This window comes from Nocardia sp. NPDC058114 (genome assembly GCF_042884695.1).
Taxonomy (GTDB): domain Bacteria; phylum Actinomycetota; class Actinomycetes; order Mycobacteriales; family Mycobacteriaceae; genus Nocardia.
In genome coordinates this window covers 111489-168322 of sequence record NZ_JBHVTK010000005.1, presented here as the reverse complement: position 1 = coordinate 168322, position 56834 = coordinate 111489, and the positions used below count along the sequence as shown (strand labels likewise).

The window sequence follows — 56834 nt, the reverse complement described above, 5'->3', positions numbered from 1 at the left end:
CCACCGCCCTTGACGTCGGTGCCCTTGGTACGGTCGCCCTTGACCTGATAGTTCAGTGCGATGCCGTTCACCGTGGCAAGTGGCATGAAAGAAACCTCTCTGCGGGGTCGATCGTGTACTGCCCCACGGTAACGGGACCGCCACGACACGGCACCGGGGCGGGGTGTTACGCGTCGCTACTTCATCGGCCGTGCGCCGGCGCCCGATAGTATTGATCACTCGCAGGTAGAGCGCAGGGAAACCGGGAGGACGAACCCATTATGGCCGCGAAGAGCACCGCCAACGACATCGCCGACGACGAACTCGAGCCGCTTGCCGACGAGACCGCCCGCCAGGCACAGAAGGTCGTCGCGGCACACGCCGAAGACGCCGACGAATGCCGCATGCTGCTGTCGATGCTCGGCATCGCCCCCGCCTGACACAGCGCACCCCTGCGACGCATAAGGATGCGTGAGTGGACCAAATGATCGATCAACCGTCCAACGACCGTCCGTCCGAAAACAGTGAAACCCTCGTGCCGAACGGCGCTGGTTCGGGATTCGTTGTCGTCGCCAACCGGCTCCCGGTCGACCTCGAGCGCCTGCCCGACGGCACCACCAGGTGGAAGCGCAGCCCCGGCGGGCTGGTGACCGCGCTGGAACCGGTGCTGCGCAGCAACAAAGGCGCCTGGGTCGGCTGGGCAGGTGTGCCCGATGTCGAGGTCGAGCCGATCATCGAAGACGGGCTCGAGCTGTATCCGGTGCCGCTCACGGCGCAGGAGGTGGAGGACTACTACGAGGGGTTCTCCAACGGCACGCTCTGGCCGCTGTACCACGACGTGATCGTGCGCCCGGTGTACGACAGGGCGTGGTGGGCGGCCTATGTCGAGGTCAACCGGCGCTTCGCCGAGGAGACCGCGAAGGTGGCCGCCGAGGGCGCCACCGTGTGGGTGCAGGACTACCAGCTGCAGCTGGTTCCCAAGATGCTGCGCATGCTGCGCCCCGATCTGACCATCGGCTTCTTCCTGCACATCCCGTTCCCGCCGGTCGAACTGTTCATGCAGATGCCGTGGCGCACCGAGATCGTCGAGGGCCTCCTCGGCGCAGACCTGATCGGCTTCCACCTGCCCGGCGGCGCGCAGAACTTCCTCTACCTGGCCCGCAGACTGGCCGGCCAGCCCACCTCCCGCGGCACGATCGGGGTTCGCTCGAAACTGGGTGTCGTGCAGGTCGGTTTCCGCACGGTGCGCGTCGGCGCGTTCCCCATCTCGATCGATTCGGCCGAACTCGACGAGTCGTCGCGGCGTCGTTCGGTGCGCGAGCGAGCCGCGAAAATCCGTGCGGAGCTGGGCAATCCCAAGAACATCATGCTCGGCGTCGACCGCCTCGACTACACCAAGGGCATCGACATCCGGCTCAACGCGCTCCAGGAACTCCTCGAGGAGGGCCGCGTCGACCCGACCGAGACGGTGATGGTGCAGCTGGCCACCCCCAGCCGCGAACGCGTGCAGAGCTACATCAAGATGCGCGGCGACATCGAACGTCAGGTGGGCCGGATCAACGGTGAATTCGCCCGTGTCGGCTACCCGGTCGTGCACTACCTGCACCGCCCGATCCCCCGCGACGAGTTGATCGCTTTCTTCATCGCCGCCGACGCCATGCTGGTGACGCCCCTGCGCGACGGCATGAACCTGGTGGCGAAGGAGTACGTGGCCTGCCACAGCGACCTCAACGGCGCCCTGGTGCTGAGCGAGTTCACCGGCGCCGCGGCCGAGCTGCGTCAGTCCTACCTGTGCAACCCGCACGACCTGGACAGCGTGAAGGACGCGATCATCGGCGCCCTCGACGACGATCGCGACACCAAGCGCCGCCGGATGCGGTCCCTGCGTCGCCAGGTGCTCACCCACGATGTCGAACGCTGGGCGCGCGCGTTCCTCGACGCGCTGTCGCAGGGCAATGTGGCGGGTTCGGCGCTGATGAGCGACGAGCAGACCTACCCCGCCGACCAACGCTAGCGGCACACAGCGACCTCACAGCGTCGGTCCAGCCACTTCCCAGCGGGGTGGTGGAGCATAGGGGCATGAGTGGTGTGCCTGATGTGCCCGAGGCGCGGGTACTCGTCGTCGACGACGAGCCGATGATCGTCGAGCTGCTGGCGGTGAGCCTGCGCTACCAGGGGTTCGAGGTGGCGACGGCGGCCGACGGCGCCGAGGCACTGGATCGGGCGCGCACGTTCCGCCCGCAGGCGCTGATCGTCGACGTGATGATGCCCGGCATGGACGGCTTCGGCCTGCTGCGCCGGTTGCGCGCCGACGGGATCGACGCGCCGGTGCTGTTCCTGACCGCGCGCGACGAGGTGGACGACAAGATCACCGGGCTCACCCTCGGCGCCGACGACTACGTCACCAAGCCGTTCAGCCTGGAGGAGGTGGTGGCGCGGCTGCGGGTGATCCTGCGCCGCGCCGGCCACGCCGAACCCGAGAAGGCGAGCACCCGGTTGCGCTTCGCCGATATCGAACTCGACGACGACACGCACGAGGTGTGGAAGGCGGGCGAGCCGGTGGCCTTGTCCCCCACCGAGTTCACGCTGTTGCGCTATTTCATGGTGAACGCGGGCAGCGTGCTGAGCAAGCCCCGGATCCTGGATCACGTGTGGCGCTACGACTTCGGCGGTGAGGTGGGCGTGGTGGAGACCTACGTGTCCTACCTGCGCAAGAAGGTCGATACCGGCGAGCAGCGGCTGATCCACACGCTGCGCGGTGTCGGCTATGTGATGCGTGAGCCGACGCGGTGAGCAGACTTCCCCTGCGGGTGACGCTGGTGTTGATGCTGGTCGCGCTGGCCGGATTCGGTTTGGTCGCTTCGAGTTTCGTAGTGACCAAGGCGATGGAGAACTCGCTGCAGAACCGCACCGATCAGCAGTTGCAGGACGCGGCGATGGAGTGGGAGCGGCGGGTGGGGCTGCCCGCACCGAATCTGCCGCCGCCCTCCTCGGAATCCGGACAGCCGCCCGGGCGATATTTCGTGACGGCCGAGAGCACGGACGGCACCCGAAAAGTGCGCCTCGACAACGTCTTCGGTACCGATTCCCAGCCCGACCTACCCGATCCGCCCGCGCTACAGCCGATTACGGTCGGCTCGACGGACGATTCGGGCGATCAGTGGCGGGTGCTCACTGTCAACGGTCATCGCGCCACGGCGACGGTCGCGTGGCCGCTGGCCGAGAACATCGAGACGGTGCGCAATCTCGTTGTGCTGCAGTTGATCGTCGGCGCGATCGTGCTGATCGCGCTGGCCATCGCGGCCTATTTCGTGGTGCGCGGCAGTCTGCGACCGCTGCACCGGGTCGAGGCGACAGCGGCGGCGATCGCGGGGGGCGAACTGCATCATCGAATCCCGGTGCACGGCAACGTCACCGAGGTCGATCGTCTGTCACAGTCTTTGAACAGCATGCTGACCCAGATCCAGCAGGCCTTCGCCGCCACCGAGGCCTCCGAGACCGCCGCGCGCGTTTCCGAGGCGAAGATGCGCCGTTTCGTCGCCGACGCCAGTCACGAACTGCGCACCCCGCTCACCACGATCCGCGGCTTCGCCGAGCTGTACCGTCAGGGCGCGACCACCGACCCCGCGATGTTCATGAACCGCATCGAACACGAGGCACAGCGCATGGGCCTGCTGGTCGAAGACCTGCTCATGCTCGCCCGCCTCGATGCCCAGCGGCCCGTGGAACTGGGCCCGGTGGACCTGCTGGCCGTGGCAGGCGACGCGGTGCACAGCGCCCGCGCGGTCGAAGCCGCCGCGGGCCGACACCACCCGATCACCCTCGACATCGCCGAAGGCACCGGCACCCTGGAAGTCCGCGGCGACGAACACCGCCTGCGCCAGGTCCTCACCAACCTCCTCGACAACGCCCGCACCCACACCCCCGACGGCACCTCGATCACCGTCCGCCTGACCCCGGCCACCGACGAGGTCGGCCTCGAGGTCGTCGACACCGGCCCCGGCCTCACCACCGAAGACGCGAACCACGTCTTCGAACGCTTCTACCGTGCGGATATCTCCCGTACGCGCCGCGGCACGAGCGACAGCAACGCCACCATGACGAGCGGCAGCGGACTCGGCCTGTCGATCGTGGCGGCACTCGTCGCGGCCCACGGCGGCACCGTTCAGGTCGAGGCGACTCCGGGTGGCGGCGCGACCTTCGCCGTACGGCTGCCACGCGGCGACCAGGCCGGCTCAGCGTGAGCACCGAGCCGGCTGGTCGCGGCGTGCATCGATCAGACCGGCGTGACCTGAGCGACCAGCCAGCGGTTGTCCGCCTTGTCCAGGGTGACCCGCACCCGGCTGCCCGAGGTGGCGCCCTCAGGTGAGTCCTTGCTGGTGGTCAGCTGGTTCAGGTACAGCAGGACGACGGCGTGTTCCGGATCCGCCGAGACCACGCCCTCGGCCTGGGTGGTGGCCTTGACGGTGAGCTGCTTCTCCTTGGCGCCCGGCGCGATGGCCTGCTCGATCAGCTTCAGGTAGTCGGCCCGGAACGACTCGGTGAGATTGTCGGCCGCCCTCGGCAACTCGGTGTCGACGGTGGCGGGCTCATAGGTGAACATCGCGCTCACCGTCCGGCTCGCGGTGCTCATCGCGTCGGTGCGCGCCTGCTCGGTCTTGTCCTGCTGCCACAGCTGATACCCGCTGACGCCCAGGATGACGGCCGCGATCACACCAGCCGCCGCGAGGGCGCCGAAGACGATCTTGATTCGCTTGCTCATCCCACGAACTCCACTTTCGACACGGTCATCCCGGAATCGCCCTTCGACACGGTGATCCGGAATCGATACTGGCGCGACTGCGGTTCGGCCGACCCGGTGTTGCTCACCATCTGCTTCGCGGCCACCAGCACCTTCGCCGAGTTCTCGTCGACGGACTCGATCCCCGACTCGACGACCTCGCCGGTGGAGACCACCTTCGCCTGCTTCACCACATCCATGAACGGGTCGACGCGACCGTCGAACTCGTTCTTGAACTCGCCCGAGGCCACCGCCAGAATCCGGTCGATGTCCTCCTTGGCGGAGTCGGCGCGGATGGTGGTCAGGTTGATGACCGCCTGCCGGGCGGTCTGGGTGTATTGCGCGCGCAGATCCTCGTCCTGATTGCCCGACCGTGCCGCGAGCGCAGTGAACGTGGCACCGACGACCAGCGCCAACACCAGCACCGCGGCGGCGGCGAGCCCGATGATCTGCCCGAGCCGCGTCAGCTTCGCATCTTCTTCGTCGAGCTCGGCCGAATCATCGTCGGCCTCCTCGTCCACCACCGCGGCCTTCGTCAACTCGACAGGAGCCGCGACTACGGTGGCTTCCTCGGCCGTAGCCACCTCGGCATCGGCCACCTCGGCCGGTTCGACCGCACCCGCGTCGACTGTCACGTCGACGACCTGCACATCCTCAACCGGCGGGCCCGCCGACCGGGCTGCCCGGCGACGCGGACGGCCTGTGTTGCTCTCACTCATCTCTGCTGCTCCTCCAACATCGCCTGCCAGCTGGCCGGGACAGTGCCCGAGCCATCGGAGGCGATATCACCTTGGCGGTACATGCGTCCGTCCGGGCCAAGATAGCTGCCCGTGGACGGATCATAGGGGCGCGCGGCGGCGGGGGTGACTCCGCCGGTGGACGCGCCGGTGGGGGCCGAGGCCGGGGCTACCGGCTGCGGCGCGCCGAACGGCGGGTTCGTGCCCTGCGGCACGTACCCCGTCCGGCACAGTTCGGGAGTGGGCGCCCGGACGCCGGGATACTCCATGCACGGACTGTTGCGAATACCGCGCACTTCGATCGGAGAATCCTGAGCTACCTTGCAGTACAGCCCTTCCGGAGTGTCGATCGGGCTGAAATCACTCGGCTCACGCCACTGGTCGGCGGGCAGGAAGCCGGTGGTGCAGGCGGGCGGGTCGTGGACCACGGTCATGAAGTCGACCATCGCGCCGTACTTGGTGGGTCCGCGCAGGACCGTCCGCAACGCCGCGATCAACGGCGGGAAGACGACCAGAAGTTGTTCGAGACCAGCGTGATAGGTCACCCCCACCTGGCCGAGGCTCACCAGATTGCCCGCCAGCAGCGGCAGCGTCGGACGCAGACTCTGGAACTGCTCGGTCACCTTTTGCATCGCGGACGGGCTGTCGCGCAACAGGTTCCGCAAGGTCGGGTCGGACTCGCGGAGCTGATCGGTGAGGGTCGCGAGATCTGTTGTCCAGGAACGAATATTGGCATCGGACTGGACCTGGGTGTCGAGCAGCGGACCGATCTGATCGAGCAGCTTCTTCGTCGGTTCCACATCGGTTTCGGCCTGCTGCACCAGCAGCGCGGCCGAGTCGATGAACCGCTGCAGGTCGGGGCCCGCGCCGTTGAACGCCAGGAACGCCTCGTCGATCACCTGGCGCAGCCGGGTATCGGCGACGGTCGAGAGCAGCTTGTCGGTCTGGTCGAGCAGCGAGCCCACGTCCTGAGGCAGCCTGGTGCGCTGCACCGGGATCACCGAACCGTCGCGCAGGTCGCCCGAGGTGGAATTCGCCTCCGGCACCAGGTCGACGTACTGCTCGCCGATCGCCGAAACACTGCGCACCCAGGCGATCGAGTCCGACGGCACCTTGTAATCGCTGTCGATCGACAGGTCCGCCTCGACCCCCGCCGTGGTGAGCCGCACCGCCTCGACCTTGCCGATATTGGTGCCGCGGTAGGAGACATTGGCGGTGGGATACAGCCCGCCGGTGGCGGCGAGCTGGACCGTCACCCCGTAGCGGCCGATCCCGAACATCGCGGGTAGCTGGATGTATGTCCCGCCCATCACGACGAGACCGACCACGGTGAGTACCGCGAAGATCACGAGCTGAACGTGGACGAACCTGGTGAGTTTCATCGTCCCGCCCCTTCCTGGCCGGGCAGCGGCACGGTGATTCCGGGGATGGAGGGCAGGCCGGGAATGGACGGCAGTCCGGGCAGGGTCGGCGTCGGCGCCGCACTGGGTGCGGGTGCCTGCGGGAGCTTCGTCGGATCGCCGGCGTCGGTCGCCGTCGTAGGCGCGAAACTACCGAGCACGCCCTCGACCCCACCGAAGCGGCCGCCGAGCGGAGTACCGGTGAGCCAGTTGCTGTCCAAGCGCTTACCGGTCAGGTCGAAGGTGATGTAGAGGTTGAGGTAGTCACCCTTGATCGCGTTGCCGATGTTCTTGATCGGGAACGGGAAGGAGGGAATGATGCCCATCGCGTCGACGAGGTTGGTGCCGGTGTTCGCCAGGGTCTCCAGCACCGGGCCGAGGCTGGCCAGGTTGGCCTTCAGATCGTCACCGCTGGTCTGGATGATCCGCTCGGTGACATCGCTGAGCTCACCCAGCGCGGTGACCGCCCTGGTGATGTTGGCGGTGCGGTCGGCGAGCGCGGTCAGTGCCGGGTGGATATCGTCGATCGCGCGGGCCAGCACGTCCTTCTGGTCGGCGAAGTTGCCCGCCAGCCGGTCGAGGCCCTCCATCGCGGCGATGATGTTGCCGGTCTGCCTGTCCAGGCCGGTGGTCAGCTCGTTGAGCTGCGGCAGCAGGTCGGCGATCTCGGCCTCGCGACCGTTGAGCGCCGCGTTCATCTCCCTGGTGATGGTCTCGAGCTGGGCGATGCCGCCGCCGTTGAGCACGACCGACAGCGAAGACAGCACCTGCTCGGTGGTCGGGTAGGCGCCTGCCCGCTCGAGTGGGATCACGTCGTTGTTTCGCAGTTGCCCCACGGCGGGCGTATTGGTGGGGGCGGACAGTTCGACGTGATTGCTGCCGAGCAGGCTGGTCTGCCCGATCTTGGCGATCGCGTTGGCGGGCAGTTTCACCTCGGGATTCAGCGACACCGTGACCAGCGCGTGCCAGCCCTCGACGTCGATCCCGGTGACATTGCCGACCTCGACATCGTCCACGCGCACCGGCGAATTCCGGGTCAGCGTGGTGACATTGGGCATCTGGATCCGCACCGTGTACGAACCGGGGCCGGAGCCCTCGGAGCCGGGCATGGGTAGCGAGTTCAGCCCGTCCCACTGACAGCCGGTCGCGCCGAGCGTCACGGCGACGCCCACCGCCAACCCGGCGAGCATGCGTTGGGGCGTCATCGTTGTCCTCCTGGAACCGCGAGTCCGGCGAGACCGTTCGGCACGGTGATCGGAGCCGTCGCCGGGGACGCAGGCGCGGACGGCACCTCCGCGGCCAAACTCGGCGGGCTGTACGTCAACTGGCCGGGCAGGGCCTGCGTGCCGCCGACCGGGTTGAGCATGATCGGCACGTAGTTCATCGCCAGCGAACTGATCACCGGAGCGATGAATTCCGCGCACAGATCCGCCGACCGGTCCGAGTCGTTGTGCTCGAGCGCGCGGATGGAACCGCAGAGGAAGGTCAGCGGGCTGGACGTATTGTTCAGTGACACAGAGCCGCTGAGCGAGCCCTGAGCCGGCTTGTAGATCTGGTAGAAGTTCACCAGCGCGGTCGGCGCGGAATGCAGCAGCCGTTCGATCTCCGGCCGCTTGTCGACCAGCGTCTGGGTGACATCGGCGAGCCGCTCGACACCGTCGGTGAGCTCGGCGCCACTGCCTTCGAGGAAGCGCTTCACATCGGCGAGCGCCACATCCAGACTGTCCAGTCCCGCACCCAGCTCCTCCGACGCACCCGCGAGTACCGAGGCCACCGAGGCCAGGCGGCCGCCGAACTGCACGATCTGCTCGTTGCTCGCCGAGAGCACCTCGACGAACTTCTGCAGGTTGCGGATGGTGCCGAACAGGTCGGTTCGCCCGTCGGACAAGGTATTCAGCGTCGCCGACAGTTCGTGCAGGGTGTCACGGAACTTCTGTCCGTTGCCGTCGAGGTTGTTCGCGGCAGTGTCGACGAAACGCCCGAACGAGCCCTGCTGGTCGTCGCCGACCGGACCGAGAGCGGTGGCGAGATTGGAGAGTTCGGCTTTGATGTCGTCCCACTCCACCGGGACCGCGGTGCGCTCGATCGGGATCTGCGCGCCGTCGGCCATCTTCGGGCCACCGTCGTAGGCGGGCGCGAGCTGAATGAACCTGGCCGACACCAGCGAAGGTGCGATCAGCACGGCGCGCGCGTCGGCGGGCAGGTCGATGCCGCGGTCGACGGACATCCGCACCTGTACCCGGCCCTCGCCGGGCTCGATCGAGTCGATCTTGCCGATCTTGACTCCGAGCATCCGCACCTCGTCGCCCGCGTACAGGCCGGTGGTCGAGGTGAAGGCGGCGGTGATCTTGGTCTTGCCGATGCCGAGGGTGGTGTAGACCCCGACCGCGACCAGCGCGACGATCACCACCACGGCGACCGCGAGCGTCCAACGCGGCACGCCACGGACTTTCGATGCGATACCACTCATCGCGGCGGATCCTCCTCGGTCGGCACGATGCTCGGCGGCGCCGGGTGCGTGAAGATGTCGATCAGGTCCTGCGGCAGGTGCTCGGGCCAGACCAGCGCGTCCACCAGTGGACGCAGCTCGGTACTCGTCGCGTTCACCACGTAGGCGTTGAACCACGGACCGTTGCCGACCTGCTCGCCGAGTGCCGAGGCGTAGGGGCCGATACCCTCCAGCGCCTCCGACAGGTTCTCCTTGTTGCGCTGCAACAGGCCGAGCACCGAATTGAGCCGGTCCAGTGTCGGTTTCATCTGCGCCTCGTTGTCGGCGACCAGCCCGGAGAGCTGCTTGGCGACCGAGTCGACGTAGACGATCAGCTGATTGATGGCAGCACGGCGGTTGTCGAGTTCGCCGAGCAGGTTGTTGCCGTCGAGCAGGAGCGCGTTGAGCTGCGAACTACGGTCGGCCAGCACCTTGGTGACGTTCTGCGCCCGGCCGAGCAGATCGGTGAGCGCCTGGTCGCGCGTATTGATGCTGCGCGAGAGCGCGGTAACGCCGTCGAGGGCGTTGCGCAACGGGCCCGGTGTATCGGCGAAGGCGGCCGAGAGCACATCCAGGGTCTTGTCGACCTGATCCATGTCGAGATCGCGGACGGTCGCGCCGAGGTCGCTGAGTGCCTCGTTGAGCGAGTACGGCGAGGTGGTCCGGTCGAGCGGGATGGTGTCGGAGGTACGCAGCGCGCCCTGTCCGGTCGGCACCACATCCAGGGACTTGCGACCGAGGACCGTGTTGGTCTTGATCGCGGCGGATGTCTTCTGGCCCAGCACGATCGACTCGTCGAGGGTGAACTTCACCAGCACCTTGGGACCGTCGAGCGAGACCTGGTCGACTTCACCGGAACGCACGCCGGCCACGTGCACCGGGTCGCCCGGCACCAGCCCACCCGCGTCGACGAAGAACGCGGTGAAGGTCGCGCCGGAGCGGATGAACGGCAGCTTGGTGTACTGCAGGGTGGCGAGCGAGATCGTCACCACCAGCACAATGCCGACGATGCCGATGGTGACGGCCGACGACTTCTTCTCACTCATTGGGCGTACACCTTCCGGTCGCCTGCAGGCCCGGCGCCTTCACTTCCATCGGCTGACCGTTCGGGCCGTCGACAACGAAGTTGGTGCCGCAGATGTACAGCTGCAGGAACGAACCGTAGGCGCCGACGCGGACGAGTTGCTTGTAGGTCTGCGGCAGCTTCTCGAGCACCCATTGGAGGTGGTCGGAGCCGTTGTCGAGGTTGGTGGCCAGCCTGCCGGTCTGCTCGATCGTGTTGCGCAGGTCGGGGCGGGCGGTGGTCAGCAGGTCGTTGAGTTCCTTTGTCGCACCGGCGATCCGCGGTAGCGCGGCGCCGATCGGGTCGCGTTCGGCGGCCAATCCGCTGACCAGGCGCTGCAATTCGTCGATCGTGGTGGCGAACTGCTCGTCGCGATCGTCGATGGTGGCCAGCACGGTGTTCAGGTTGTCGATCACGCTGCCGATCAGGGCATCGCGGTCGGCGAGGGTCTTGGCGAAGCTGCCACCGCTGTTGAGCAGCGAGACCAGGGTGCCGCCCTGGCCCTGGAAGATCTGCAGCAGCGCCGAGGTCAGGTCGTTGACCTGACCGGGATCGAGCCCACGCAGCAGCGGCTTGAAGCCGCCGAGCAGCAGGTCCAGATCCAGTGCGGGCGTGGTCTGCTCCTTGCCGATGGTGGCGCCGGCGGGCAGCTCGCGGGCCGAGCCCGGACCTTCCTTCAGCTCCAGGTACCGGTCACCGACCAGGTTCTCGTACTTGATCGCCAGGCGGGTGCTGGAGAGCACCGAGTACTTGGTGTCCACGTCGAACTCGACATGGGCGAGATCGTCGTCGCCGACCTTCACCGAGGTCACCGAGCCGACCGGCACACCCGCGATCCGCACCTTCGACCCCGGCAGCATGCCCGAGGAGTTGGTGAACACCGCCTTGTACCCGTTCTCGCTGGAGAACCGTGCCTGACTCAGCACGATCGCCAAGCCGGCGAACACCAGCGTCATCACCACGGTGAAGATCGCGAGCTTGACTGTCGTCGCCGTGTTTCTCACCGTGTCACTCCCGGCAGTCCTTCCAGCAAGAGCTGGAAAACCTTTGGTGCGCTGTCGTTCAACGCGAGCGGCGCGGTACTGGGTGTGTACACCGTGCCCTGACTGGTATCGGTCACCACATAGTTCGAGTGGCTGTCCGGTGCGCGGGTGACCACGCCCTCACAATGCGGTCCGCCGGTGGCGTTCACCTTGGGCAGGTCCTTGGGGTAGGTGTAGGGCTTGGAGCCGGGCATGAGCGAGGCGTTCATACCGACGCCGGGCAGCACGCCGCCGAATACCTCTTCGGCCAACGGCATCAGCGGGCCGAGGCCGTTGATGATGCAGCTCAGCGCGGGCGCGTACTCGAACAGCAGGTTGGTCGTCGGCCGCAGCAGGTCGAGCGCGGTGACGAGGTCGGATTCGTTCTCCCGCAGCACCGAACCGGTGGTATCCGACAGCCCGATCACGTTCACCAGCACATTGTCGAGCTCGGCTTGCATCTCCGACAGCGTCTTCGCGGTGACCGTGGCGTTGTCCACTGTCCGCAGCAGCGCGCCGGAGGCATCGGCGTAGATATTGGTCACCTGGGCCGTCTTGTCCAGATCCTGTTGCAGCGTGGGCAGATAGGGGTTGATCTCGCGAAGGTAGCGATCCGAGCGGACGAGCAGGTCGCCGAACTTGTCGCCGCGGCCCTGCAGTGCGGTGCCGAGCGCGGTCAGCGTGGCGTTGAGTTTCTCCGGTTCCACCTGGGCGAGCACATCGGACAGGTGCTGGAACAGGGTGTTGAACTCCACCGTCACCGACGTCGCCGCGACCGTGCTGCCCGGCTTCAGCGGGCTGGACGACGGCTGTTCGGGGACAACGAAGTTCACGTACTTGGCGCCGAACACCGTGGTCGAGCGAATGTCGACGCCCGCGTTCGACGGCACCAGCTTCAGCTGTTCGGGGTCGACCTCGAGCAGGATCTGCGCGCCGTCGTCGCGCAGGTTGATCTCGGCGACCCGGCCGATCTCGACGCCGCGCACCTTCACCTTGGCGTCGGGGTCGAGCACGAGGCCCGAGCGGGGAGCGTCGACCAGCACCTTGGCGGTGGTGGTGAACGCACCTTGGAAGAGGGCGAACGCGAAGGCCGCGAGCCCGACGAGCAAGCCGACCATCGTGAGCGCGGCGAGCTTGCGCCCGAGCCCGCCCTGCAATGCGGCAACGATCCGTGAAGTGTCCATCACGCTATCCCGAGAGGTGGAAGTTGCCGGAGGTGCCGTAGATCGCCAGTGAGATCAGCAGCGTCACTGTGACGACAGCGATCAGCGACGACCGCACCGCGTTACCGACCGCGATGCCGACGCCGACCGGACCACCCGCGGCATGGAAACCGTAGTAGGTGTGGATGAGCATCACGGCCAGTGCCATCACGATCGCCTGCGCGAACGACCACAGGATGTCGCTCGGGATGAGGAAGGTCGAGAAGTAGTGGTCGTAGACGCCTGCCGACTGCCCGTAGATCACGACGGTCGCGAACCGGCTGGCGATGAACGAGGCGATCACCGCGAGCGCGTAGAGCGGCACGATCGCGATCATGCCCGCCAGCACCCTGGTGCCGACCAGGAACGGAATCGGCCGGATCGCCATGGATTCCAGCGCGTCGATCTCCTCGGCCACACGCATCGCGCCCAGCTGCGCTGTCGCGCCGGCGCCGATCGTGGCGGCCAGACCGATGCCGGAGATCACCGGTGCCGCGATGCGCACATTGATGAGGGCGGCGAAGAAGCCGGTCAGGGCCTCGACACCGATATTGCCGAGCGAGCTGTAGCCCTGCACCGCGATGGTGCCGCCTGCCATGAGGGTCAGGAAGCCGACGATCACCACGGTGCCGCCGATCACGGCCAAAGCGCCGCTGCCCATGCTGATCTCGGCGATGAGGCGGATGGTCTCGGTGCGGTAGTGCACCAGCGCGCGCGGCACCGAGCCGAGCGCCTTGATGTAGAAGATGGCCTGATCGCCCAGGGAATCCACCGATTTCGACATTCGGTCGAAACGGCGGACCGTGCGCGGGAACTTACTGCGAACTATGAATGCCATCGTGGTCACCGCACCGTGAATTTCAGGCCGATCGCGGTGACAACGACATTCACCACGAACAGCGCCATGAACGCGAATACCACTGTTTGGTTCACCGCGTCACCGACGCTCTTGGGTCCGCCTTTGACCTGGAGCCCGAGATAACAGGCGACCATTCCGGCGATCAAGCCGAACAGGCCCGCCTTGATTTCGGAGATGATCAGCTCGGACAGATTCGTCAGCAGCGGAATCCCGTTGACGAACGCGCCGGGGTTCACGCCCTGGAGGAAGACCGAGAACACGAAGCCGCCGGCGATGCCGATGGTGCACACCAGGCTGTTGAGCATCAGTGCCACGAACATCGAGGCGAACACGCGCGGCACGACCAGTCGGCTGACCGGGTCGATGCCGAGCACCTTCATCGCGTCGATCTCTTCGCGAATCGTGCGTGCGCCCAGGTCGGCGCAGATCGCGGTGGCGCCCGCGCCCGCCACGATCAGCACCGTGACGATCGGTCCCACCTGGGTGACGGCGCCGAACGCGGCAGCCGCGCCGCTGAGGTCGGCGGCGCCGATCTCGCGCAGCAGGATGTTGAGTGTGAAGACCACCAGCACCGTGAACGGGATGGCGACCAACAGCGTCGGCACGATCGAGACGCGAGCCACGAACCAGGCCTGGTCGATGAATTCGCGCCATTGAAATGGCTTACGGACGGTGGCGCGTGCCACTTCCGCGCCGAGTTCGAAGAATCCGCCGACCGCCCGCAACGGGACAGCAAGGAGGTTGTTCATACCGAATCCTCCTCTTTCGACGGGCGGACCGATGTGTCCGCGTACCCGTACTTCACCGCCACCCCGATCTGAAGACTGCCCAAAGACTAGAACATGTTCCTACTAATGTCTGCCATATTCGTAGACTCAGAGCAGGACTTTTTCTCGTAAAACGCTGTCAAAACTGAAACGGATACTTATTCAATTCGGCGACCTTCCTGTGAGGCGGCACACACCCCGACGGTCATGTCTACCAATACCTGGACTGGTGATCAACACGACAGGCGAGACAAATCCGGCGGGGTATGCGGTCAGCCAACATCAGGCAAACCGCGGACTGGACTGCTCAGCCCAGATCGCGGAGGTCGCGCGCCGAAAAGGTGTGATCCGCAGGGCGCTCTGCGAAGTAGCCACCGAGGGTGGCGGCCAGGTCGGCCTCGGACCATTCGGCACCCGCGGCATCGAATCGCCGCTCGACCGTCGGCGCCGCCATCAGCGCCACCATCGGTCCGTAGACGACGAAGACCTGACCGTTCACGGCATCGGCCGCGGGCGAGGCGAGGTAGGCCACGAGCTTGGCCACGTGCTCGGGCGCCAGCGGGTCGACCGCGCCTTCGGGCGCGTCGGCGAAGACCGCCTCGGTCATCGCGGTCCTGGCCCGGGGGCAGATCGCGTTGGCGCGCACGCCGTACCTGGACAGCACGCGCGACGCGGTGAGCGTGAGGGCGGTGATGCCGGCCTTGGCCGCACCGTAGTTCGCCTGGCCTTCCGGTCCGAGCAGGCCCGCCTCCGAGGAGGTGTTGACCAGCCGGCCGTAGACCGGCTCGCCCGCCGCCTTGGATGCCGCGCGCCAGTAGGCGGCCGCGTTGCGGGTGAGCAGGAAGTGTCCGCGGAGGTGCACCGCGATCACCGCGTCCCAGTCCTCGTCGGACATGTTGAACAGCATGCGGTCGCGGGTGATGCCCGCGTTGTTGACAACGATGTCGAGCCCGCCCAGCGATTCCTGCGCGGTCGAGACGAGCGCGTCGGCCGTCGAGCGCTCGGCGATGGAGCCGCCGACGAATTCCGCCTTGCCACCGAGCTCGCGGATGGCGGCGATGGTCTCGGCCGCCGCGTCCTCGGTCAGGTCATTGACGACCACCGCCGCACCGGCCGACGCCAGCGCGAGAGCTTCGGCCCTGCCGAGCCCGGCGCCCGCACCGGTCACGATGGCGACCCGGCCCTCCAATGAAATCTGCGTCACACTCATTCGGCCGACTCTAGAACGTGTTCCACCATCCGACAAGAGCGGATCACGCCAACCTCAGCGCGGCCTTGGGGCACTGCGCCACGGCCTCCTCCGCGTCGGCGAGGCGATCGGGCGCGACATCGCCCTCGGCGACGGTCAACATGTCGTCGTCATCAAGTTCGAACATGTCAGGGGCGATTCCTACACAGACGCCGTTCGCTTCACATCGGTCGAAATCGACGATGATCTTCATGAGAACTTCCTTCCACACGGTCTTCGCGACACTAACCCAGACAGCCTGGTCCCCGAAGCGGAACAGGCACCGAATCACCATCAATACTGGAACATGTTCCAGTTCATATGCAATGATCGGTTTCGGCGGGGCTCACCCCCTGCGCCCCGCCACCCGCCCTTTCAGCTCGACACCGAGGTAGGAAGCATGCGCGTCGCGTATACGCCGCAGCAGGAAGAATTGCGCGCCGAGCTGCGCGAATATTTCGCGAAGCTGATGACACCGGAACGTCGCGCGGCGCTGAGCATGACGACCGGCGAATACGGCTCCGGCAACGTGTACCGCGAGGTCGTGCGCGACATGGGCCGCGACGGCTGGCTCACCCTGAGCTGGCCCAAGGAGTACGGCGGCCAGGACCGCACCACGATGGATCAGCTGATCTTCGTCGAGGAAGCGGCCATCGCGGGCGCGCCGGTTCCCTTCCTGACGCTCAATTCCGTGGCGCCGACGATCATGCAGTACGGCACCGAAGAGCAGAAGAAGTTCTTCCTGCCCAAGATCGCCTCCGGTGAGCTGCACTTCGCCATCGGCTACTCCGAGCCGGGCGCCGGTACCGACCTGGCCTCGCTGCGGACCACCGCGGTGCGCGACGGCGACGACTTCGTCATCAACGGCCAGAAGATGTGGACCAGCCTCATCGCCTACGCCGACTACATCTGGCTGGCCGTGCGCACCGATCCGGCCGCCAAGAAGCACAAGGGCATCACGATGCTCATCGTGCCGACCGATGTCGACGGGTTCTCCTGGACGCCGGTGCACACGATGGCCGGGCCCGACACCAGCGCCACCTACTACCAGGACGTGCGGGTGCCCGCCTCGTCGGTGGTCGGTCCCGAGAACGGCGGCTGGTCGCTCATCACCAATCAGCTCAATCACGAGCGAGTCGCCCTCACCTCGGCGGGTCCGCTGAGCCTCGCGGTCGCCCAGACCGTGGAGTGGGCACGGGAAACCACCCTGCCCAACGGCAAACGCGTGATCGACCAGGAATGGGCCCGGCTCAACCTGGCTCGGGTGCACGCCAAGGTCGAATACCTCAAGCTGCTGAACTGGGAGATCGCCAGCCGCGCCGATCAGGGCGGCGAGGCCGCGCCGAAGCCGTGGGACGCCTCCGCCTGCAAGGTCTACGGCACCGAACTCTCCACCGAGGCCTATCGCCTGCTGATGGAGGTCGTCGGCCCCCACGCGTACCTGCGCCAGGACTCCCCCGGCGCCGCACTGCTCGGCCGGCTCGAGCGGATGCACCGCGCCGCACTGATTCTCACCTTCGGCGGCGGCACCAACGAGGTCCAGCGCGACATCATCGCCATGACCGCCCTGCGCCAGCCCGCGTCCGCCCGCTGATCCCGAAAGCCGGTATCTCCCCATGGATTTCACTCCCACCGAAGCCCAGACCGATCTCGCCCGGCTGACCGGCGAGATCTGCGCCAAGCTGGTCACCGCCGATCGGCTGCGCGAACTCGACACCGCCGCCCGCTTCGACGAGCAGCTCTGGAAGTCGCTCGCCGAGACCGGCGTGCTGGCCGCCGCGCTGCCGGAAGCCCTGGGCGGCAGCGATTTCGGCATGCTCGAGCAGACCGCGATCCTGCGTGAACTCGGCCGCGTCGTCGCCGCGGTGCCCTACCTGTGGTCGATCGTCCTCGGCGCGGGCGCGCTGGCGAAGTTCGGCAATGCCGACCAGCAGCAGTTGGCCGCGCGCGCGGGCGCGGGCGAGATCGTGCTCACCGCCGCGCTGGCCGAGGAACTGCGCGCCACCACCGACGCACCCGGGATCGTCGCCCAGGCCGCCGGCGCCGGATGGACGCTCACCGGTACCGCGACCACGGTCGCCGTCGCCGATCGTGCCGAACGAATCCTGGTGCCCGCCATCACCTCTACCGGTGTCGGCGTGTTCGTGGTCGATCCGGAGCACGCTTCGGTCACCCGCACCGCCCAGCAGGTCGTCGACCTGAGCCCCGAGTTCGCCGTCGACCTCGCCGCCGCCCCGGCCGAACTGCTCGGCAGCATCGAGGCGGGCGCCGACATCCTCACCTGGCTGCGCGAACACGCCTGGCTCGGCCTGTCGGCCCTGCAACTCGGCACGCTGGAGCGCGCACTCGAGCTGACCGCCGAGCACACCCGTACCCGCGAGCAGTTCGGCAAGCCGATCGGCTCGTTCCAGTCGGTCGCCCAGCGCCTGTCCGACGCCTACATCGACATCGGCGGCCTTCGCCTCACCGTCACCCAGGGCGCCTGGCGCCTGTCGGAGGACCTGCCCGCCGCCGAGGCCATCCACATCGCCAAGTTCTGGGCGGCCGAGGCCGGACACAAGGTCGCCCACACCGTGGTCCACGTCCACGGCGGCCTCGGCATCGACCGCGACCACATCACCCACAACTACTTCACCGCCGCCAAGCACAACGAATTCGCCCTCGGCGGCGCAACTCCCCACCTCCTCGCCCTCGGCGCGGAACTGGCGAACTAACTCTTGGCCTAACTCTTGGCCGACAGTTCGTACGAACTGTCGGCCAAGATGTACAATTCAAAGCATGACTGCAGCCCGCTCGCCCGAGAACTGGGAACTCCCGGTAAGTGAAGCCAGGGAGCGTCTCGCCGAGGTGATTGCGGCCGCCGAGAGCGGCACCGTCGTGCACTTGACCCGTCATGGCCGCCGCGTAGCGGCCGTGGTGCCGGATTCGATGGCCGAGACCGCAAACAGCCAAGTCCGCGCACTATCGCGACAATTCGCCGAGCGTCACAGGAGCCTGCTCGACAGGCTCGCCGAGTGAGCGAAGCGGAGATCTACTACCTCACGGTCGCCGACCTGCGAGCAATCGCCGAGGATGTGGCAGGGCCGTACGTCGTACGCGACGCGGGACTGCTCGCCTCGGCGGCCGCGCGCCCGGCAACCACCGTGTTCGGGACCGACGCCTACCCAGGCATCTGGGAGAAGTCCGCAGCGCTCCTGCATTCGATCGCAGCCAGCCACCCACTCGTCGACGGCAACAAGCGTCTTGCCATCGCTGGCGCGATCGTCTTCCTGGCCTACAACGGCATCGACACGAGCTCTCTCGACGAAGACCTCACGTACAACCTCATGATCGACGTCGCCAGTGGCGCAGTGATCGATGTTCCCGAGATCGCATCCCGTCTCGCTACCGCTTTGAAGCACTGACCACCGGTTCTCACCGACTCTTGACGCCGTAGGCCGGCCGCGCCTCAAATGGCGTCGCAAGGCACCGATGCACTCCTGCCTACCGATGGAGATCCAACCCCGAAGTCAGGTAGCGCTGCAGGGTGGGGGCGAGGTCGGTGACGATCTGCTGTGGCGTAAGCGCGACTACCGGCGGCAGCCGCAGGACGTACCGACACAGGGCCAGGCCCAGGAGTTGAGTGACGATAAGCGCGGCACGACGCGGGGCGTCTGCGGGGGTGCCGAAGCGGAGGACGGCGGGCAGGACCTGGTCGGCGAAGATCTCACGGAAGCGGGCCGCGACCGCCTCGTCGGTGATCGAAGAGCGGAGCAGGATCAGCAGAACGGTGTTGTCGTTGCCCTCCCAGATCTCGAGGAAGCGGCGGATCATCAACTCGCCCATGGCGTTCGGGTCGGCGGCACTCAGGTCGGGGAGGTCCAGGTCGATCTGAGCGGCGGCGGCGAAGAGGCCGTCCTTGCTGCCGAAATAGCGCATCACCATCGAGGGATCGATCTCGGCGTCGGCGGCGATCGCGCGGATCGTGGCCTTGGCGTAGCCGTCGGCGGCGAAGCGGGCGCGAGCGGCCTCGAGAATGGCGGCCTTCGTCGCGTCGGAACGACGGGTGGGAATCTCCTGGTCAGGCATGTCAACAATTGTAGGCCAACAACTGTTGACTTTCATCCGTGAGCAGGTTTACCGTTATGCCTACAAGCGTTGGCAAACAAGCGTTGACCAGGAGTCGAAATGCCCGCCACCTCACTTCCCGAAGCCACCTCCGTCGTCATCGTCGGCGCGGGTCCCGCCGGGCTCACCGCCGCGATCGTGCTCGCCGAAGCCGGCGTCGACCATGTGCTCATCGATCGACTCGGCGAGGGCGCCAACACTTCTCGGGCCGCGGTGGTGCACGCCAGGACACTCGAGGTGCTCGACGGGCTCGGCATCACGAGCAAGCTCGTCGAACTCGGAATCCAGGTGCCCACCTTCAAGCTCCACGACGGCGCGAAGACGTTGGCCACCATCGAGTTCGGCGATCTCCCCACCGCCTTCCCGTACACGCTGATGGTGCCGCAGGACGTCACCGAGCAGGTGCTCCTGGACCGGCTGCACGAGCTGGGCGGCACGGTGCACCGGCCGCTCACCGTCACCCGGGTCAGCGACGAGAACGACAGCGTCACTGTCGAATACGTCGACGAGAACGACCAGCGCGGCGAGATCGAGGCCGACTATGTCATCGGCGCCGACGGCATGCACAGCGTCGTGCGCGAGCAAGTGGGCATCGGCTTCACGGGCGATACCTACCCCGCATCCTTCGTCCTCGCCGACGTCCGCATGAGCTGGCCTACCCCGCGTTCGGAAGTGTCGCTGCACCTCTCCCCCGAAGGCGTCACCGTGGTCGCGCCCCTTCCCGACGACGCGCACAACCGCTACCGCGTCGTCGCCACCGTCGACGACGCCCCGGAACACCCCACCCGCACCGATATCCAGACCCTGCTGAACACCCGCGGCCCAGCGGGCGAGATCCACGTGGACGAGGTGCTGTGGAGCTCCCGATTCCGGGTCCACCACCGCGTAGCCGACCAGTACCGCGCAGGCCGCGTCCTCCTCGCGGGCGACGCCGCCCACGTCCACAGCCCCGCAGGCGGCCAGGGCATGAACACCGGCATCCAGGACGCGGCGCTCCTGGGCTCTCTGCTGGCGAAAGTCGACGCAGGCGACCCGGATTCGATTCTCGACACCTACGAAACCACCCGCAGGCCCATCGCCCTCGACGTCGTCGCCTTCACCCACCGCATGACCTCGATGGCGACCCTCCAGTCCGCCCCGGCACGCACCGCCCGCAACACCGCCTTCCGCCTGCTCACCCGCATCCCCGCGGTGCGCGCCAAGCTGGCCTACCAACTCTCCGAACTCGGCAACCGCTGACCGGAACCCGTTTCCCCACCACCGATTCCGAACACGACGAAAGCCCGCCCGGCGACGATGCCGGGCGGGCTTGTTCGTATCGTGCGGGTACTACGCCGAGCCCGCCTCCGCGTGCTCGTCCGCAGGCCGCTCATCGGTCTGCGACTTGGCCCAGCGGTAGTCCGGCTTGCCCGCGGGCGAGCGCTTGATCTCGTCGACGAACCACAGGCTGCGTGGCTGCTTGTACGACGCGATCTCCTGGGCCAGTACCGGTTTCAGGTCGGCCAGGGTGGGGCGGTTCTCGCCACGACACTGGACGACGGCGACGACTCGCTGGCCCCAGCGGGCGTCCTCGACCCCGACCACCAGCGCGTCGAAGATCTCGGGGTGCGCCTTGAGGGCGCCCTCCACCTCTTCGGGGTAGATCTTCTCGCCACCGCTGTTGATGCTCACCGAACCACGGCCGAGCATGGTGACCGAGCCGTCCTCCTCGACGCGCGCGTAGTCGCCGGGGATCGCGAAGCGAACGCCGTTGAACTCCTTGAACGTCGCGGCCGACTTGACCTCGTCCTTGTAGTAACCGAGCGGGATGTGTCCGCTGCGCGCCAGCAGGCCGACGACGCCGGAACCCGGTTCGACCGGATTGCCTTCCTCGTCGAGCACCTGGGTGGCCGCGTCGATCTTCACCCGGGGACCACCGGTGTGGGTGGCGCCCTTGGCGACCAGGGAGAGTCCACCGAAACCGGTCTCCGAGGAACCGATGGAGTCGGAGATCATCCGGTTGGGCAGCACCTCGAGGAACTTGTCCTTGAGCGACGGCGAGAACAGCGCCGCACTGCTGGCCAGCACGTACAAGGTCGAAAGATCGTAGGGCTCACCGGTTTCCGGGTTGCCTTCGGCCAGCGCGTCGAGCATCGGGCGCGCCATCGCGTCGCCGGTGATGAAGATCAGGTTGATGCCGTGCTTGTCGACGGCCTGCCACACTCCGTGCCCGCTGAACTCGGGAATCATCACGGCCTTGCCACCGCCGAACAGGCTGTGGAAGGTGGCCCACTGCGAGCCGCCGTGGATCATCGGCGGAATCGGGAAGCGCACCATCTGCGGGTTGGCCGCGCCGACCTTGGCCAGCTCCCACTCGTCCTTGGTGTACTCGCCGGTGACGAAGTTGATGCCGGCGCCGAGCACCCGCCAGACATCCTCGTGCCGCCACATCACGCCCTTGGGCAGGCCGGTGGTGCCGCCGGTGTAGAGCATGTAGATGTCGTCGGGCGAGCGCTCCCCGAAGTCACGTTCACCCGACGAATCGGCCAAGGCCGCTTCGTACTCCACAGTGTCCGCGCCGGTGGGCCCATCGGTGCCGTCCTCGACGACGATCACCGTCTTCAGGGCGGGCACCTTCTCCCGAACCGCCGCCACCTTGTCGGTGTAGCGGCGCTCGTGGATCAGCGCGACCATGTCGGAGTTGTCGAAGATGTGCAGTAACTCGTTCTCGACGTAGCGGAAGTTGACGTTGATCATCACCGCCCGCGCCTTGAAGACGGCCACCATCGCTTCGACGGCCTCGACGGTGTTCCTGGAATAGATTCCGACTTTGTCGCCGGGACGCACACCCTGTTCCAGCAGGTAGTGGGCCAACTTGTTGGCCCGCTCCTCCAGTTCGGCGTAGGTCGACTCTCGATGTTCGCCGACCAGCACGATCCGGTCGGGCATCAAGTCGACGGCATGTTCGACGAGATCGGCTATGTTGTAGCTCACAAGGACAAAAATAGAACGTGTTACTGTTTCTGACAAGACTCAACTTGTCAGGAGTACGAAAATGGCCCACTGCCTGGTCGAGAAACGCGACCATGTCCTCATCGTCACCATGAACCGCCCCGAGGCGCGCAACGCCCTCTCCGGCGAGATGATGGCGATCATGCGCGACGCCTGGGACCAGGTGGACAGCGATCCCGACATCCGCGTCGCGATCCTCACCGGTGCGGGCGGGGCCTTCTGCGCGGGAATGGATCTGAAGGCGATGAGCTCGCAGCATCCCGGGGACACCGCCTCCTCCGGCAGCTGGGACCCCGCCTACCTCCCCGCGCTGCTGAAGGGACGGCGACTGGCCAAGCCGCTGATCGCGGCCGTCGAGGGCCCCGCTATCGCCGGTGGCACCGAGATCCTGCAGGGCACCGACCTGCGCGTGGCCGGGGAAAGCGCGAAGTTCGGCGTTTCCGAGGCCCGCTGGGGCCTGTTCCCACTGGGTGGTTCCGCGGTGCGGCTGGCCCGGCAGATCCCGTACACGGTGGCCGCTGATCTGCTGCTGACCGGTCGGCACATCACCGCTGCCGAGGCCAAGGAGATCGGCCTGATCGGACACGTCGTCCCCGACGGAACCGCCCTCGACAAGGCCATGGCACTGGCGGGCCAGATCGCCGACAACGGCCCGCTCGCCGTCCAGGCGATGCTGCGCACCCTGCGTGAAACCGAGGCCATGCCGGAGAACGAGGCGTTTCCCATCGAGGCGAAGATCGGCATCGAGGTGTTCCGATCAGCCGACGCCAAGGAAGGGCCGCGAGCCTTCGCCGAGAAGCGCAAGCCGAACTTCACCGGCTCCTGACACGCCGCCGGGCGCCGGGCTCGGTGCCCGGCGGCCTGATGGCGGTGGGGCCTACGCGCCCGGGTAGTTCATGTAGAACGGCTCCCACTGGTGGCCGTCGGGGTCGAGGAAGGTGCGGCCGTGCATGCCGAGCTGGGCCTCCTGGGCGCGCTTGTCCTCGTTGGTCTGCTCGGTGGCGCCCGCGGCGACTGCGGCGTCGGTCAGCGCGTCGACCTCCTCGGCGCTGGCCAGCGACAGCGCGTACCCGGCGGCGGCGGTGTTGATGGTGTCGGCGATCGGACGCGTGCTGAAGGTCGAGAAGAACGGCTTGGTCAGCAGCATCAGGCAGATGTTGTCGTCGATGACGATGCACGACGCGTTCTGATCGGTGAAATCCTCGTTGACCTTCCAGCCCAGCGCCTCGTAGAAGCTCTTCGAGCGGTCGAGGTCGGCGACGGGGAGGTTGATGAAGATCATCTTGTTGCTCATGGGATTCAGCCTTTCGGGGCGTCGTTGCGGTCTCGAACATGTAGACGTGGCGGTCGACGCGGATTCATCGCATCGGCGCGAAGTTCGCGAAATCGCGATAGTCCGTTTTCGCCTCTGTCGGCTGTCGGACCCCTGTGGCATCGTGAAACTATGAGCGACGCCACAACCGCCACCACCGGCCCCGATCCCGCTGTACTCGCCGAATTCGAGACGCATCGGCGCGAGTTGTGCGCGTATGCCTACCGGATGCTCGGGTCCTCCTTCGAGGCCGAAGACGCAGTGCAGGAAACCTTTACCCGCGCCTGGCGCTCCTACGATTCCTTCGAGGGCCGCGCGAGCCTGCGCTCGTGGCTCTACAAGATCGCCACCAATATCTGTCTGGACATGCTCGACCGTCCCCAGAGTCGTGCCAGACCGATGGATCTCAACGGGCCCGGCCGCCCGGATTCACCGCTGCCCATGCCCCAGCCCGACTACGTGTGGATCGAGCCGATCCCGAATGCGCTGGCCTTCGGCGCCGACCCGGCCGACCACGCCTCCACCAGGGACACGCTGCGCCTGGCCTTCGTCGCGGCCTGCCAGCACCTGCCCGCCACTCAGCGCGCGATCCTGATCATGCGTGAGGTGCTGCGCTTCTCCGCGGGTGAGACCGCCGAGGCGCTGATGATGTCGCCGGCGTCGGTGAACAGCGCGCTACAGCGGGCCAGGGCCACCATGTCGAAGGTGCAGCCGACCGTGTCCGACAGCTTCGACGAGACCGATCCGGACCAGCGCAAACTGATCGACGATTTCGTCAAGGCGTTCGAGGCCTACGACATGGACGCGCTCACCACCCTGCTCAAAGCCGATGTGGCGCTGTCGATGCCGCCGTTCGATCTCTGGATCTCGGGCCCGGAGAACGTGGCCGCGTTCATGCTCAGCACGGGCAGCGCGTGCCGCAATTCGCGGATGGTGCCGCTGGTCGGCGCCAACGGTTCGCCCGCCTTCGGCCACTACAAGCCGAGCGAGGAGCCCGGCGTCTGGGTGCCGTGGTCGATCACGGTGCTCGAACTCGAGGGCGACACCATCGCCGGCCTCAACTTCTTCCTCGACACCCAGCGCCTGTTCCCGCTCTTCGGGCTCGAGCCGGAGTGGCGCGAGCCCGTCTGAGCGGGAACGAAATTCAGAGCAGGCGGCGCTTGTACAGCTTCCCGTTGGGATCGCGGGGCAGCTCCGCACGGTATTCCACCGTGCGGGGCAGCTTGTACTTCGCGAGCTGGCTCGCGGCGAATTCGAGGATGTCGGTGGTGAGTTCGTCGCTGCCCTCGGTGCCGGGCACCGGTTGCACGAACGCCTTCACCTGCTGACCCCAATCCGGGTCGGGCACACCGAGAACCGCCACATCGGCGATCTTCGGGTGGCTCATCAGCACGCCCTCGATCTCGGCCGGGTAGATGTTCACCCCACCGGACAGGATCAGATCCGAACGCCGGTCGCAGAGGAACAGGTAACCGTCGGCGTCGAAGTAGCCGATGTCGCCGACGGTGAACATCTCACCGACGCGCGACTCCTCGGTCTTCTCCTTGGCCTTGTGGTACTCGAAGCTGGATGCGCCCATCTTCATGTAGATCAGGCCCTCTTTGCCCGCGGGCAGTTCGGTGCCGTCCTGCTCGTCGAGCACCTTCACCACCGACCACGGCCACGCCTTGCCCACCGAGCCCGGCTTTTCCAGCCACTCGGCGCCGGTGATCACGGTGCCGCCGCCTTCGGTCGCGGCGTAGTACTCGGTGACGACCGGTCCCCACCACTCGAGCATGCGTCGCTTGGTGTCCGGCGGGCACGGTGCCGCACCGTGGATCATGCTGCGCAGCGAGGACATGTCGTAGCGGGCCCGCACCTCGTCGGGCAGGGCCAGCAGCCGGTTGAACTGGGTGGGCACCATGTGACTGTGGGTGACCTTGTACTTCTCGATCAGCGCGAGCATGCCCTCGGCGTCCCAGCGATCCATCAGCACGAGCTTGTGCCCCATCTGGATCGAGATCGTCGAGTTGTTCAGCACGGCCGTGTGATAGAGCGGCGAACCGCAGATGTGCACGTGATCGTCGTAGGGACCGAGGCCGAACAGGCTGAAGTAGGCCTGGTTCGCCGCGGGAACGACATCGGGATCCGCGCCGGTCAGCGGGCGGCGAACGCCCTTGGGCCGACCGGTGGTGCCCGAGGTGTAGAGCATCGGCGCGCCGATGGACCGCTCGTCCGGACGACCGGTGTCGGCGGCGCCGAGCCAGGACACCGGCCGGAAGCCGGGGATGGTGCCCGCCGAGAAACGGGCGTCGGCGGACAGTTCCGCGAGGTCGGCGGCCTCGGCTGCGGTGTCGGCGAACCGCTCGCTGGCCAGGAACGCCGACGCCTCGCTGTCGCCGAGGATGTAGGCGATCTCCGGCGCGGTGAGGTGCCAGTTCACCGCGACGATATAGAAACCGGCTTGGTAGGCGGCGAAGTACGCGGCGATGGCCTCGACCCCGTTGTGCAGCATGCTGACCACCACGTCGCCGGTGCGCAATCCGATGCCGCGTAGCCCGTTGGCGTACCGGTTGGCGAGGGTGGCCAATTCTCGATAGCTGATCTCTCTACCGTCCGGGTCGACGAGGGCGATCCGTTCGGGATCGGCCTCGGCGATATTCCACAGTCCGAGGACTTCCGTTGTCTGCTGGCTCACCCCTCGAATTTAGAACGTGTTCTACATGGTGACAAGGGGTTGGAGCCGACGCATTTGTTCGGCATCCGAGACCGAGATCAGCATCATCGTCACGCCCGCGTCCTCCCATTCCTTCAACCGGGAGCGGACATGGGCCTCGTCGCCGAAGATCGCGGTGTCGGTGATCAGCTCGTCGGGCACCGCCGCCGCGGCCTCGGCCTTGCGTCCCGCCTGGAACAGCGCGGAGATCTCGTCGACCTCGGCGGCGTAGCCCATCCGCTTGTACACCTGAGCGTGGAAGTTCAGCTCGGGCGCGCCCATGCCGCCGATGTAGAGCGCGCTCACCCAGCGCATCCGCTCGATCTCGCCGGCCGGATCGTCGGTGATCACCACCTGCGCACTCGCCGCGATCTCGAAGTCGTCGCGCGAACGGCGCGCGCCCGGCCGCGCGAAGCCCTCGTCGAGCCACTCGTTGTACATCCCGGCCAGTCGGGGTGCGTAGTAGATCGCGAGCCAGCCGTCGGCGATCTCAGCGGTCTGTGCGACGTTCTTCGGACCCTCCGCACCCAGCCAGATCGGCAGATCGGCGCGCAGCGGATGCACGATCGGCTTGAGCGGTTTGCCGAGCCCGGTCGCTGCGGGACCCGTGTAGGGCAGACCGTAGTGCTTGCCGTCCGACGTCACCGGCGCCTCGCGGGCCAGCACCTTGCGCACGATGTCGACGTACTCGCGCGTGCGCCGCAGCGGCTGCGCGAAGGGCTGTCCGTACCAGCCCTCCACCACCTGCGGTCCGGAGACGCCGAGGCCGAGAACGGCCCGGCCGCCGCTGAGGTGATCCAGCGTGAGCGCGTGCATCGCGGCCGCCGCGGGAGTGCGGGCCGACATTTGCGCGACCGAGGTGCCCAGCCGCACGCGCTCGGTGGACGACCCCCACCAGGCCAGCGGGGTGAAGGCGTCCGAGCCCCACGACTCGGCCGCGAACACCGCGTCGAAGCCGGTTTCCTCGGCCGCGACCACCAGCTCGCCTGCGTTGGCGGGCGGCTGCGCGCCCCAGTATCCGAGTTGCAATCCGAATTTCATGATCGGCGCCCTTTCGGCGAATCCTTGCGAGCAGAATAAGAACCTGTTCTACTCGATATCGTGACCCAGGGGAATACCGCAGTGGAAGTATTGAGTGCACCCCTGAGGGTGCGATTCGACTACACCAGGTCCGTCGGACCCATCATCGGCGCATTTCTGACCGGACTGCGCGAACGCCGGATACTCGGCGCGCGCGGCAGCGACGGGCGAATACTCGTGCCACCGCCCGAATACGATCCACACACCAGCGCGGCGCTGGCCGAACTGGTCGAGGTCGCGGCGACCGGCACCGTCACGTCCTGGACGTGGGTGTCCGAGCCGTTGCCCGGCCAGCCGTTCGACCGACCGTTCGCATGGGCGCTGATCCAGCTCGACGGCGCCGACACGGCGTTGCTGCATGCCCTGGACGTGACCGACCCAGGACAACTCAGCACCGGAATGCGGGTCAGTGCCCGCTGGGCCGACGAGCGTTCCGGCCGCATCCAGGACATCGCCTGCTTCGAACCCGGCGAGCGCACCAGCCCCGCCGACTACTCCGAACAAACACCGATCACCATCCTGACCACGCCCGTCGACCTCGACTACAAGCACACGGCCTCTCCGCAGGAGAGCGTCTATCTGCGCGGGCTGGCCGAAGGCAAGCTCATCGGCGGCCGCTCCGAAGCGGGCGGGCGGGTGTACTTCCCGCCGCGCGGCGCCAACCCGACCGACGGCAGACCCACCGACGACCTGGTCGAGCTGTCCGACAAGGGCACGGTGACCACCTTCTGCATCGTCAACGTGCCGTTCCTCGGCCAGCGGATCAAGCCGCCGTACGTGGCCGCCTATGTGCTCCTCGACGGCGCCGACATCCCGGTCCTGCACCTGATCCTCGGCTGCGAGGCCGACGAGGTGCGGATGGGCATGCAGGTCGAGGCGGTGTGGAAACCCCGCGAGGAGTGGGGCCACACGCTGGCCAATATCGACCACTTCCGGCCCACCGGGGAGCCCGACGCTCCCTACGAGTCCTACCAGCACCACCTCTAGAGAGGCGACGTTGACCACATCAGCATCCTCCGGCAGCGACGCGAGCCTGCCCGAGATCGCGGTGGTGGGCTTCGCCCACGCACCACACGTACCCGAAACCCACGGCACCACCAACGGCGTCGAGATGCTCGTGCCGTGCTTCCAGCAGCTCTACGCCGATCTCGGCATCACCAAGTCCGATATCGACTTCTGGTGCTCGGGGTCCTCCGACTTCCTCGCCGGACGCGCGTTCTCGTTCATCTCGGCGATCGATGCGATCGGCGCCGTCCCACCGATCAACGAATCGCACGTGGAGATGGACGCCGCGTGGGCCCTCTACGAAGCGTGGGTGAAGCTGCGTTCCGGACAGGCGCAGACCGCACTCGTGTACGGCTTCGGCAAGTCGTCGGCAGGCACGCTGCGCCAGGTGCTGACCATGCAGCTCGACCCCTACCTGGTCGCGCCGATGTGGCCCGACGCGGTCTCGATCGCGGGTCTGCAGGCACGTGCCGGCCTGGACTCCGGCCGGTGGACCGAGCAGGACATGGCGGCGGTCGCGGGCGGTGACCTCGGCGCACCCTATGTGGCCGACCCGCTGCGCGCCCACGACATCGCGCCGATCACCGACGGCGCGGCCGCGATCGTGCTCGCGGTCGGCGACCGCGCGCGCGAGCTCTGCGAGCGGCCCGCGTGGATCACCGGAATCGCGCACAACATCGACGCCCAGGCGCTCGGCGGTCGCGACCTGACCCGCTCCCCCTCCACCACCAAGGCGGCCGCGGTGGCGACCGGCGGCAACACCACCTTCGACGTCGCCGAGCTGCACGCGCCGTTCAGTCACCAGCAGTTGATCCTCGCGGAAGCGATCGGGCTGTCCGCGGACACCCGGATCAATCCCTCCGGTGGCGCCCTCGCCGCCAATCCGATGTTCGCCGCGGGTCTCGAACGAATCGGCAGCGCCGCCCAAGCCATCATGTCCGGCACCGCGAACCGGACCCTCGCTCATGCGACCAGCGGCCCTGCGCTGCAACAGAATCTGGTCGCCGTCATGGAGGTCAAGTGAGCTTCCCCGCAGCGGTGCTCGGCACCGGCCAAACCCATCACGTGACAAAACGTACGGACGTGTCCATGTCGGGCATGTGCCGTGAGGCCATCGATCGCGCACTCGATGACGCGGGTCTGACCATCGCCGACATCGACGCTGTCGTCGTCGGCAAGGCCCCCGACTTCTTCGAGGGCGTCATGATGCCCGAGCTGTACATGGCCGAGGCGCTCGGTGCGGCGGGCAAGCCGTTGATCCGCGTGCACACCGCGGGCTCGGTCGGCGGCTCGACCGGCGTCGTCGCCGCCAACCTGGTGCAGGGTGGGGTGCACAAGCGTGTCCTCGCCATCGCCTGGGAGAAGCAGTCGGAGTCGAATGCCATGTGGGCGTTGTCGATTCCGGTGCCGTTCACCATGCCGGTCGGCGCGGGCGCGGGCGGCTACTTCGCCCCCCACGTGCGCTCCTACATCCGTCGCTCGAACGCGCCACTGCACATCGGCGCGATGGTGGCGGTGAAGGATCGACGCAACGGCGCGAAGAACCCGCTCGCACACCTGCATCAGCCCGACATCACCCTCGAGTCGGTACTGGCCTCCCAAATGCTCTGGGATCCCATCCGTTTCGACGAGACCTGCCCGTCGTCGGACGGCGCGTGCGCCGTGGTGATCGGCGACGCCGAGGCCGCCGCGGTGGTCGAAGCCGAGGGCAAGAAGGTGGCCTGGGTCCACGGCACCGCGATGCGCACCGAGCCGACCACCTTCTCGGGTCGCGACCAGGTGAATCCGCAGGCGGGCCGGGACGCGGCCACGGCCCTGTGGAAATCGGCCGGGATCACCGATCCTCTGGAAGAGATCGATGTCGCCGAGATCTACGTGCCGTTCTCCTGGTTCGAGCCGATGTGGCTCGAGAATCTCGGCTTCGCGGCCGAGGGCGACGGCTGGAAGCTCACCGACAAGGGTGAGACGGAGATCGGCGGGCGCATTCCGGTGAACCCGTCGGGCGGCGTCCTCTCGTCCAACCCGATCGGCGCCTCCGGCCTGATCCGGTTCGCCGAAGCGGCCAAGCAGGTGATGGGCCGCGCGGGCGCGTACCAGGTGCCGAACGCGCGCAAGGCCCTCGGTCATGCGTACGGCGGTGGCTCCCAGTACTTTTCGATGTGGGTCGTGGGAAGCGAGCGTCCGGCATGAAATTCACCCTCGGTGTCGCACTGAGCCCCTTGGATCAGCTCACCGAGCTGGCCAAGACGGCCGAAGAATGCGGGTTCACCTCCATCGGCCTGCCCGATTCGCTGTTCTATATGAAGTCACAGGCCGCCGACTACCCGTACACCCCGGACGGCAGCCGCTTCTGGGGGCCGGAGACTCCGTGGGTGGATCCGCTGATCGCCGCCGCGTCCATGGCCGCGGTCACCACGAACCTGCGCTTCTACACCAATGTCCTCAAGCTCGGCTCGCGCAATCCGCTGCTGCTGGCCCGACAGGTCGGCTCGATCGCCAACCTGTCGGGCAACCGGTTCGGGTTCGGCATCGGGATCGGCTGGGCACCTGAGGAATTCGAATGGTGCGGTGTCCCGTACGCGCGTCGCGGCGCCAGAGTCGACGAGATGATCGAGGTCATCCGGCTCGTCCTCGACGGCGGCATGGTCGAATTCCACGGCGAGTTCTTCGATTTCGACCAGTTGCAGATGAGCCCCGCGCCGAGCGAGCGGGTGCCGTTCTACATCGGCGGGCACACCGGCCCGGCGCTGCGCCGGGCCGCCCGCATCGGTGACGGCTGGACCTCGGCGATGATGAAGTTCGACGACCTGGTCACCACCATCGGCACGCTGCGCGATCTGCGTGCCGAATACGGCCGGTCCGAGGAGCCCTTCGAGATCCAGTCCGTCTGCATCGACAAGTTCGGCCGCGACGGCTATCAGGACCTGGCCGACGCGGGCGTCACCGACAACATCGTGGTGCCGTGGCTGGCCGACGGCATCGGGTTCGACGGCGAGCTGGCGGCCAAGCAGGACTCGCTGCGCAAGTTCGCCGAGAAGTACATCGCCGACCCCATCATCGCGAAGGTGCAGCCATGACCACCATCGAACGCACCGCCCGTGCCGCGGGCCTGGCATCTCAGGCCGCGGTCAGGGCGAAGGACCGGGCGGCCTGGGTCGCCCTGTTCGCCGAGGACGGCATCGTCGAAGATCCCGTCGGTCCTTCGGGTTTCGATCCGGAGGGCGTCGGCCACCGCGGCCACGAGGCCATCGGCGCCTTCTGGGACAAGGCCATCGCCCTGACCGAATCCATCGAATTCCGCTTCGAGGACTCCTTCGCCTGCGGGAACGAAATCGCCTTCACCGGCCTGATCCGCACCACCATGGCCGGCCACGTCATCGACGCCGAGGGCGTGTTCACCTACAAGGTCGATGCCGACGGGAAGATCGCCGCTTTGCGCGCGTTCTGGGAAGTGGACCGCGCGGTCGCGACCACGCGTCCCGTCGTCTAGCAGTAAACGCGAGAACAGCCCGGGACCTTTCGGTCTCGGGCTGTTCTCGTTGTCAGCGACTCAGTGCGCGACGGGGCAGCCGGCGGGCTTGTAATCGACCGGCAGCTCCTTGATCCCATTGAGCCAACCCGAACGCAGCCGCTTCGGATCACCGATTTGCGTGATATCGGGCAGATGATCAGCAATCGCGTTGAAGATCAGATCGACCTCGAGCCGAGCCAGGTTCGCGCCGACGCAGAAGTGGGCGCCGGTGCCGCCGAAGGCCAGGTGCTGGTTGTCGGCGCGGGTGATGTCGAACGTCTCCGGGTTCTCGAACACGTCCTCGTCGAAGTTTGCCGAGCGGTACAGCATCACGAGCCGCTGGCCCTTCTTGATCTGCACGCCGCCGAGTTCGGTGTCCTCGAGCGCGGTGCGCTGGAAGGAGGTCACCGGGGTGGCCCAGCGGATGATCTCGTCCGCCGCGGTGGCGGGGCGCTCCTTCTTGAACAACTCCCACTGGTCGGGGTTCTCCATGAAGGCGATCATGCCGTGGGTGATGGCATTGCGGGTCGTCTCGTTGCCGGCGACGGCCAGAACGATCACGAAGAAGCCGAATTCCTCCGGCGTGAGGTGCTCGCCGTCGACGTCGGCCTCGATCAGCGTGGTCACCAGATCGTCGGCCGGACAGGCCTTCCTGGCTTCGGCCATCTGGTAGGCGTAGCCGAGGATCTCCATCGACGCGGCGACCGGATCGGCGGTGCTGTCGGGATCGTCGTAGCTGGTCATGTCGTTGGACCAGTCGAAGACCTTCATCCGGTCCTCCTGCGGCACACCGATCAGTTCGGCGATCGCCTGCAGCGGCAGCTCACACGCCACCTGGGTGACGAAGTCACCGCTACCGGACTCGAGGGCTCGCTTCACAATGCCCTCGGCACGGGCCGAGAGTTCGGCGCGCAGGCCGTTGATCGCGCGCGGGGTGAAGCCCTTGGCGATCAGCTTGCGCAGCTTGGTGTGCTCGGGGGCGTCCTTGTTCAACAGGACGAAGCGCTGCAGTTCGATCTGCTCGCGCTGGATGTCGTCGTTGAAGCGCGGGATCGCGGTGTTCTCGAAGGTGGAGAACACATCGCTGCGGCGCGACACCTCTTTGACGTCGGCGTGCTTACTCACCACCCAGAAGCCGTCGTCATGGAACCCGCCCACCTCGGGCGACTGCGGGTTCCACCAGATCGGGGCCGTACGACGCAGTTCGGCGAACTCCTCGGCCGGAATCCGCTCGGCGTAGATCGCCGGGTCGGTAACGTCGAACCCGTCCGGCAGGTTCGGCCGGGCACCCGTCACGGGGCCGGCGTGTGCGGTGCTCGGATCTACCACCAGATGTCTCCTTCGACAAACTGAAACACGTTCTATAATCATTCAAGCATAGCGGTCGCCGCGACGGAAGAACCTCGCGGTTTTACCCTGAGCTCAAGATCAGAACCTGTTGCAGTTATAAGGGAGAATCACATGGGCACACCCGTGATCGTCGAGGCCGTGCGGACCCCCATCGGCAAACGTCGAGGGCAACTTTCGGGACTGCACGCCGCCGAATTGCTCGGCCTGGCCCAGCGCGGACTACTCGACCGGGCGGGTCTCGACCCGGCCGAGGTCGAGCAGGTGATCGGCGGCTGCGTCACCCAGGCGGGCGAGCAATCCAACAACGTCACCCGCGTCGCCTGGCTGCACGCGGGCCTGCCGTGGCAGACCGGCGCGACCACGATCGACGCCCAGTGCGGCTCGGCCCAGCAGGCCAACCACCTCATCGCGGGCCTCATCGCCACCGGCGCGATCGACGTCGGCGTCGCGTGCGGCGTCGAGGCGATGAGCCGGGTGCCGCTCGGCGCCAATGTCGGCACCGAGGCGGGGCCGCGACGGCCCGCGTCGTGGTCGATCGATCTGCCCGACCAGTTCGGCGCCGCCGAGCGCATCGCCCGCAGGCGCGGGATCACCCGGTCCGATATCGACGAATTCGGTTTGCGCTCCCAGCAATTGGCGGCCAAGGCGTGGGCCGAGGGCCGCTACGACCGCGAGGTACTTCCGGTCTCGGCGCCGGTACTCGATGGCGAGGGCGTGGCCACCGGCGAAAAGGTGGAGGTCGCCCGCGACCAGGGTCTGCGGGCGACCACCCGCGAAGGGCTGGCGGCGCTGAAACCGGTCGTGGCCGACGGCATCCACACCGCGGGCACCTCGTCGCAGATCTCCGACGGCGCCGCCGCCGTGCTGCTGATGGACGAAACCGTCGCGCGCCGAAAGGGTTTGCGTCCGCGCGCCCGGATTCACACCCAGGTACTCGTCGGCGCCGAACCGGAGTTCCATCTGGACGGTCCGGTGCAGGCGTGCACCCGACTGCTCGAGCGCTCCGGAATGACGATTGGCGATATCGATCTATTCGAGATCAACGAAGCATTCGCGTCGGTCGCACTTTCGTGGGCTGCCGTACATCAACCTGACATGGAACGGGTAAATGTCAACGGCGGCGCGATCGCAATCGGGCATCCTGTGGGCTCTACCGGCTCCCGATTGATCACGACCGCGTTACACGAACTCGAACGCACAGGTCAGGGCACTGCCATGGTGCTGATGTGCGCAGGCGGCGCACTGGCGACGGGCACCATCATCGAGCGCCTGTAGACTGACCCTTACCGAAACCGGGCGCCCAGGTTGAACATTCATCCCAGGGCGCCCGGAACGTGTCGTACGCCACAAAGTCACGGGGGGCAGGGGGATCATGAGATGTCAGCTATCTTTGGGCTATCATGTGGGCATGGTGGAAGAACCCCGCGACGGGCACGAACCCGGGCACCCCAGCGCTCCACAAGAGTCGTTGGCGCGACCCGCAAACGCGACCGCCGCCGCCCCTGCACGCAGGTGAGCGTCGGAAATCGTAGAGAAATCCCCAATCAGGCGTAGGTTTTCAGTTACTGAGCCGCTAATATCAATGATACGTATCCGAGATAACGACTGTTAGTACAGTGAAGGGAATTGGGCGGCTCACAATGGCTGATTTCGCGGCGCGGCTGAACAAGCTGTTCGAAACCGTGCATCCCCCGGGGCGCAAGCCGCACACCAACGCAGAGGTTGCGGCTGCGCTGACTGCCTCCGGGCATCCGATCTCGAAGCCGTATCTCTCGCAGTTGCGGTCGGGACAACGAACGAATCCGTCCGACGAGACGGTGGCCGCCCTGGCGAAGTTCTTCAAGGTCAAGCCTGACTACTTCTTCAACGATATCTACGCGGCCAAGATCGATCACGACCTGGAGCTGCTCGCGCAGCTGCAGGGTTATGGACTTCGTCGACTGTCGAGTAGGGCATTCGACCTGTCCGAAGAATCACAGAATCTGCTCACCTCGATGGCGGAGAAGCTACGGGCCAGCGAAGGCTTGCCCGAAATTCCTCCGGACGGAACAGAATAGGATCCACGCAGCGGCCGGCCTGACGCACCTGATGGTGTCCTGGGTACGGCCGTAAATAGGTCGGATACGCAGACAACGGGCCTGAGACGGTGTAAATCACCAGCTCAGGCCCGTTTTCTGCGTATCGACCTAGGTCGAGGAAGCGGCGTTCTGCGGTGCCGTCTTCGCGTCGGCCACCGCGTACTCGTACTGATTCGACAGCGCCAGCACCCAGCCGCGGGGGCTGATGCCGGGCGGCGGTGCGATCCATCGCGCGTCGACGAACAAGTCCCCCAACGGATTTCGCGCCCACTCGGCCACCACCGCGGCCCGCTGCGGCACCGAACTCGGCGGCTCACCGGCCGCCGGGATCACGATGCCGCTGCCGGAGAGCAGATACAGCGCGTCCATCACCTGTGCCATGTGATCGGAAGCCTTGAGCTGGGCCGAGGTGGCGTTCTGTTCGGGCGCGACCACCTCGGGGAACCGGCCGACCATCAACTGGTGCAGCGGACGGATCTTGCGCAGCAGGAGCTTGGCCCGCCACCACAGCTCGATCACGATCGACACGGCACCGAGCGCGATCAGCAGCGCCGCGATCTCCCACGCGGCCCAGCCCCACAGCGGTTCGTTGGGCGGCGTCGGCGCGGCATTCTGGAACGCGCGGCCCACATTGGCGACCGCGAGCACCGCGACCATCGCGGTGCCCGTGATGTAGATGGCGATGCCACGACCGAGGATCGTCCAGTCCAGGTTGCGCAGACCGGTGGTGACGATGAACACCGCGCCGAGCGCGACGGCGATCCAGCCGAAGGTGAACGACCACGCCAGGGTGATCGCGATCGCCACCGCGCCGACGCCGTACACGACCATCGCGACCTGGCGCAGGTTGCGCCGCGAGACCACCGGCCACGCCGCCGAGGCCACCACCGAGGTGGCCGTGGTGAACAGGATCCAGGCGGAGATCACGAGACCGGTGGACAGCCAGCCGCTGTGCACACCGCCCTTCATCAGGTTGTCGATGGCAACAGCCATCTCGGGTATGGCGACGGTGACCGCGAGTGCCACGGCGGCGACCGCGACGACGATGGCCACGCGGGCGGTCGTCGCGGGCTTCACCAGCACGCGACCCACTCGCGCACCCGCGGCAACCCAGACCAGCAGGGCTGTCAACCAGAGTGTCATCCGAGTGCCTCATCGAATCGAAGGACCGAGACGCCTGCGCCCCGGTTGCTGAATACGCGCAGGCGCGTCATGAGCATGGCCGCGAAGGTCTCGGCTTCCCATTCGGCGAGATCGTCGGCGCCGTCGTCGACGATCTGCGCGTGGGCGCGCTGGCTGAGCATGTAGGCGATCAGATCGTCGCTGACCTCGAGGGTCGTCTCCACCGCGGGCGCGCCCTCGTGGTCGAAGACGATGTGGCCGAGTTCGTGGGCGAGGGTGTGATCGCGACTCGGGAGAGCGTCGGCGAGCACGATGATGTCGCGTTCGGGGTAGAACCGGCGCTGACCGCACACGCCGGGGCCGAGGTTCGCGCTGGTGATCTCGATTTCGCGTTTGCGCTCCAGCGAGATGGCATGGACCACCTCGTCGAGGCTGGTGGCGTCGGAGTCGGCGGCCACCGCGCACACCGCGTCGACGGCGGCGGCGACGCGGCGATAGGACCGGGAGGTGCTCTGGGTCTTGCTCTTACTCATCGAAGATCCCCTCACGACCTCGGTCCGAAGAACTCGGCACGCGCCGCGTTCACCCGCGCTTGGGCTGCCGCGGCACCTTGGAAACTCACTGCGCCCGAACCGGTTCCGGCCAGTGTGAGCGCTATCAGGCCGCCGATCACCGACAGGAGTTCGGGTTCGGGCAGGCCGCTGTTGTCACTGGTCGGCTTGAACTCGTGGTTCGGCTTGGCCGCCGGTGCCGGTGCCGCCGCGGCGGGTGGTGCGGCGGGGGCCGGAGCCTCGGCCGCCGGTGGTGCGGCGGCTGGAATGGGTACTGCCACAGCGATATTCGGGACACCGGGGACCGCGGGAGTGGGTGGGATCGCGATCGACGGAAGCGCCGGAACGGCCGGGACCGAAGGGATCGGGATCAGCAACAACAGCAGGGGCGAGGCCGAGCCGACCGCCGCCGAACCGACAGCGGCGGAACCGACAGCGGCCGAGCCCGCACCCGCGGAACCTACTGCGGCGGAACCGGCGGCAGCGGAACCCACTGCGGCAGAACCTGTTCCGAGGACAGCCGAGCCCGCGCCGAGGGCGGCCGAGCCGGTACCCGCGGCGGCCGAGCCGACTGCGGCCGAGCCGGTACCGAGTACCGCCGCGGCACCGGCCGAACCCGTGCCGAGTACCGCCGCGGCACCGGCCGAACCCGTGCCGAGCACTGCGGCGGCGCCTGCCGAGCCAGTGCCGAGGACGGCGGCCACGCCAGCGGAACCGGTACCGAGAACCACCCCGAGACCTGCCGAACCGGTACCGAGCAGCACTCCGAGCCCCGCGGAACCGGTACCGAGGACCACGCCCGCGGCGGCCGAACCCGCGCCTGCCGCGGCCGAACCCGCGGCGGCCGATCCGGAGAGCGGGCCCGCGACTTCTTTCTTGGGAACGTCAGCGCTGGACTGGCCGGGGATGGTGAGCGGGGTCCATTCGCCTTCACCGGCGACCGGGGCGCCCGCCTGCGGAGCAACCGGGTCGGTACCGGGAGCCGGGTTGGTCGCCTGACCGTTGCCGTTGCCTTGGTTCTGCCCCTGACCGGGCAGGCTGAGCTCATCGGGCTTGGGAGTCGGAGTGCTCTGACCGCCGTTGCCACCGCTGCCGTTGCCCTGCCCCGAGCTTCCGCTGCCGGGGGCCTGCGCGGCAGGCGTCGGCGGCTTTTCCGGGGCGGCCATGGCGACCGCGGGCCCTAACAACGCACAGCCGGCCAGCACACTCGCAGCGGCAAACACGCGCAACATGCGACCAATGGCCATGCGCTAGATCATCCCCTTAGTTATTCAGCGCAGAATTACCCCCGGTCGCGACACATTCCGGGATCGACGAACAGTAGCCCATAGTAAACCCACGGTCCCGGGACCGCAGAAGAGAGCAAGAGTCGTCCAGCCCCCTGGACGTGTGTGACATGCCATAAGTGCAGGCCGGGGACATTTCCCCGGCCGCACGCCTCAAAGTTTGCTATGCGCCGTACACAGGCTCCGGCGGGGTGCTCTTCTCGATCAGTTCCTTGACGACCGGACCCAGTTCGGCGGGATTCCAGCGAGCGCCGCGATCGACCGGGGTGCCGTGCATCCAGCCCTGCGCCAGCGCCACCTTTCCGCCTTCTACCTCGAACATCCGGCCGGTCACCCCGGCGGATTCGGTGCTGCCGAGCCACACCACCAGCGGTGAGACGTTCTCCGGAGCCATCGCGTCGAAGCCCGCATCGGGGGCGGACATGGTGTCGGCGAAGACCGTCTCGGTCATCCGGGTGCGGGCGGCGGGAGCGATGGCGTTCACGGTCACGCCGTAGCGCCCGAACTCGGCCGACGCGGTCAGTGTGAGACCCGCGATACCCGCCTTGGCGGCGCCGTAGTTGCCCTGGCCGACGCTGCCCTGCAGACCGGCGCCGGAGCTGGTGTTGATCACGCGGGCGTCCACCGGGCGGCCCGCCTTCGACTCGCCCCGCCAGTACTCGGCCGCGTGCCGCATGGTGGCGAAGTGGCCCTTGAGGTGCACGCGTACGACAGCGTCCCACTCGTCCTCGCCGAGGTTCACCAGCATGCGGTCACGCACGAAGCCCGCGTTGTTGACCAGCACGTCGAGGCCGCCGAAGGTGTCGACGGCCTGACGGATCAGGCGGCGGGCGCCTTCCCAGTCGGCGACGTCGTCGTAGTTGGCGACGGCCTCGCCACCGGCCGCGACGATCTCGTCGACGACCTGCTGAGCGGGGGTTTCCGTGGTGGCTGCGCCGTCGAGCGCGGTGCCGACATCGTTGACCACCACGCGGGCGCCCGCCGCGGCGAAGGCCAGGGCGTGGGCGCGGCCTATTCCGCGGCCTGCGCCGGTGACGATTACGGTGCGGCCTGCGCAGATCACCTGGTCAGTCATGTGTAGCTCCTGTGTTTATTGGCGGCTGGCGCCGCGGGATTTTCGGCCCTGAGGGCCTCACATCCGAAGGGCGATACTGCGCCTTCGGCGTTCCGTCTCGCCCTTCGGATGCGAGGCGGCCGAAAATCGTGGTGGTTGGGTTGGGTGGGTGGCGTTGGTTGCGGCAGGTGGGGAATGTTCAGTCGCTGGACGGGATGACTACTGCGGGTTCGCATCGGCGGCTAGTTGTTCGTGTTGGCGGCGTCCAGGAAGGCGGGGCGTTCGCCGCCGCCGTGGACGAGCAGGGCGGCGCCGCTGATGTGGGCGGCCAGGGGGGAGGCCAGGAACAGCGCGGCGTTGCCGACGTCGGCGGGATTGGCCAGGCGGCCGAGGGGGACGGTCTTCGCTACGGCGGCGACGCCGTCGGCGTCGCCGTAGTGCAGGTGGCTGAGTTCGGTTTCCACCGGGCCGACGACGACGGAGTTGAGCCGGACTTTCGGGGCCCATTCGACGGCCAGCGAGGAGACCAGGTTGTCCAGGCCCGCCTTGGCCGCGCCGTAGGCGGCGGTGCCGGGTGAGGGGCGGTGGCCGCTGACGCTGGTGATCATCACGATCGAGCCGCCCGCGTCCTGCTTCTGCATCAACGCGTTCGCCTGCTGCGAGATCAGCAGCGGCGCGAGGAGGTTCAGCTCCACGATCTTGGCGTGGAATTTGGGGCCCGCGGCGTCGGCCATCGCGAACGGCGCACCACCCGCGTTGTTCACCACATGGTCGATCCGGCCGTGCCTGGCGACGATCTCGGCGAACATCGCCGGCACCGCGTCGACATCGCGCACATCGCAGGTGAGGTGTTCGGTGCCGCGGTCCCCTACCGTGATCGGCTCGTCGGCCGGTCTGCGTGCGCAGGTCAGCACCGTCGCGCCCGCGGCGAGGAAGGCCCGGCTGATTCCGGCGCCGACACCTCGGACGCCACCCGTCACCAGAACGATCTGCTCGGAAAGGTCGATTTCTACAGCCACCGTGTTAACCTACCAAGCAATTGCTTGCTTTGTCTCGGGTTCGCCGGGGCGCGCACGAGGAGACATCGCGATGGGGATAAACCGTCACACCGAAGCCGACGGGGTAGAGGTCGTCACAGTCGACTACCCGCCGGTCAACGCCCTGCCCTCGGACGGCTGGTTCGCACTGGCCGACGCCGTCCGGGCCGCGGGCCGCAACCAGGAGACCCGGGTGGTCGTGCTGCGCGCGGAAGGCCGCGGGTTCAACGCGGGCGTCGACATCAAGGAGATGAACGCCGACGTCGGCCATACCGCGCTGATCCGCGCCAACCACGGCTGTTTCGACGCCTTCGCCGCGGTCTACGACTGCGAGGTGCCCGTGGTCACCGCAGTGAACGGCTTCTGCCTCGGCGGCGGCATCGGCCTGGTCGGCAACTCCGACGTCATCGTCGCCTCCGACGACGCCACCTTCGGCCTGCCCGAAGTGGACCGTGGCGCGCTCGGCGCCGCCACGCACCTGTCCCGGCTGGTCCCCCAGCACCTGATGCGCACCATGTTCTACACCGCGGGCAAGCTCACCGCCCAGCAGCTGCACCACTTCGGCTCGGTGTACAAGGTGGTACCGCGCGCCGAACTCGACGCCGCCGCGATGGACGTGGCGAAGAACATCGCGAACAAGGACGGCCGCGTGATCCGCGCCGCCAAACGCGCGCTCAACGGCATCGACGTGCAGGACGTGCACCGTTCCTACCGCTACGAGCAGGGCTTCACGATGGAGCTCAACCTCGCCGGTGTCGCCGACGAGATCAGGGCGCGCTTCGACGACGATCTCGCCGCGCAGAAGAAGGAGAGCTGAAAGCCATGCGCGACAAGAGAATGACCCTCGACGAGGTGGTCGGTGAGCTGCGCAGCGGCATGACCATCGGGATCGGCGGCTGGGGTTCACGACGCAAGCCGATGGCGCTGGTGCGCGCCCTGCTGCGCTCCGACGTCACCGACCTGACCGTGGTCACCTACGGCGGCCCCGACCTGGGTCTGCTGTGTTCGGCGGGCAAGGTCCGCAAGGCGTACTACGGGTTCGTCTCGCTGGATTCGGCGCCGTTCTACGACCCGTGGTTCGCGAAGGCGCGCACCGAGGGCGCGATCACCGTGCGCGAGATGGACGAGGGGATGGTGAAGTGCGGGCTGCAAGCGGCCGCGGCACGACTGCCGTTCCTGCCGATCCGGGCCGGGCTCGGATCCGCCGTGCTCGACTTCTGGGAGGGCGAGCTGAAGACCGTCGCGTCGCCGTATCCCGCCGCCGACGGTCGCGTCGAGACCCTGGTCGCGATGCCGGCGTTGAATCTCGACGCGTCGTTCGTGCACCTGGATCTGGCCGACAAGCACGGCAACGCGGCCTACACGGGCGTCGACCCGTACTTCGACGATCTGTACTGCCTGGCGGCGGAGCGTCGCTACGTCTCGGTGGATCGCATCGTCGAGACCGAGGAACTGGTGAAAGCCGTTCCGCAACAGTCGATCATCCTCAACCGCATGCTGGTCGACGGTGTGGTGGAGTCACCCGGTGGCGCGCACTTCACCTTCTCCGGCAGCTACGGGCGCGACGAGAAGTTTCAGAAGCACTATGTGGCGGCCGCGAAGACGCCGGAGTCGTGGGCCGAGTTCAAGGCCCGCTACCTGGATGTCTCCGAAGAGGAATACCAGTCCGCGGTAGCCGCGTTCGCTGAGGAGCAGAAGCTATGACAATTACTCGTGCCGAGGTCTGCGTCGTCGCCGCCGCGGAGATCTTCCGCGGGGCCGGTGAGATCATGGCCAGCCCGATGTCGACGGTCACCACCATCGGGGCCCGGCTGGCCCGGCTCACCTTCGAACCCGACCTGCTGCTGTCCGACGGCGAGGCGCTGTTCTTCGCCGAGGTACCGGCGATCGGGGCCAAAGCCCCTGTCGAGGGCTGGATTCCGTTCTCCCGGGTGTTCGACGTAGTTGCCTCGGGCCGTCGCCATGTGGTGATGGGCGCCAACCAGATCGACCGGTTCGGCAACCAGAACCTGTCGGCCTTCGGTCCGCTCCAGCAGCCGACCAGGCAGATGTTCGGTGTGCGTGGCGCGCCCGGCAACACCATCAACCACGCGACCAGCTACTTCGTGCCCCGCCACAACAACCGGGTGTTCGTCGAGAAGGTCGACATCATCTCCGGAATCGGTTACGACAGAATCGATCCCGAGAACCCCGCGTACCGCTTCCATCATCTGCACCGGGTGGTGACCAACCTGGGCGTGTTCGACTTCAACGGCCCCGACCACACCCTGCGCGCGCTGTCGCTGCACCCGGGCGTGAGCGCGGCCGAGGTCGCGGAGAACACCTCCTTCGAGATCGCCGAGCTGGGTTCGGCGGGCGAGACCAGGCTGCCGACCGAGGAAGAGCTGCGGATCATCCGAACCGTGCTCGATCCCAAGGGTTTCCGGGAGAAGGAAGTAGCGGCATGAGCGCGCGCTTGCGGACTCCGCTGACCGAGCTGGTCGGCATCGAGCACCCGGTCGTACAGACCGGCATGGGTTGGGTCGCCGGCCCCCGACTGGTCGCGGCCACCGCCAACGCGGGCGGACTCGGCATTCTCGCCTCGGCGACGATGACGTTCGAGGAGCTCGAGGCGGCGGTCGCCAAGACCAAGTCGCTCACCGACAAACCCTTCGGCGTGAACATCCGCGCCGACGCCACCGACGCGGGCGAGCGCATCGAACTGCTCATCCGCGAGCAGGTACGCGTCGCGTCCTTCGCGCTCGCGCCGAAGAAAGAACTCATCGCCCGGCTCAAAGACGCCGGTGTCGTGGTAGTTCCGTCGATCGGTGCCGCCAAGCACGCGGTGAAGGTGGCGTCCTGGGGTGCCGACGCGGTGATCGTGCAGGGCGGTGAGGGCGGTGGGCACACCGGCCCGGTCGCCACCACGCTGCTGCTGCCGTCGGTGCTCGACGCGGTCGATATCCCGGTGATCGCGGCGGGTGGCTTCTTCGACGGTCGCGGCCTGGCCGCCGCGCTGTCCTACGGCGCGGCCGGTGTCGCGATGGGCACCCGCTTCCTGCTCACCCAGGAGAGCACCGTTCCCGAGGCCGTGAAGCAGGAGTACCTGGCGCGCGGCCTCGGGGACACGGTGGTGTCGGTGAAGGTCGACGGCATGCCGCATCGGATGCTCAACACCGAACTGGTGACCAAGCTCGAGCACTCCGGCGGCTGGCGCGGCCTGTCGGCGGCGGTGTCGAACGCGGCCAAGTTCAAGAGCATGACCGGCATGAAATGGTCGACGCTGATGCGTGACGGTCTGGCCATGCGAAAGACCAAGGACCTCAGCTGGTCTCAGGTCGTGATGGCGGCGAACTCGGCGATGCTGACCAAGGCCGGTCTCGTCGAGGGCCGCACCGACGCGGGCGTGCTGCCCGCGGGCCAGGTCACCGGCATCATCGACAGCCTGCCGACGGTGGCGGAGCTGATCGACGGGATCGTCGCCGACGCCATCGCCCGGATCGAGGCGGTCTCGGCGCTCACCGTCGAGTCCGCCGCCGAAGCCCACTGACCCGGAGCCGTACCCGGCTCCCGCCACGAACTCGCCCCGATCGACGGCCCTGAGCCAACCGTCGGTCCCACGGGGGCGATCGAGCACCGGACCCGATGCCGCACTCACGAGGTGCGCATCGGGTCCGGTGCATTTTCGGTTCAGGGCGTCTCGTGGTCGCGACACGCGCTCGAACCCGCTCCCGACGGTGCCCGGTCGCCTAAAGTTTGCCGGACATCGACATCGCACCGGGAGGTCGCATGGACGCCGAGTTCTCACGGCAGGTCCACGACTCCACGGTGCCGGTATGCGCGATGATTGCCACCCTCCTCGCCGCGCCCCTCGGCCCGTGTCCGCCCCATCGCCACACCGACCCGCAGGAGTAGCGCGATGACAGCCTCGGAACAGACCGCGACCAAGAAGATGCCGCTGCTGACCTTGTCGGCGATGGTGGTCGGCTCCATGGTCGGTGCGGGCGTCTTCTCGCTGCCGCGCAACTTCGGCCAGGCCACCGGCGGATTCGGCGCGATCATCGCCTGGACGATCGCCGGCACCGGAATGCTGATGCTGGCGTTCGTCTTCCAGACGCTGGCCGTGCGCAAACCAGACCTCGACGCCGGTGTCTACGCCTACGCGAAGGCCGGCTTCGGTGAGTACCTCGGTTTCTTCTCCGCGTTCGGGTACTGGGCCAGCGCCTGTGTCGGCAATGTCAGCTACTGGGTGCTGATCAAGTCCACCCTCGGGCAGGTGCTGCCCATCTTCGGTGAGGGCAACACCGTTCCCGCGGTGCTGCTGTCGACGGTGTGCATCTGGGCGTTCCATTTCATGGTGCTGCGCGGGATCCAGGAAGCCGCCACCATCAACCAGATCGTCACCGTGGCCAAGCTGGTGCCGATCCTGGTGTTCATCGTGGTGCTGCTGTTCTACTTCGACCCCGGTGTCTTCGCCGACAACTTCTGGGGCGGCGACGCGTATTCCGAATCGCTGGTCGAACAGGTGCGTTCGACCATGTTGGTGACAGTCTTCGTATTCCTCGGCATCGAGGGTGCGAGCGTGTACTCCAGGTACGCGCGCAAACGCGAGGACATCGGTCGCGCCACCGTGCTCGGCTTCCTCAGCGTGCTGGCTATTTTCGCGTCGGTCACCATGGTGTCGTTCGGCATCATGCCGCGTGACGAACTCGCCGTGGCCCAGCAGCCGTCGATGTCGCCGGTGTTCGAATCCGCTGTCGGCACCTGGGGTGCCTGGTTCATCAGTATCGGACTGATCATCTCGGTCCTCGGCGCCTACCTGGCCTGGACGCTGATGGCCGCGGAGGTGCTGTTCGTGGCGGCGAAGGACCGGGACATGCCGTCGTTCCTGGCCCGGGTCAACGCCGCGAATGTGCCGGTGGTCGCGCTGATCTTCACCACCGTGCTGATCCAGATCGTGCTGGTCACCACGCTGTTCTCCGACGACGCGTTCACCTTCACCCTCAAGCTGTGCAGTTCGCTGTCGCTGGTGCCGTACCTGCTGGCCGCGGCCTACGCGCTCAAGCTGGCCTACACCAGGGAGACCTACGAGCGGATCCAGCCGGGCGACCGCACCAAAGAGCTCGTCATCGCGTTCGTCGCCACCTTCTACACCGCGTTCATGCTCGTCGCGGCCGGCCTCGAATTCCTGCTGCTGTCGTGCATCATCTACGCGCCCGGCACCATCCTGTTCGCCCTGACCCGTCGCGAGGCGGGCAAGCGGATCTTCTCGCTCTGGGAGGCGGTCCTGTTCGGCGCCGTCGCCCTCGGCGCCGTTGTCGGCATCGTCGGCCTGGCGACCGGCGCCATCTCGATCTGAGTCCGCCCGATCTTTCGAGGAGCAGAAATGACCGGAACCCCCGCCACCGCGTTCGGCGTCCATTCCGAAGTCGGCACGCTGCGCAAGGTGCTGGTCTGCGCGCCCGGCCTGGCGCACGAACGGCTCACCCCGACCAACTGCGACGACCTGCTCTTCGACGACGTGCTGTGGGTGCAGAACGCCAAACGCGACCACTTCGACTTCATGACGAAGATGCGCGACCGCGGCGTCGAGGTGGTCGAGCTGCACAATCTGCTCGCCGAGACCCTCGCCGTGCCCGGCGCGAAGGACTGGATTCTCGACCGCAAGATCGTGGCCAACGAAGTCGGGCTCGGGCTGATCGACGACACCAGGGCCTACCTGGACTCGGTGGACGACCGGACCCTGGCGACCTACCTCATCGGCGGACTCGCGACCGCGGACCTGCCCGCCGAATTCCGCTCCGGTTACCTGGCGCTGGCGCGCGAGCAGGCCGGGGTCCGTGAGTATCTGATGCCGCCGCTGCCGAACACGCTCTACACCCGCGACACCACCTGCTGGCTCTACGGCGGCGTCACCCTCAATCCGCTGTACTGGCCCGCCCGGCACGACGAGACGCTGCTGATGGCGGCGATCTACGCGTTCCATCCCGACTTCACCGGCGCGAAGGTCTGGTGGGGAGATCCCGAACAGGATTGGGGGCTAACCACTTTCGAGGGCGGCGATGTGATGCCGGTCGGCAACGGGGTGGTGCTGGTCGGGATGAGCGAACGGACGTCCCGGCAGGCGATCACCCAGGTCGCCGCGTCGCTGTTCGCCGCCGGTGCCGCCGAGCGCGTGATCGTGGCGGGGATGCCGAAGCTGCGCTCGGCCATGCACCTCGACACCGTGTTCACCTTCGCCGACCGCGACCTGGTGACGGTGTATCCCGACATCGTCTACAACATCCACCCGTTCTCCCTGCGGCCCAGCGACCGCGCACCCGGTGTCGAGGTGACCGAGGAGACCGCGCCGTTCCTCGACGTGGTGGCCGCATCGCTGAACCTGCCGAAGCTGCGGGTGGTGGAGACCGGCGGCGGCTACTACGCCAACGAACGCCAGCAGTGGGACAGCGGCAACAACCTGGTCGCGGTCGAACCCGGCGTCGTGTTCGCCTACGACCGCAACACCCACACCAACGCGGCCCTGCGCAAGGAAGGCGTCGAGGTGATCACCATCGTCGGCGCCGAACTCGGCCGCGGCCGCGGCGGCGGCCACTGCATGACCTGTCCGCTGATCCGCGACGCCGTCGAGTTCTGAACGCGGCGATCAGCGGGGGCGCACCTCGACGCGGTTGTCGTGGAACACCGCGCCACCGCCGTAGTCCGAATCTCGTTCGGCGATCGTGGCGTTCACGGTGGCACCGCCGGTGAACTTCGCCCAGCGGCCCTTGGTGGTGCCTGCGACTCCGGGCCGCACCCGGTCCGATACCTCGGCGACGGCCTCGAAGGAGCCGCGATCGTTGGAGACGACCACCGCGGCGCCGTCGGCGATGCCCCGCGCGGCGGCGTCGCCGGGGTGCAGGGTGATGCTGGATTCGCCTGCGCGACGCCGCAATTCCGGGTTGGAGCCGAAGGAGCTGTTCAGGAAGTAGTGCGAGGCAGCGGAGATCAGCACCAGACCGTCGCCGGAATCGGCGGGGGGTGTGTAGTCCGGCAGCGGGTCGTGACCCGCCGATTCCGCTCTGGCGGAGACGAACTGGAGCTTGCCCGCGGGCACCGGACCGGCCTGCACCTTGAGGAATCCTTCGGCCCTGAGCCGGTCGAGGTCGTAGCCCTTCAGCAGCTGGCCGGCCAATTCTTCGTCGGAGTCGTACAGCGCCGGTTCGGTCAGACCCAGCCGATGCGAGAGTCTGCGGAAAGTCTCTGTCGTGGACAGGCATTCGCCCGGCGGCTCGACGGCGGGCTCGTTCCAGATCAGGTAGAGGTGGCCGTAGCCGGCGAGCACGTCGAGGTGCTCGGGTTGCATCGTGGCGGGGAGCACGATGTCGGCGTAGTCGACGGTGTCGGTGCCGAAGTGCTCGAGGACCACGGTGAACAGGTCCTCGCGCGACAGCCCCTCGATCACGCGACGCTGGTCGGGATTCGAGCCGACCGGATTGGCCCCGATCACGAACAGTGCCTTCACCGGCGGCTCATCGGTCTCGAGCAGGGCTTCGCCGAGTCTGGTCATCGAGAGTGTGCGGACCGGGTGCGCCAGCAGGTCGTCGCGGGTCAGCGCGGCTTCGTCGAGCCGGAAGTGTCCGCTGGTCGAATAGTGCAGTCCCCCACCGGGTATCGCCCAGTCGCCGGTGACACCGGGCAGGCAGGCGAGCACGCGCAGGGCCATCCCGCCGCCGGCGTGGCGCTGCATGCCCTGGGAGGCGCGGATCGCGGTCGGCCTGGTGCGCGCGATCCGCGCACCGAGCGCGACGATCTGATCTTCGGGAACGCCCGTGATCGCCGCGGTGCGTTCCGGCGTGAATTCGGTGATGCGGTCCCGGAATTCGGGCCAGCCCTCGGTGTGTTCGGCGATGAACTCCTCGTCCTGCGCGCCGAGCGAGACGATCACGTGCAGCAGGCCGAGCGCCAGCGCCGCGTCGGTGCCGGGCAGCGGGGCGATGTGCTCGTCGCAGCGTTCGGAGGTCTTGGTGCGCACCGGGTCGATCGACACCAGGTACGCGCCGCTGTCCTGCACGAACTTCCACAGATGATGGCCGGAGGTGAGCGGGTTGGTGCCCCACAGCAGGATCAGTTTCGACTGCGCGAAGTCCTCGGGGTCCATGCCGCCGGAGGTGCCGAGGGTGTAGCGCAGGCCGGTGCCGCCCGCGACCGAGCAGATGGTCGGCGCGTGATGCGACGCCCCGAGCAGGTTGAACATCCTGCGCCCCGGAAAGCCTTCCAGCCCTTGGATATAGCCCAGGCTGCCGGTGCCGTGGAACGGCCAGACCGCCTCACCACCGAATTCGTCGATGATGCCGGTGACGCGCGTGGCGATCTCGTCGAGCGCATCGTCCCAGCTGATCCGCTCGAACTGGCCCGACCCCTTCGGCCCCACCCGGCGCATCGGATACCGGAGTCTGCCCGGCGCGCCGACCTGCTCGAGATACCGGTTCACCTTCACGCACAGCGCACCGCGCGTGACCGGATGGTCCTTGTTCCCGCGCAGCCCCGTGGCCACCCCGTCCTCGACGGTCACCACCCACGAGCACGCGTCGGGGCAATCGAGCGGGCATGCACCGAGCACCTTCACCAGGCCATCATAGGTGGGATGAATCACCCCCGCCGGGGCCGGACGTGCCCGCCGCGCTGCGGCGCTGGGATGTGGCGACCCAATGGTGGCGAACGAAGAGTGGTCCCCGGCGAAACCCGCCGAGGACCACCATTTTTCGAACGGCGGAGCTACTTCTTGTCGGCGTCCAGACGCTCGATGATCGTCACGTTGGCCGTGCCGCCGCCCTCGCAGATGGTGAGCAGGCCGTAGCGGCCGTTCACCCGCTCGAGCTCGTTGAGCAGGGTGGCGAACAGCTTGGCGCCGGTCGCGCCGAGCGGGTGGCCGAGCGCGATGGCCCCACCGTTGACGTTCACCTTCGCGGGATCGGCGCCGATCTCCTTGATCCAGGCCAGCACCACCGGGGCGAAGGCCTCGTTGATCTCGATGACGTCGATGTCGTCGATGGTCAGGCCGGTCTTCTCCAGCGCCCACTGGGTAGCCGGGATCGGCGCGCTGAGCATGAAGATCGGGTCGGCGCCGCGCGCGCTGACGTGATGGATGCGGGCGCGCGGGGTGAGGCCGTATTCCTTGACCGCCCATTCCGAGGCGAGCAGGGTGGCGCTGGCGCCGTCGGAGATCTGGCTGGCCACCGCCGCGGTGAGCGGGCTGCCCTCCGACAGCGGCTGCAGCGACGCCATCTTCTCCAGGCTGGTCTCGCGCGGACCCTGATCGACGGTGAAGTCGCCGACCGGCACGATCTCGTTGTCGAAGCGGCCCTCGGTGATGGCGGTCTTGGCGCGCTGATGACTCTGCAGCGCCCAGCGCTCCATGTCCTCGCGGCTGATGCCCCACTTCTCGGCGATCATCTCGGCGCCCTTGAACTGGGAGACCTCGCCGGTGCCGTAGCGCGAGTCCCAGCCCTTGGCGCCGATGAACGAGGACTCGAAGCCGTAGGGCTTGGCCGCGAGCATGGCGGCGCCGATCGGGATGGCGCTCATGTTCTGCACGCCGCCTGCCACGATGACCTCGGCGGTGCCGCTCATGATGGCCTGCGCGCCGAAGTTGATCGCCTGCTGGCTGGAACCGCACTGCCGGTCGACGGTGACGCCGGGGACCTCTTCGGGGTAGCCCGCGACCAGCCACATGGTGCGGCCGATATTGCCCGCCTGCGGGCCGAGGTTGTCGACGCAACCGACGATCACGTCGTCGACGACGGCCGGGTCGATGCCCGTGCGCTCGACGAGCCCACGCAGCGCGGCCGCGCCGAGATCGGCGGAATGCACCTCGGCCAGCGCGCCACCGCGCTTGCCGACCGCGGTACGCACCGCATCGATCACATAGGCCTCCCGCAACGGGGCATAGGGGCGGCGCTCGGCGGATGCGGTCATGATGGAACTCCTATTTCGCGGTGCTCCCGGGCAGGGTCAGCCCGTCGAGCACGATGGTGAGATATTGCTGGGCAAGGTTTTGCACGGTGATCGGGCCACCGGGGGTGTACCAGCGGACCGCGACCCACACGGTGTCGCGCAGGAAGCGGAAGGCCAGTTCCACGTCGAGTTCGGGCCGGAAGCTGCCGTCGGCCACGCCGGCGGCGAGCACGCGGTGCCATAGGTCGCGGAACTCGGTGTTGAAGTCGCGGATGTAGCCGAACCGCTCGGCGTCGCGCAGGTTCTTGGCCTCGGCCTGGTAGATCGCGACGGCGGCGTGATGGCGGTCGAACGACTCGTAGGACGCGATCACCAAGGACTCCAGGGTGTCTCGCGAGCTCATGCTCGCGCCCGCGATCTCGCGGTAGCGACCGAACAGGTCGTCGAGGAATCCGCGCAGGATCTCGTCGACCATCGATTCCTTGGAGTCGAAATGGTGATACAGACTGCCCGACAGGATGCCCGCCGAGTCGGCGATATCGCGCACCGTCGTGGCGCGCAGTCCACGTTCGGCGAACAGGTCGGCGGCGAGGTCGAGGAGTTCGGCGCGGCGGGTGCGTTTCACGGTGTCGGGTGCGGTCACACCCGTCATCGTACAACCAAGCACTTGCTTGGTTTCGGAGAACCCGCCACGGCGATCATGCGCGCTGGCTGCTCACCGAGACAACCTCGCCGGTCAGATACGAGGTGTAGTCACTGGCCAGCATGGCGATCGTCGCCGCTACTTCCCACGGTTCGGCGGCGCGACCGAAGGCCTCGCGCTCGCTGAGCGAGTCGAGCAGCTCGGTCGAGCTCACCTTGTCCAGGAACGGGTGACGGGCGATGCTCGGCGCGACGGCGTTGATCCGCACCCCGAATTCGGCGGCTTCGACCGCGCTGCACCTGGTCAGCGCCATCACCCCCGCCTTGGCGGCGGCGTAGTGCGCCTGGCCGTGCTGGGCACGCCAGCCGAGGACGGAGGCGTTGTTCACGATCACGCCGCCGTGGCCCGCGCCGCGGAAGTACCCCAGCGCCGCACGGGTGCAGCGGAAGGTGCCGGTGAGGGTGATGTCGAGAACCTGGTCCCACTGCTCGTCGGTCATGTCGACCACCGGGGTCTCACCGCCGAGGCCCGCGTTGTTGACCATGATGTCGATCCGGCCGAGTTCGGCGGCCGCGTCGGCCAGCAGCTGATTCACCTGCGCGGTGTCGCGGACATCGCAGACCACGGCACCGACCCGGCGCTCGGGGAACTCCTTGGCCAGCAGCTCGGCGGTCTCGGTCAACCGGCGCTCGTGCCAATCGGAGACGACCACGTCGGCGCCCTCTTCGAGGAGCCTGCGCGCGGTCGCCGAGCCGATGCCGGTGCCCGCGGCGGCGGTGATCACGGCCGTCCGGCCCGCGAGCAGGCCGTGTCCGGGGATCGAAGCCGGCGCGATCGACAGGGACTTGTTCGCGCCCGAATAGGTCTGCTCGGTCACGGGCGTGCCTCTCGCGGGAGACCGAGCACACGCTCGGCGATGATGTTGCGCTGCACTTCGTTCGAACCTCCATAGATCGTGTCGGCGCGGCTGAACAGGTACAGCCGCTGCCATGCGGTCATGTCGTCGGGGCCGGTGAGCAGGCCCGTCGCGCCTTGGACGGCCATCGCCAGTTCGCCGAGGTCGCGATGCCAGTTGGCCCACAGCAACTTCGACACCGAGGCGCCGCCCGCGTCGTCGTGGTCCTCGCTCATGGTGCGCAGCGCGTGCGCGCGCAGCACCCGCAGTCCCACCCAGGCGCGATCGAGGCGATCGGCGATCAGCGGGTCGTCGGCGGCGCCGGTGCGCCGGGCCAGGTCTTCGATGTCGGAGAGCTCGCGCGCGAAGCGGATCTGCTGGCCGAGGGTGGAGATGCCGCGCTCGAAGGTGAGCGTGCCCATCGCGATTCGCCAGCCGTCGCCCGGCGCGCCGACCACCAGGTCCGCGTCGGTGACGGCATCGTCGAAGAAGACCTCGTTGAACTCGGAGGTGCCGGTGAGCTGTTCGATCGGCCGCACTTCGATGCCCGGCTGGTTCATCGGGACCAGCAGATAGGACAGGCCCTTGTGACGGCTCGAGCCGCGCTCGGTGCGGGCGATAACGAAGCACCAGTCGGCGACGTGCGCGAGCGAGGTCCAGATCTTCTGGCCGTTGATCACCCACTTGTCGCCGTCCAGGCGCGCGGTGGTCGAGACGGCGGCCAGGTCGGAACCGGCGCCGGGCTCGGAATAGCCCTGGCACCAGAGTTCGCCGACCGAACGCACGCCCGGCAGGAAGCGCTTCTTCTGCTCCTCGGTACCGAAGGCCAGCACGGTGGGGCCGAGCAGTTCCTCGCCCACGTGCGAGACCCGCGCCGGCGCGTCGGCCTTGGCGTATTCCTCGTGGAAGATCACCTGCTGACGCACACTGGCGCCGCGACCGCCGTATTCGACCGGCCAGCCGAGGCAGGTCCAGCCCGCCGCGGCGAGGTGGCGGTCCCAGGCCAGCCGCTCGTCGAAGAATTCGTGTTCGCGGCCGGGTCCACCGGTGCCGCGCAGGTCAGCGAACTCGCCCGAAAGATTTTCGGCGAGCCAATCGCGTATTTCCGCGCGAAACTCCGCGTCGGAAGTCGCGGTATCGGAATCTGAGGTCTGGATCACGCCCACCTCGGTAGGATAACCTACCAAGCACTTGCTTTGTTAGCTGCTTCGGAAGAACAGCGAACCGCACAACGGTGAGGACCCCGTGACACCCCCTGCACAAACCACTCCGCAGGCGCTGCGCCACATCGCAGCGGCGCATCCGCACGAGCCTGCCCTGATCGACGGCGCGATCCGCCTGGACTGGACCGAGCTACTCGACCAGGTCCGGGTGGCCGCCCGCGCCCTGATCGCCCGTGGCATCTCCCCCGGCGACCGGGTCGCGATGTGGGCGCCGAACACCTATCACTGGGTGATCGCCGCCCTGGCCGCGCACTCCGCCGGGGCCGCGCTGGTGCCGCTGAACACCCGCTACGTGGCGGCCGAGGCCGTCGACGTGCTGGCCCGCGTCGACGCGAAGGCCTTGTTCGTCGCCGGCCCGTTCCTCGGTCGCGATCGGGCGGCGGAACTCGCGGCGGCGGCGCCGGAACTGGGTATCGGGACCGTCGTCGTCATTCCGATCGAGAGCGAGGCGGCTCCGGCCACGGCCGAGCCCGCACGCACGACGGTGACGTGGGACGAGTTGCTCGCACAGGCCGCGACGGTGTCCGAAGAAATCGGCGAGGAGCGGGCGGCCCAGGTCTCCCCCGACGACATCTCCGACATTCTCTTCACCTCCGGCACCACCGGCCGCAGCAAGGGCACTCTCGTCGCGCACCGGCAGGCGCTGGGGGTGGTGCGCGGCTGGGTCGAGTGCTCGACCCTGCGCGCGGGCGACCGCTACCTGGTGATCCCGCCGTTCTTCCACAACTTCGGTTACAAGGCGGGCATTCTCGCGTGCCTGGTCACCGGGGCCACGATCGTGCCGCAGGCCACCTTCGACGTGCCCGCCGCGCTGGCGCTCATCGAGTCCGCGCGGATCACCGTGCTCACCGGGCCACCGACGATCTACCAGACCATCCTCGAGCATCCCCAGCGCACCGAGCGTGACCTGAGCTCGCTGCGGGTGGCGGTGACCGGCGCGGCGACCGTGCCGGTGGTGCTGATCGAGCGAATGCGCGACGATCTCGCGTTCGAGGTGGTGATCACCGCCTACGGCCTGTCCGAGACGGCCGGTTTCGGCACCATGTGCCGTCCGTCCGACGACGCGGCCACCATCGCCAACACCTGCGGCGGGCCGATCGCCGACTTCGAACTGCGCCTGTCCGACGCCGGTGAGGTGCTGCTGCGCGGACCGAACGTGATGCTCGGCTACCTCGACGACCCCGAGGCCACCGCCGAGGCCATCGACGCCGACGGCTGGCTGCACACCGGCGACATCGGCATCGTCGACGAGCGCGGCTATCTGAAGATCACCGACCGGCTCAAGGACATGTACATCACCGGCGGGTTCAACGTGTACCCCGCCGAGATCGAACAGACCCTGGCCCGGCTCGACGGCGTCGCCGAGTCGGCGGTGATCGGCGTGCCCGACGAGCGGATGGGCGAGGTCGGCAAGGCCGTCGTCGTCCGCAAGGCCGGATCGACGCTGACCGCCGACGAGGTCATCGCCTTCGCCGCGGGCAAATTGGCGAACTTCAAAGTGCCCAGGCTTGTCGAGTTCCGCGACCAGCTGCCCTACAGCGCCGCGGGCAAAGTGCTCAAGCGTGAGCTACGTGAGGAGAAGTCGTGAGTTCCGAAACCGAGACCGAGGTCGTCACCTACGCGGTGCGCGGATCGGTCGCCGTCGTCACCATGAACCGGCCCGATTTCCGCAATGCGCAGAACTCGAAGATGACCTATGCCCTCGATGCCGCCTTCGTGCGCGCGGTCGAGGATCCCGAGGTCAAGGTGATCGTGCTGGCGGGCAACGGAAAGCACTTCAGCGCAGGCCACGACATCGGTACCCCGGGCCGCGACCACGACGTGCACTACGAGAACAAGGCCGCGCTGTGGTGGGACCACCTCGATCGCCCCGGTGGTGACCAGCGCTTCGCGCGCGAGTCCGAGGTGTATCTCGGCATGTGCAGGCGCTGGCGGGAGATCCCCAAGCCGATGGTGGCGATGGTGCAGGGCGCGTGCATCGCGGGCGGGCTGATGCTGGCCTGGGTGTGCGACCTGATCGTCTGCTCCGATGACGCGTTCTTCTCCGATCCGGTGGTCCGGATGGGCATTCCGGGTGTGGAGTACTTCGCGCATCCGTGGGTGATGGGGCCGCGCGCGGCCAAGGAGTTCCTGTTCACCGGCGACCGGTTCGGGGCGGCCCAGGCCAAAGAGTGGGGCATGGTCAACCGGGTCGTGCCGCGCGAGCAGCTGGAGGCCGAGGTGATGGGGCTCGCGGAGAAGATCTCCGCCATGCCGCAATTCGGGCTCGCGCTCACCAAGAAGGCTGTCAACCAGGCCGAGGATCTGATGGGCATGCGCTCCGGCATGGACTCGGTCTTCGGGCTGCATCATTTCGCACACGCGCACAACGCCGAGGTCGGCGCCGATTCACTCGGCGGGATGAACGCCCGCTCGATGAAGGCCACCGCCACCTCTACCGAACAGAACGGGACGAAGTAAGTGGATCTCGAGATCGACCCGGCTGCCCGGGAATTCCAGCTGGAGGTGCGCGAGTTCCTCGCCGCCAACGTACCGGCGGAGCCGTTGCCGTCGATGGATACCGCGGAAGGCTTCGCCGCGCATCGGGAATGGGAAGCGAAGCTGGCGCAGGCCCGGCTGTCCGCGGTCTCGTGGCCGCGCGAGTTCGGCGGGCGTGACGCGTCGATCCTCGAGTGGGTGCTGTTCGAGCAGGAGTATTACGCCGCGGGCGCGCCGGGTCGGGTCGCGCAGAACGGCATCTTCCTGCTCGCGCCGACGCTGTTCGAGCACGGCACCCCCGAACAGCTCGCGCGGATCCTGCCGCGCATGGCGCGCGGTGACGACATCTGGGCGCAGGCCTGGTCGGAACCCGAGTCGGGCAGCGACCTCGCGAGCCTGCGCTCCACCGCACGGCGCACCGAGGGCGGCTGGCTGCTCAACGGCCAGAAGACGTGGAGTTCGCGTGCGTCGTTCGCCGATTGGGCGTTCGGCCTGTTCCGCAGCGATCCCGAGGCACAGCGCCACCACGGACTCACCTACGTGATGTTCCCGCTCACCGCCGAGGGCGTGAGCGTGCGGCCGATCCCCCAGCTCGACGGCGAACCCGGCTTCGCCGAGATCTTCCTCGACGACGTGTTCGTGCCCGACCACGACGTGATCGGCGGCGTGAACGAGGGCTGGCGGGTCGCGATGGCGACCTCGTCGAACGAACGTGGCCTCTCGCTGCGCAGCCCCGGCCGGTTCAGCGCCACCGCGCAGCGCCTCATCGACCTGTGGCGCGAGACCGCCGACCCGAGCGACACCGCGGCCAGGAACTCGGTGGTCGACGCCTGGCTCGGCGCCGAGTCCTACCGCCTGCACACCTTCGGCACCGTCACCCGCCTCACCGACGGCGGCCAGCTCGGCGCGGAGTCGTCGATCACCAAGGTGTACTGGTCCGAGCTCGACATCGCGATGCACGAGACGGGGCTGGACC

The 56834-nt window shown here is 67.5% G+C and carries 56 protein-coding genes (2 of these 56 cut by a window edge); 27 read left to right on the top strand and 29 right to left on the bottom strand.

Features of this window, described 5'->3' with window-relative positions; genetic code table 11:
- Positions 1-86, bottom strand: the start of a protein-coding gene (locus ACFVVI_RS20295) for an alpha/beta fold hydrolase (RefSeq protein WP_387446289.1). The gene continues 748 nt to the left of window position 1, outside the view; only the first 86 of its 834 coding nucleotides appear in the window; its start codon is at positions 84-86; the stop codon falls past the left edge of the window.
- A 174-nt stretch (positions 87-260) separates the two neighbouring features.
- Between ACFVVI_RS20295 and ACFVVI_RS20290 the strand changes: the two genes are divergently transcribed.
- The 4 genes from ACFVVI_RS20290 (at position 261) to ACFVVI_RS20275 (ending at position 4223) form a co-directional block, all read left to right on the top strand.
- Positions 261-419, top strand: a complete 159-nt coding sequence (locus ACFVVI_RS20290; RefSeq protein WP_165610244.1) for a hypothetical protein — start codon at positions 261-263, stop codon at positions 417-419.
- 44 nt (positions 420-463) lie between these two features.
- Positions 464-1993 carry a trehalose-6-phosphate synthase gene (locus ACFVVI_RS20285; protein WP_378990802.1) on the top strand — a complete coding sequence of 510 codons (1530 nt, stop codon included), beginning with the start codon at positions 464-466 and terminating at the stop codon, positions 1991-1993.
- Positions 1994-2058: 65 nt separating this feature from the next.
- On the top strand, positions 2059-2772 hold the full coding sequence (locus ACFVVI_RS20280; protein ID WP_378990627.1) for a response regulator transcription factor: 714 nt from the start codon (positions 2059-2061) through the stop codon (positions 2770-2772).
- Positions 2769-4223, top strand: coding sequence for a sensor histidine kinase (locus tag ACFVVI_RS20275; RefSeq protein ID WP_387446288.1), 1455 nt, complete (start codon positions 2769-2771; stop codon positions 4221-4223). Before ACFVVI_RS20280 ends, ACFVVI_RS20275 begins: the two co-directional genes overlap by 4 nt.
- A gap of 32 nt (positions 4224-4255) precedes the next feature.
- Here ACFVVI_RS20275 and ACFVVI_RS20270 read toward each other — a convergent pair whose 3' ends face one another.
- The 12 genes from ACFVVI_RS20270 to ACFVVI_RS20215 form a co-directional block, all read right to left on the bottom strand.
- The gene (locus tag ACFVVI_RS20270) at positions 4256-4741 is read right to left on the bottom strand and encodes a h domain protein (RefSeq protein WP_378631700.1); all 486 of its coding nucleotides are present in this window, start codon (positions 4739-4741) and stop codon (positions 4256-4258) included.
- Positions 4738-5478: a hypothetical protein gene (locus ACFVVI_RS20265; RefSeq protein WP_387446286.1), complete on the bottom strand. Its 741-nt coding sequence runs from the start codon at positions 5476-5478 to the stop codon at positions 4738-4740. Before ACFVVI_RS20265 ends, ACFVVI_RS20270 begins: the two co-directional genes overlap by 4 nt.
- Positions 5475-6878, bottom strand: a complete 1404-nt coding sequence (locus ACFVVI_RS20260; protein WP_387446285.1) for an MCE family protein — start codon at positions 6876-6878, stop codon at positions 5475-5477. Before ACFVVI_RS20260 ends, ACFVVI_RS20265 begins: the two co-directional genes overlap by 4 nt.
- Positions 6875-8101 (bottom strand): MCE family protein, encoded by a 1227-nt coding sequence (locus ACFVVI_RS20255; RefSeq protein ID WP_378990632.1) that lies wholly within the window; start codon positions 8099-8101, stop codon positions 6875-6877. The genes ACFVVI_RS20260 and ACFVVI_RS20255 overlap by 4 nt, the downstream gene beginning before the upstream one ends.
- Complete coding sequence (locus ACFVVI_RS20250) at positions 8098-9366, bottom strand: MCE family protein (protein ID WP_387446282.1); 1269 nt, start codon at positions 9364-9366, stop codon at positions 8098-8100. The genes ACFVVI_RS20255 and ACFVVI_RS20250 overlap by 4 nt, the downstream gene beginning before the upstream one ends.
- The gene (locus ACFVVI_RS20245) at positions 9363-10430 is read right to left on the bottom strand and encodes an MCE family protein (RefSeq protein WP_378631693.1); all 1068 of its coding nucleotides are present in this window, start codon (positions 10428-10430) and stop codon (positions 9363-9365) included. The genes ACFVVI_RS20250 and ACFVVI_RS20245 overlap by 4 nt, the downstream gene beginning before the upstream one ends.
- Entirely contained in the window at positions 10423-11451 is a 1029-nt protein-coding gene (locus ACFVVI_RS20240) for an MCE family protein (protein WP_378990635.1), read from the bottom strand. The genes ACFVVI_RS20245 and ACFVVI_RS20240 overlap by 8 nt, the downstream gene beginning before the upstream one ends.
- Complete coding sequence (locus ACFVVI_RS20235) at positions 11448-12653, bottom strand: MCE family protein (RefSeq protein WP_387446281.1); 1206 nt, start codon at positions 12651-12653, stop codon at positions 11448-11450. The genes ACFVVI_RS20240 and ACFVVI_RS20235 overlap by 4 nt, the downstream gene beginning before the upstream one ends.
- A gap of 4 nt (positions 12654-12657) precedes the next feature.
- Positions 12658-13509 carry an ABC transporter permease gene (locus ACFVVI_RS20230; protein WP_056819342.1) on the bottom strand — a complete coding sequence of 284 codons (852 nt, stop codon included), beginning with the start codon at positions 13507-13509 and terminating at the stop codon, positions 12658-12660.
- A 5-nt stretch (positions 13510-13514) separates the two neighbouring features.
- On the bottom strand, positions 13515-14279 hold the full coding sequence (locus ACFVVI_RS20225) for an ABC transporter permease (protein ID WP_358180900.1): 765 nt from the start codon (positions 14277-14279) through the stop codon (positions 13515-13517).
- Between the two features lie 325 nt (positions 14280-14604).
- On the bottom strand, positions 14605-15507 hold the full coding sequence (locus tag ACFVVI_RS20220) for a 3-oxoacyl-ACP reductase (RefSeq protein ID WP_378990638.1): 903 nt from the start codon (positions 15505-15507) through the stop codon (positions 14605-14607).
- Positions 15508-15550: 43 nt separating this feature from the next.
- The gene (locus ACFVVI_RS20215; protein WP_056819344.1) at positions 15551-15739 is read right to left on the bottom strand and encodes a ferredoxin; all 189 of its coding nucleotides are present in this window, start codon (positions 15737-15739) and stop codon (positions 15551-15553) included.
- Between the two features lie 186 nt (positions 15740-15925).
- On the opposite strand from ACFVVI_RS20215, the gene ACFVVI_RS20210 reads away from it, so the two are divergent.
- From ACFVVI_RS20210 to ACFVVI_RS20195, 4 genes are all read left to right on the top strand, one after another.
- Complete coding sequence (locus ACFVVI_RS20210) at positions 15926-17119, top strand: acyl-CoA dehydrogenase family protein (RefSeq protein WP_378990639.1); 1194 nt, start codon at positions 15926-15928, stop codon at positions 17117-17119.
- Positions 17120-17141: 22 nt separating this feature from the next.
- The gene (locus ACFVVI_RS20205; protein WP_387446278.1) at positions 17142-18239 is read left to right on the top strand and encodes an acyl-CoA dehydrogenase family protein; all 1098 of its coding nucleotides are present in this window, start codon (positions 17142-17144) and stop codon (positions 18237-18239) included.
- 64 nt (positions 18240-18303) lie between these two features.
- Positions 18304-18543, top strand: a complete 240-nt coding sequence (locus ACFVVI_RS20200; RefSeq protein ID WP_387446276.1) for a type II toxin-antitoxin system Phd/YefM family antitoxin — start codon at positions 18304-18306, stop codon at positions 18541-18543.
- Positions 18540-18929 (top strand): type II toxin-antitoxin system death-on-curing family toxin, encoded by a 390-nt coding sequence (locus tag ACFVVI_RS20195; protein WP_387446274.1) that lies wholly within the window; start codon positions 18540-18542, stop codon positions 18927-18929. The genes ACFVVI_RS20200 and ACFVVI_RS20195 overlap by 4 nt, the downstream gene beginning before the upstream one ends.
- A gap of 79 nt (positions 18930-19008) precedes the next feature.
- On the opposite strand, the gene ACFVVI_RS20190 is transcribed toward ACFVVI_RS20195, so the two are convergent.
- Positions 19009-19593, bottom strand: a complete 585-nt coding sequence (locus tag ACFVVI_RS20190) for a TetR family transcriptional regulator (RefSeq protein WP_378990644.1) — start codon at positions 19591-19593, stop codon at positions 19009-19011.
- A 99-nt stretch (positions 19594-19692) separates the two neighbouring features.
- Here ACFVVI_RS20190 and ACFVVI_RS20185 point away from each other — a divergent pair, with 99 nt between their 5' ends.
- Positions 19693-20871: an FAD-dependent oxidoreductase gene (locus ACFVVI_RS20185; protein WP_387446272.1), complete on the top strand. Its 1179-nt coding sequence runs from the start codon at positions 19693-19695 to the stop codon at positions 20869-20871.
- 90 nt (positions 20872-20961) lie between these two features.
- On the opposite strand, the gene ACFVVI_RS20180 is transcribed toward ACFVVI_RS20185, so the two are convergent.
- On the bottom strand, positions 20962-22605 hold the full coding sequence (locus ACFVVI_RS20180) for an acyl-CoA synthetase (RefSeq protein ID WP_378990646.1): 1644 nt from the start codon (positions 22603-22605) through the stop codon (positions 20962-20964).
- A 61-nt stretch (positions 22606-22666) separates the two neighbouring features.
- On the opposite strand from ACFVVI_RS20180, the gene ACFVVI_RS20175 reads away from it, so the two are divergent.
- Positions 22667-23449: a crotonase/enoyl-CoA hydratase family protein gene (locus tag ACFVVI_RS20175; RefSeq protein ID WP_378913823.1), complete on the top strand. Its 783-nt coding sequence runs from the start codon at positions 22667-22669 to the stop codon at positions 23447-23449.
- Between the two features lie 51 nt (positions 23450-23500).
- On the opposite strand, the gene ACFVVI_RS20170 is transcribed toward ACFVVI_RS20175, so the two are convergent.
- Positions 23501-23917 (bottom strand): VOC family protein, encoded by a 417-nt coding sequence (locus tag ACFVVI_RS20170; protein WP_387446270.1) that lies wholly within the window; start codon positions 23915-23917, stop codon positions 23501-23503.
- A gap of 150 nt (positions 23918-24067) precedes the next feature.
- Here ACFVVI_RS20170 and ACFVVI_RS20165 point away from each other — a divergent pair, with 150 nt between their 5' ends.
- On the top strand, positions 24068-25066 hold the full coding sequence (locus tag ACFVVI_RS20165) for a sigma-70 family RNA polymerase sigma factor (protein ID WP_378990649.1): 999 nt from the start codon (positions 24068-24070) through the stop codon (positions 25064-25066).
- A gap of 13 nt (positions 25067-25079) precedes the next feature.
- Here ACFVVI_RS20165 and ACFVVI_RS20160 read toward each other — a convergent pair whose 3' ends face one another.
- Together ACFVVI_RS20160 and ACFVVI_RS20155 are read right to left on the bottom strand one after the other, a co-directional pair.
- Positions 25080-26612, bottom strand: a complete 1533-nt coding sequence (locus ACFVVI_RS20160) for an acyl-CoA synthetase (RefSeq protein WP_378631673.1) — start codon at positions 26610-26612, stop codon at positions 25080-25082.
- 21 nt (positions 26613-26633) lie between these two features.
- Entirely contained in the window at positions 26634-27671 is a 1038-nt protein-coding gene (locus tag ACFVVI_RS20155) for an LLM class F420-dependent oxidoreductase (RefSeq protein WP_378658154.1), read from the bottom strand.
- 60 nt (positions 27672-27731) lie between these two features.
- Here ACFVVI_RS20155 and ACFVVI_RS20150 point away from each other — a divergent pair, with 60 nt between their 5' ends.
- From ACFVVI_RS20150 to ACFVVI_RS20130, 5 genes are read left to right on the top strand one after another with little or no spacing between them, the layout of a single operon-like run.
- Positions 27732-28697 (top strand): Zn-ribbon domain-containing OB-fold protein, encoded by a 966-nt coding sequence (locus ACFVVI_RS20150; protein WP_379313560.1) that lies wholly within the window; start codon positions 27732-27734, stop codon positions 28695-28697.
- A gap of 46 nt (positions 28698-28743) precedes the next feature.
- Positions 28744-29739: a thiolase domain-containing protein gene (locus tag ACFVVI_RS20145; protein ID WP_378632448.1), complete on the top strand. Its 996-nt coding sequence runs from the start codon at positions 28744-28746 to the stop codon at positions 29737-29739.
- Positions 29736-30905: a thiolase domain-containing protein gene (locus ACFVVI_RS20140; RefSeq protein WP_378631669.1), complete on the top strand. Its 1170-nt coding sequence runs from the start codon at positions 29736-29738 to the stop codon at positions 30903-30905. Before ACFVVI_RS20145 ends, ACFVVI_RS20140 begins: the two co-directional genes overlap by 4 nt.
- Entirely contained in the window at positions 30902-31792 is an 891-nt protein-coding gene (locus tag ACFVVI_RS20135) for a TIGR03619 family F420-dependent LLM class oxidoreductase (protein WP_379313557.1), read from the top strand. The genes ACFVVI_RS20140 and ACFVVI_RS20135 overlap by 4 nt, the downstream gene beginning before the upstream one ends.
- A complete protein-coding gene (locus tag ACFVVI_RS20130) occupies positions 31789-32205 on the top strand; it encodes a nuclear transport factor 2 family protein (protein ID WP_378990652.1) in 417 nt (138 codons plus the stop codon). Before ACFVVI_RS20135 ends, ACFVVI_RS20130 begins: the two co-directional genes overlap by 4 nt.
- 60 nt (positions 32206-32265) lie before the next feature.
- On the opposite strand, the gene ACFVVI_RS20125 is transcribed toward ACFVVI_RS20130, so the two are convergent.
- A complete protein-coding gene (locus ACFVVI_RS20125) occupies positions 32266-33555 on the bottom strand; it encodes a cytochrome P450 (protein WP_378990654.1) in 1290 nt (429 codons plus the stop codon).
- Between the two features lie 132 nt (positions 33556-33687).
- Here ACFVVI_RS20125 and ACFVVI_RS20120 point away from each other — a divergent pair, with 132 nt between their 5' ends.
- Entirely contained in the window at positions 33688-34851 is a 1164-nt protein-coding gene (locus tag ACFVVI_RS20120) for a steroid 3-ketoacyl-CoA thiolase (RefSeq protein ID WP_378990655.1), read from the top strand.
- 365 nt (positions 34852-35216) lie between these two features.
- Positions 35217-35633: a helix-turn-helix domain-containing protein gene (locus ACFVVI_RS20115; RefSeq protein ID WP_019044759.1), complete on the top strand. Its 417-nt coding sequence runs from the start codon at positions 35217-35219 to the stop codon at positions 35631-35633.
- Positions 35634-35762: 129 nt separating this feature from the next.
- Here the strand turns inward: ACFVVI_RS20115 and ACFVVI_RS20110 are convergent, their stop codons facing one another.
- The 5 genes from ACFVVI_RS20110 to ACFVVI_RS20090 all read right to left on the bottom strand — a co-directional run bounded on the left by ACFVVI_RS20110 (position 35763) and on the right by ACFVVI_RS20090 (position 40686).
- Positions 35763-36797 (bottom strand): hypothetical protein, encoded by a 1035-nt coding sequence (locus tag ACFVVI_RS20110; protein WP_387446265.1) that lies wholly within the window; start codon positions 36795-36797, stop codon positions 35763-35765.
- Entirely contained in the window at positions 36794-37309 is a 516-nt protein-coding gene (locus ACFVVI_RS20105) for an ImmA/IrrE family metallo-endopeptidase (protein WP_378631659.1), read from the bottom strand. The genes ACFVVI_RS20110 and ACFVVI_RS20105 overlap by 4 nt, the downstream gene beginning before the upstream one ends.
- Positions 37310-37320: 11 nt before the next feature.
- Positions 37321-38574, bottom strand: a complete 1254-nt coding sequence (locus tag ACFVVI_RS20100; RefSeq protein WP_387446264.1) for a hypothetical protein — start codon at positions 38572-38574, stop codon at positions 37321-37323.
- Positions 38575-38776: 202 nt separating this feature from the next.
- Positions 38777-39688: an SDR family oxidoreductase gene (locus ACFVVI_RS20095; RefSeq protein WP_378990659.1), complete on the bottom strand. Its 912-nt coding sequence runs from the start codon at positions 39686-39688 to the stop codon at positions 38777-38779.
- Between the two features lie 221 nt (positions 39689-39909).
- Complete coding sequence (locus tag ACFVVI_RS20090; RefSeq protein WP_387446263.1) at positions 39910-40686, bottom strand: SDR family oxidoreductase; 777 nt, start codon at positions 40684-40686, stop codon at positions 39910-39912.
- Between the two features lie 70 nt (positions 40687-40756).
- Between ACFVVI_RS20090 and ACFVVI_RS20085 the strand changes: the two genes are divergently transcribed.
- The 6 genes from ACFVVI_RS20085 (at position 40757) to arcA (ending at position 47320) form a co-directional block, all read left to right on the top strand.
- Entirely contained in the window at positions 40757-41521 is a 765-nt protein-coding gene (locus ACFVVI_RS20085; protein WP_056818882.1) for an enoyl-CoA hydratase family protein, read from the top strand.
- Positions 41518-42408 (top strand): CoA transferase subunit A, encoded by an 891-nt coding sequence (locus ACFVVI_RS20080; protein ID WP_266297857.1) that lies wholly within the window; start codon positions 41518-41520, stop codon positions 42406-42408. The genes ACFVVI_RS20085 and ACFVVI_RS20080 overlap by 4 nt, the downstream gene beginning before the upstream one ends.
- Positions 42405-43151 carry a CoA-transferase subunit beta gene (locus ACFVVI_RS20075; protein WP_378990661.1) on the top strand — a complete coding sequence of 249 codons (747 nt, stop codon included), beginning with the start codon at positions 42405-42407 and terminating at the stop codon, positions 43149-43151. Before ACFVVI_RS20080 ends, ACFVVI_RS20075 begins: the two co-directional genes overlap by 4 nt.
- Positions 43148-44233, top strand: coding sequence for an NAD(P)H-dependent flavin oxidoreductase (locus ACFVVI_RS20070; protein WP_379314555.1), 1086 nt, complete (start codon positions 43148-43150; stop codon positions 44231-44233). Before ACFVVI_RS20075 ends, ACFVVI_RS20070 begins: the two co-directional genes overlap by 4 nt.
- A 369-nt stretch (positions 44234-44602) precedes the next feature.
- On the top strand, positions 44603-46042 hold the full coding sequence (locus ACFVVI_RS20065) for a basic amino acid/polyamine antiporter (protein WP_378631650.1): 1440 nt from the start codon (positions 44603-44605) through the stop codon (positions 46040-46042).
- A gap of 27 nt (positions 46043-46069) precedes the next feature.
- Positions 46070-47320, top strand: a complete 1251-nt coding sequence (gene arcA / locus ACFVVI_RS20060) for an arginine deiminase (RefSeq protein WP_387446260.1) — start codon at positions 46070-46072, stop codon at positions 47318-47320.
- 9 nt (positions 47321-47329) lie between these two features.
- Here arcA and ACFVVI_RS20055 read toward each other — a convergent pair whose 3' ends face one another.
- The 5 genes from ACFVVI_RS20055 to ACFVVI_RS20035 form a co-directional block, all read right to left on the bottom strand.
- A complete protein-coding gene (locus ACFVVI_RS20055) occupies positions 47330-49291 on the bottom strand; it encodes a molybdopterin-dependent oxidoreductase (RefSeq protein WP_387446258.1) in 1962 nt (653 codons plus the stop codon).
- Between the two features lie 149 nt (positions 49292-49440).
- Positions 49441-50604: an acetyl-CoA C-acetyltransferase gene (locus ACFVVI_RS20050; protein ID WP_378990805.1), complete on the bottom strand. Its 1164-nt coding sequence runs from the start codon at positions 50602-50604 to the stop codon at positions 49441-49443.
- Positions 50605-50650: 46 nt separating this feature from the next.
- Positions 50651-51271: a TetR/AcrR family transcriptional regulator gene (locus tag ACFVVI_RS20045; RefSeq protein ID WP_378990668.1), complete on the bottom strand. Its 621-nt coding sequence runs from the start codon at positions 51269-51271 to the stop codon at positions 50651-50653.
- A gap of 46 nt (positions 51272-51317) precedes the next feature.
- The gene (locus ACFVVI_RS20040) at positions 51318-52139 is read right to left on the bottom strand and encodes an SDR family oxidoreductase (RefSeq protein WP_378631644.1); all 822 of its coding nucleotides are present in this window, start codon (positions 52137-52139) and stop codon (positions 51318-51320) included.
- Positions 52136-53323: an acyl-CoA dehydrogenase family protein gene (locus ACFVVI_RS20035; RefSeq protein ID WP_387446256.1), complete on the bottom strand. Its 1188-nt coding sequence runs from the start codon at positions 53321-53323 to the stop codon at positions 52136-52138. The genes ACFVVI_RS20040 and ACFVVI_RS20035 overlap by 4 nt, the downstream gene beginning before the upstream one ends.
- Positions 53324-53402: 79 nt before the next feature.
- Here ACFVVI_RS20035 and ACFVVI_RS20030 point away from each other — a divergent pair, with 79 nt between their 5' ends.
- The 3 genes in view from ACFVVI_RS20030 to ACFVVI_RS20020 are tightly spaced (each overlapping or abutting the next) and all read left to right on the top strand, a layout consistent with a single transcriptional unit that may run on beyond the window.
- Entirely contained in the window at positions 53403-54968 is a 1566-nt protein-coding gene (locus ACFVVI_RS20030) for a FadD3 family acyl-CoA ligase (RefSeq protein WP_378990670.1), read from the top strand.
- Complete coding sequence (locus tag ACFVVI_RS20025; RefSeq protein WP_378990671.1) at positions 54965-55840, top strand: enoyl-CoA hydratase; 876 nt, start codon at positions 54965-54967, stop codon at positions 55838-55840. The genes ACFVVI_RS20030 and ACFVVI_RS20025 overlap by 4 nt, the downstream gene beginning before the upstream one ends.
- Positions 55841-56834, top strand: partial view of an acyl-CoA dehydrogenase family protein gene (locus tag ACFVVI_RS20020; RefSeq protein WP_387446255.1) — the 5' portion only. 149 nt of this gene lie beyond the right edge of the window; only the first 994 of its 1143 coding nucleotides appear in the window; the start codon lies at positions 55841-55843; its stop codon lies off the right edge, out of view.

Coding starts and splice junctions, on each gene's coding strand:
- ACFVVI_RS20290 (WP_165610244.1), top strand. CDS start 261: ATGGCCGCGAAGAGCACCGCCAACGACATCGCCGACGACGAACTCGAG.
- ACFVVI_RS20285 (WP_378990802.1), top strand. CDS start 464: ATGATCGATCAACCGTCCAACGACCGTCCGTCCGAAAACAGTGAAACC.
- ACFVVI_RS20280 (WP_378990627.1), top strand. CDS start 2,059: ATGAGTGGTGTGCCTGATGTGCCCGAGGCGCGGGTACTCGTCGTCGAC.
- ACFVVI_RS20270 (WP_378631700.1), bottom strand. CDS start 4,741: ATGAGCAAGCGAATCAAGATCGTCTTCGGCGCCCTCGCGGCGGCTGGT.
- ACFVVI_RS20265 (WP_387446286.1), bottom strand. CDS start 5,478: ATGAGTGAGAGCAACACAGGCCGTCCGCGTCGCCGGGCAGCCCGGTCG.
- ACFVVI_RS20260 (WP_387446285.1), bottom strand. CDS start 6,878: ATGAAACTCACCAGGTTCGTCCACGTTCAGCTCGTGATCTTCGCGGTA.
- ACFVVI_RS20255 (WP_378990632.1), bottom strand. CDS start 8,101: ATGACGCCCCAACGCATGCTCGCCGGGTTGGCGGTGGGCGTCGCCGTG.
- ACFVVI_RS20250 (WP_387446282.1), bottom strand. CDS start 9,366: ATGAGTGGTATCGCATCGAAAGTCCGTGGCGTGCCGCGTTGGACGCTC.
- ACFVVI_RS20245 (WP_378631693.1), bottom strand. CDS start 10,430: ATGAGTGAGAAGAAGTCGTCGGCCGTCACCATCGGCATCGTCGGCATT.
- ACFVVI_RS20235 (WP_387446281.1), bottom strand. CDS start 12,653: ATGGACACTTCACGGATCGTTGCCGCATTGCAGGGCGGGCTCGGGCGC.
- ACFVVI_RS20230 (WP_056819342.1), bottom strand. CDS start 13,509: ATGGCATTCATAGTTCGCAGTAAGTTCCCGCGCACGGTCCGCCGTTTC.
- ACFVVI_RS20225 (WP_358180900.1), bottom strand. CDS start 14,279: ATGAACAACCTCCTTGCTGTCCCGTTGCGGGCGGTCGGCGGATTCTTC.
- ACFVVI_RS20220 (WP_378990638.1), bottom strand. CDS start 15,507: ATGAGTGTGACGCAGATTTCATTGGAGGGCCGGGTCGCCATCGTGACC.
- ACFVVI_RS20215 (WP_056819344.1), bottom strand. CDS start 15,739: ATGAAGATCATCGTCGATTTCGACCGATGTGAAGCGAACGGCGTCTGT.
- ACFVVI_RS20210 (WP_378990639.1), top strand. CDS start 15,926: ATGCGCGTCGCGTATACGCCGCAGCAGGAAGAATTGCGCGCCGAGCTG.
- ACFVVI_RS20205 (WP_387446278.1), top strand. CDS start 17,142: ATGGATTTCACTCCCACCGAAGCCCAGACCGATCTCGCCCGGCTGACC.
- ACFVVI_RS20200 (WP_387446276.1), top strand. CDS start 18,304: ATGACTGCAGCCCGCTCGCCCGAGAACTGGGAACTCCCGGTAAGTGAA.
- ACFVVI_RS20190 (WP_378990644.1), bottom strand. CDS start 19,593: ATGCCTGACCAGGAGATTCCCACCCGTCGTTCCGACGCGACGAAGGCC.
- ACFVVI_RS20185 (WP_387446272.1), top strand. CDS start 19,693: ATGCCCGCCACCTCACTTCCCGAAGCCACCTCCGTCGTCATCGTCGGC.
- ACFVVI_RS20175 (WP_378913823.1), top strand. CDS start 22,667: ATGGCCCACTGCCTGGTCGAGAAACGCGACCATGTCCTCATCGTCACC.
- ACFVVI_RS20170 (WP_387446270.1), bottom strand. CDS start 23,917: ATGAGCAACAAGATGATCTTCATCAACCTCCCCGTCGCCGACCTCGAC.
- ACFVVI_RS20165 (WP_378990649.1), top strand. CDS start 24,068: ATGAGCGACGCCACAACCGCCACCACCGGCCCCGATCCCGCTGTACTC.
- ACFVVI_RS20155 (WP_378658154.1), bottom strand. CDS start 27,671: ATGAAATTCGGATTGCAACTCGGATACTGGGGCGCGCAGCCGCCCGCC.
- ACFVVI_RS20135 (WP_379313557.1), top strand. CDS start 30,902: ATGAAATTCACCCTCGGTGTCGCACTGAGCCCCTTGGATCAGCTCACC.
- ACFVVI_RS20130 (WP_378990652.1), top strand. CDS start 31,789: ATGACCACCATCGAACGCACCGCCCGTGCCGCGGGCCTGGCATCTCAG.
- ACFVVI_RS20120 (WP_378990655.1), top strand. CDS start 33,688: ATGGGCACACCCGTGATCGTCGAGGCCGTGCGGACCCCCATCGGCAAA.
- ACFVVI_RS20115 (WP_019044759.1), top strand. CDS start 35,217: ATGGCTGATTTCGCGGCGCGGCTGAACAAGCTGTTCGAAACCGTGCAT.
- ACFVVI_RS20110 (WP_387446265.1), bottom strand. CDS start 36,797: ATGACACTCTGGTTGACAGCCCTGCTGGTCTGGGTTGCCGCGGGTGCG.
- ACFVVI_RS20105 (WP_378631659.1), bottom strand. CDS start 37,309: ATGAGTAAGAGCAAGACCCAGAGCACCTCCCGGTCCTATCGCCGCGTC.
- ACFVVI_RS20100 (WP_387446264.1), bottom strand. CDS start 38,574: ATGGCCATTGGTCGCATGTTGCGCGTGTTTGCCGCTGCGAGTGTGCTG.
- ACFVVI_RS20095 (WP_378990659.1), bottom strand. CDS start 39,688: ATGACTGACCAGGTGATCTGCGCAGGCCGCACCGTAATCGTCACCGGC.
- ACFVVI_RS20085 (WP_056818882.1), top strand. CDS start 40,757: ATGGGGATAAACCGTCACACCGAAGCCGACGGGGTAGAGGTCGTCACA.
- ACFVVI_RS20075 (WP_378990661.1), top strand. CDS start 42,405: ATGACAATTACTCGTGCCGAGGTCTGCGTCGTCGCCGCCGCGGAGATC.
- ACFVVI_RS20070 (WP_379314555.1), top strand. CDS start 43,148: ATGAGCGCGCGCTTGCGGACTCCGCTGACCGAGCTGGTCGGCATCGAG.
- ACFVVI_RS20065 (WP_378631650.1), top strand. CDS start 44,603: ATGACAGCCTCGGAACAGACCGCGACCAAGAAGATGCCGCTGCTGACC.
- arcA (WP_387446260.1), top strand. CDS start 46,070: ATGACCGGAACCCCCGCCACCGCGTTCGGCGTCCATTCCGAAGTCGGC.
- ACFVVI_RS20045 (WP_378990668.1), bottom strand. CDS start 51,271: ATGACGGGTGTGACCGCACCCGACACCGTGAAACGCACCCGCCGCGCC.